Annotated in this window: 62 protein-coding genes, 1 other RNA gene and 2 pseudogenes (2 of these 65 cut by a window edge); 16 read left to right on the top strand and 49 right to left on the bottom strand. The window is 47.2% G+C overall.

Annotation, left to right across the window (positions count from 1 at the left end):
- The 5 genes in view from gatA to pcrA are tightly spaced (at most 52 nt apart) and all read right to left on the bottom strand, a layout consistent with a single transcriptional unit that may run on beyond the window.
- Positions 1-309, bottom strand: the 5' end (the start) of a protein-coding gene (gene gatA, locus LACZS1_RS05005; protein WP_070650795.1) for an Asp-tRNA(Asn)/Glu-tRNA(Gln) amidotransferase subunit GatA. 1146 nt of this gene lie to the left of the window's left edge; only the first 309 of its 1455 coding nucleotides appear in the window; its start codon is at positions 307-309; the stop codon falls past the left edge of the window.
- Between the two features lie 3 nt (positions 310-312).
- Positions 313-609, bottom strand: coding sequence for an Asp-tRNA(Asn)/Glu-tRNA(Gln) amidotransferase subunit GatC (gene gatC, locus LACZS1_RS05000; protein ID WP_010489145.1), 297 nt, complete (start codon positions 607-609; stop codon positions 313-315).
- A 52-nt stretch (positions 610-661) separates the two neighbouring features.
- The gene (locus LACZS1_RS04995; RefSeq protein WP_010489147.1) at positions 662-1813 is read right to left on the bottom strand and encodes a CamS family sex pheromone protein; all 1152 of its coding nucleotides are present in this window, start codon (positions 1811-1813) and stop codon (positions 662-664) included.
- Between the two features lie 12 nt (positions 1814-1825).
- Positions 1826-3850, bottom strand: a complete 2025-nt coding sequence (gene ligA, locus LACZS1_RS04990) for an NAD-dependent DNA ligase LigA (protein ID WP_070650793.1) — start codon at positions 3848-3850, stop codon at positions 1826-1828.
- 45 nt (positions 3851-3895) lie between these two features.
- The gene (pcrA, locus tag LACZS1_RS04985) at positions 3896-6148 is read right to left on the bottom strand and encodes a DNA helicase PcrA (protein WP_070650791.1); all 2253 of its coding nucleotides are present in this window, start codon (positions 6146-6148) and stop codon (positions 3896-3898) included.
- A 254-nt stretch (positions 6149-6402) separates the two neighbouring features.
- Here pcrA and LACZS1_RS04980 point away from each other — a divergent pair, with 254 nt between their 5' ends.
- The 5 genes from LACZS1_RS04980 to LACZS1_RS04960 all read left to right on the top strand — a co-directional run bounded on the left by LACZS1_RS04980 (position 6403) and on the right by LACZS1_RS04960 (position 10589).
- Positions 6403-7191: an SGNH/GDSL hydrolase family protein gene (locus LACZS1_RS04980; RefSeq protein ID WP_070650789.1), complete on the top strand. Its 789-nt coding sequence runs from the start codon at positions 6403-6405 to the stop codon at positions 7189-7191.
- 3 nt (positions 7192-7194) lie between these two features.
- On the top strand, positions 7195-8406 hold the full coding sequence (locus tag LACZS1_RS04975) for a zinc-ribbon domain-containing protein (protein WP_070650787.1): 1212 nt from the start codon (positions 7195-7197) through the stop codon (positions 8404-8406).
- Between the two features lie 84 nt (positions 8407-8490).
- Positions 8491-8661, top strand: a complete 171-nt coding sequence (locus LACZS1_RS04970; RefSeq protein WP_047105870.1) for a hypothetical protein — start codon at positions 8491-8493, stop codon at positions 8659-8661.
- 307 nt (positions 8662-8968) lie between these two features.
- Positions 8969-10276: a Y-family DNA polymerase gene (locus LACZS1_RS04965; RefSeq protein ID WP_070650785.1), complete on the top strand. Its 1308-nt coding sequence runs from the start codon at positions 8969-8971 to the stop codon at positions 10274-10276.
- Positions 10254-10589, top strand: a complete 336-nt coding sequence (locus LACZS1_RS04960) for a hypothetical protein (RefSeq protein WP_047105868.1) — start codon at positions 10254-10256, stop codon at positions 10587-10589. Before LACZS1_RS04965 ends, LACZS1_RS04960 begins: the two co-directional genes overlap by 23 nt.
- A 77-nt stretch (positions 10590-10666) precedes the next feature.
- Here LACZS1_RS04960 and LACZS1_RS04955 read toward each other — a convergent pair.
- The 3 genes and pseudogenes from LACZS1_RS04955 to LACZS1_RS04945 all read right to left on the bottom strand — a co-directional run.
- Positions 10667-10860, bottom strand: a pseudogene (locus LACZS1_RS04955) (hypothetical protein); the annotation flags it as partial.
- Between the two features lie 160 nt (positions 10861-11020).
- The gene (locus LACZS1_RS04950; protein ID WP_010489165.1) at positions 11021-11524 is read right to left on the bottom strand and encodes a hypothetical protein; all 504 of its coding nucleotides are present in this window, start codon (positions 11522-11524) and stop codon (positions 11021-11023) included.
- 22 nt (positions 11525-11546) lie between these two features.
- On the bottom strand, positions 11547-11981 hold the full coding sequence (locus LACZS1_RS04945; RefSeq protein ID WP_025012936.1) for an ACT domain-containing protein: 435 nt from the start codon (positions 11979-11981) through the stop codon (positions 11547-11549).
- A 315-nt stretch (positions 11982-12296) separates the two neighbouring features.
- On the opposite strand from LACZS1_RS04945, the gene LACZS1_RS04940 reads away from it, so the two are divergent.
- A complete protein-coding gene (locus tag LACZS1_RS04940) occupies positions 12297-12503 on the top strand; it encodes a hypothetical protein (RefSeq protein WP_070650783.1) in 207 nt (68 codons plus the stop codon).
- A gap of 65 nt (positions 12504-12568) precedes the next feature.
- Here the strand turns inward: LACZS1_RS04940 and LACZS1_RS04935 are convergent, their stop codons facing one another.
- The 4 genes from LACZS1_RS04935 to LACZS1_RS04920 all read right to left on the bottom strand — a co-directional run bounded on the left by LACZS1_RS04935 (position 12569) and on the right by LACZS1_RS04920 (position 15885).
- Complete coding sequence (locus tag LACZS1_RS04935; RefSeq protein ID WP_010489171.1) at positions 12569-13102, bottom strand: GNAT family N-acetyltransferase; 534 nt, start codon at positions 13100-13102, stop codon at positions 12569-12571.
- Between the two features lie 95 nt (positions 13103-13197).
- Positions 13198-14745, bottom strand: a complete 1548-nt coding sequence (locus LACZS1_RS04930) for a sensor histidine kinase (RefSeq protein WP_070650780.1) — start codon at positions 14743-14745, stop codon at positions 13198-13200.
- Entirely contained in the window at positions 14742-15473 is a 732-nt protein-coding gene (locus LACZS1_RS04925) for a response regulator transcription factor (RefSeq protein ID WP_093997847.1), read from the bottom strand. The genes LACZS1_RS04930 and LACZS1_RS04925 overlap by 4 nt, the downstream gene beginning before the upstream one ends.
- A gap of 16 nt (positions 15474-15489) precedes the next feature.
- Positions 15490-15885, bottom strand: coding sequence for an SdpI family protein (locus tag LACZS1_RS04920; protein ID WP_070650777.1), 396 nt, complete (start codon positions 15883-15885; stop codon positions 15490-15492).
- A gap of 114 nt (positions 15886-15999) precedes the next feature.
- Here LACZS1_RS04920 and ssrA point away from each other — a divergent pair.
- Together ssrA and LACZS1_RS04910 are read left to right on the top strand one after the other, a co-directional pair.
- Positions 16000-16363, top strand: a transfer-messenger RNA (tmRNA) gene (gene ssrA, locus LACZS1_RS04915).
- Between the two features lie 243 nt (positions 16364-16606).
- A complete protein-coding gene (locus LACZS1_RS04910; protein WP_070650776.1) occupies positions 16607-16978 on the top strand; it encodes a DUF1304 domain-containing protein in 372 nt (123 codons plus the stop codon).
- Positions 16979-17517: 539 nt separating this feature from the next.
- On the opposite strand, the gene LACZS1_RS04905 is transcribed toward LACZS1_RS04910, so the two are convergent.
- From LACZS1_RS04905 to LACZS1_RS04830, 16 genes are all read right to left on the bottom strand, one after another.
- On the bottom strand, positions 17518-17811 hold the full coding sequence (locus LACZS1_RS04905; protein WP_274804471.1) for a head-tail connector protein: 294 nt from the start codon (positions 17809-17811) through the stop codon (positions 17518-17520).
- 58 nt (positions 17812-17869) lie between these two features.
- On the bottom strand, positions 17870-19423 hold the full coding sequence (locus tag LACZS1_RS04900) for a phage major capsid protein (protein ID WP_070650169.1): 1554 nt from the start codon (positions 19421-19423) through the stop codon (positions 17870-17872).
- A complete protein-coding gene (locus LACZS1_RS04895) occupies positions 19410-20591 on the bottom strand; it encodes a phage portal protein (protein ID WP_274804470.1) in 1182 nt (393 codons plus the stop codon). Before LACZS1_RS04895 ends, LACZS1_RS04900 begins: the two co-directional genes overlap by 14 nt.
- A 4-nt stretch (positions 20592-20595) precedes the next feature.
- On the bottom strand, positions 20596-20766 hold the full coding sequence (locus LACZS1_RS04890) for a hypothetical protein (RefSeq protein WP_168165291.1): 171 nt from the start codon (positions 20764-20766) through the stop codon (positions 20596-20598).
- Complete coding sequence (locus LACZS1_RS04885) at positions 20741-22450, bottom strand: terminase large subunit (protein WP_274804469.1); 1710 nt, start codon at positions 22448-22450, stop codon at positions 20741-20743. Before LACZS1_RS04885 ends, LACZS1_RS04890 begins: the two co-directional genes overlap by 26 nt.
- Complete coding sequence (locus LACZS1_RS04880) at positions 22447-22917, bottom strand: phage terminase small subunit P27 family (RefSeq protein ID WP_274804468.1); 471 nt, start codon at positions 22915-22917, stop codon at positions 22447-22449. The genes LACZS1_RS04885 and LACZS1_RS04880 overlap by 4 nt, the downstream gene beginning before the upstream one ends.
- 116 nt (positions 22918-23033) lie before the next feature.
- Complete coding sequence (locus LACZS1_RS04875; RefSeq protein WP_274804467.1) at positions 23034-23456, bottom strand: DUF8602 domain-containing protein; 423 nt, start codon at positions 23454-23456, stop codon at positions 23034-23036.
- Positions 23453-23632: a hypothetical protein gene (locus tag LACZS1_RS04870; RefSeq protein WP_070652062.1), complete on the bottom strand. Its 180-nt coding sequence runs from the start codon at positions 23630-23632 to the stop codon at positions 23453-23455. Before LACZS1_RS04870 ends, LACZS1_RS04875 begins: the two co-directional genes overlap by 4 nt.
- 4 nt (positions 23633-23636) lie before the next feature.
- Positions 23637-23972: a phage head closure protein gene (locus tag LACZS1_RS04865; RefSeq protein ID WP_274804466.1), complete on the bottom strand. Its 336-nt coding sequence runs from the start codon at positions 23970-23972 to the stop codon at positions 23637-23639.
- 320 nt (positions 23973-24292) lie between these two features.
- A complete protein-coding gene (locus tag LACZS1_RS04860; RefSeq protein WP_274804472.1) occupies positions 24293-25885 on the bottom strand; it encodes a DNA primase family protein in 1593 nt (530 codons plus the stop codon).
- 3 nt (positions 25886-25888) lie between these two features.
- Positions 25889-26701, bottom strand: a complete 813-nt coding sequence (locus LACZS1_RS04855; RefSeq protein ID WP_070650590.1) for a bifunctional DNA primase/polymerase — start codon at positions 26699-26701, stop codon at positions 25889-25891.
- Entirely contained in the window at positions 26685-26873 is a 189-nt protein-coding gene (locus LACZS1_RS04850; protein ID WP_013245606.1) for a hypothetical protein, read from the bottom strand. Before LACZS1_RS04850 ends, LACZS1_RS04855 begins: the two co-directional genes overlap by 17 nt.
- Positions 26870-27160: a hypothetical protein gene (locus tag LACZS1_RS04845; RefSeq protein WP_274804465.1), complete on the bottom strand. Its 291-nt coding sequence runs from the start codon at positions 27158-27160 to the stop codon at positions 26870-26872. The genes LACZS1_RS04850 and LACZS1_RS04845 overlap by 4 nt, the downstream gene beginning before the upstream one ends.
- 46 nt (positions 27161-27206) lie before the next feature.
- On the bottom strand, positions 27207-27404 hold the full coding sequence (locus LACZS1_RS04840; RefSeq protein ID WP_274804464.1) for a hypothetical protein: 198 nt from the start codon (positions 27402-27404) through the stop codon (positions 27207-27209).
- 104 nt (positions 27405-27508) lie between these two features.
- Entirely contained in the window at positions 27509-27730 is a 222-nt protein-coding gene (locus LACZS1_RS04835; protein WP_070650593.1) for a hypothetical protein, read from the bottom strand.
- A gap of 65 nt (positions 27731-27795) precedes the next feature.
- Positions 27796-28071 carry a helix-turn-helix domain-containing protein gene (locus tag LACZS1_RS04830; RefSeq protein WP_070650630.1) on the bottom strand — a complete coding sequence of 92 codons (276 nt, stop codon included), beginning with the start codon at positions 28069-28071 and terminating at the stop codon, positions 27796-27798.
- Between the two features lie 140 nt (positions 28072-28211).
- On the opposite strand from LACZS1_RS04830, the gene LACZS1_RS04825 reads away from it, so the two are divergent.
- The 4 genes from LACZS1_RS04825 to LACZS1_RS04810 all read left to right on the top strand — a co-directional run bounded on the left by LACZS1_RS04825 (position 28212) and on the right by LACZS1_RS04810 (position 30909).
- On the top strand, positions 28212-28838 hold the full coding sequence (locus tag LACZS1_RS04825) for a helix-turn-helix transcriptional regulator (RefSeq protein WP_070650631.1): 627 nt from the start codon (positions 28212-28214) through the stop codon (positions 28836-28838).
- A gap of 125 nt (positions 28839-28963) precedes the next feature.
- The gene (locus tag LACZS1_RS04820; RefSeq protein WP_070650632.1) at positions 28964-30112 is read left to right on the top strand and encodes a tyrosine-type recombinase/integrase; all 1149 of its coding nucleotides are present in this window, start codon (positions 28964-28966) and stop codon (positions 30110-30112) included.
- A gap of 349 nt (positions 30113-30461) precedes the next feature.
- Positions 30462-30770, top strand: coding sequence for a hypothetical protein (locus LACZS1_RS04815; RefSeq protein ID WP_010489241.1), 309 nt, complete (start codon positions 30462-30464; stop codon positions 30768-30770).
- Positions 30771-30783: 13 nt separating this feature from the next.
- Entirely contained in the window at positions 30784-30909 is a 126-nt protein-coding gene (locus tag LACZS1_RS04810) for a hypothetical protein (RefSeq protein ID WP_257789391.1), read from the top strand.
- 111 nt (positions 30910-31020) lie between these two features.
- Here the strand turns inward: LACZS1_RS04810 and LACZS1_RS04805 are convergent, their stop codons facing one another.
- The 16 genes from LACZS1_RS04805 to LACZS1_RS04730 all read right to left on the bottom strand — a co-directional run bounded on the left by LACZS1_RS04805 (position 31021) and on the right by LACZS1_RS04730 (position 45362).
- A complete protein-coding gene (locus LACZS1_RS04805; RefSeq protein ID WP_070650633.1) occupies positions 31021-33315 on the bottom strand; it encodes an alpha-galactosidase in 2295 nt (764 codons plus the stop codon).
- A 231-nt stretch (positions 33316-33546) separates the two neighbouring features.
- Complete coding sequence (locus tag LACZS1_RS04800) at positions 33547-34419, bottom strand: lysophospholipid acyltransferase family protein (RefSeq protein ID WP_070650634.1); 873 nt, start codon at positions 34417-34419, stop codon at positions 33547-33549.
- Positions 34416-35372 (bottom strand): glycosyltransferase family 8 protein, encoded by a 957-nt coding sequence (locus LACZS1_RS04795; protein ID WP_070650635.1) that lies wholly within the window; start codon positions 35370-35372, stop codon positions 34416-34418. Before LACZS1_RS04795 ends, LACZS1_RS04800 begins: the two co-directional genes overlap by 4 nt.
- Positions 35373-36212, bottom strand: coding sequence for a glycosyltransferase (locus LACZS1_RS04790; RefSeq protein ID WP_070650642.1), 840 nt, complete (start codon positions 36210-36212; stop codon positions 35373-35375).
- Entirely contained in the window at positions 36209-36973 is a 765-nt protein-coding gene (locus LACZS1_RS04785; protein ID WP_070650636.1) for a lysophospholipid acyltransferase family protein, read from the bottom strand. The genes LACZS1_RS04790 and LACZS1_RS04785 overlap by 4 nt, the downstream gene beginning before the upstream one ends.
- 375 nt (positions 36974-37348) lie before the next feature.
- The gene (locus tag LACZS1_RS04780) at positions 37349-38710 is read right to left on the bottom strand and encodes an amino acid permease (protein WP_070650637.1); all 1362 of its coding nucleotides are present in this window, start codon (positions 38708-38710) and stop codon (positions 37349-37351) included.
- Positions 38711-39001: 291 nt separating this feature from the next.
- Entirely contained in the window at positions 39002-39457 is a 456-nt protein-coding gene (locus tag LACZS1_RS04775; protein WP_010489248.1) for a hypothetical protein, read from the bottom strand.
- A 339-nt stretch (positions 39458-39796) separates the two neighbouring features.
- Positions 39797-40810, bottom strand: a complete 1014-nt coding sequence (locus LACZS1_RS04770; protein ID WP_070650638.1) for a class I SAM-dependent methyltransferase — start codon at positions 40808-40810, stop codon at positions 39797-39799.
- Between the two features lie 104 nt (positions 40811-40914).
- Positions 40915-41229, bottom strand: coding sequence for a hypothetical protein (locus LACZS1_RS04765; protein ID WP_047105854.1), 315 nt, complete (start codon positions 41227-41229; stop codon positions 40915-40917).
- On the bottom strand, positions 41226-41696 hold the full coding sequence (locus tag LACZS1_RS04760) for a competence protein ComGC (protein WP_070650639.1): 471 nt from the start codon (positions 41694-41696) through the stop codon (positions 41226-41228). Before LACZS1_RS04760 ends, LACZS1_RS04765 begins: the two co-directional genes overlap by 4 nt.
- A complete protein-coding gene (locus LACZS1_RS04755; protein ID WP_172493416.1) occupies positions 41656-41940 on the bottom strand; it encodes a hypothetical protein in 285 nt (94 codons plus the stop codon). The genes LACZS1_RS04760 and LACZS1_RS04755 overlap by 41 nt, the downstream gene beginning before the upstream one ends.
- A complete protein-coding gene (locus LACZS1_RS04750) occupies positions 41937-42338 on the bottom strand; it encodes a type II secretion system protein (RefSeq protein WP_231956431.1) in 402 nt (133 codons plus the stop codon). The genes LACZS1_RS04755 and LACZS1_RS04750 overlap by 4 nt, the downstream gene beginning before the upstream one ends.
- 20 nt (positions 42339-42358) lie before the next feature.
- Positions 42359-42679 carry a type II secretion system protein gene (locus tag LACZS1_RS04745; RefSeq protein ID WP_010489253.1) on the bottom strand — a complete coding sequence of 107 codons (321 nt, stop codon included), beginning with the start codon at positions 42677-42679 and terminating at the stop codon, positions 42359-42361.
- A 2-nt stretch (positions 42680-42681) separates the two neighbouring features.
- Positions 42682-43638, bottom strand: coding sequence for a type II secretion system F family protein (locus LACZS1_RS04740; RefSeq protein ID WP_070650641.1), 957 nt, complete (start codon positions 43636-43638; stop codon positions 42682-42684).
- Complete coding sequence (locus tag LACZS1_RS04735) at positions 43635-44504, bottom strand: ATPase, T2SS/T4P/T4SS family (RefSeq protein WP_047105847.1); 870 nt, start codon at positions 44502-44504, stop codon at positions 43635-43637. Before LACZS1_RS04735 ends, LACZS1_RS04740 begins: the two co-directional genes overlap by 4 nt.
- A 126-nt stretch (positions 44505-44630) precedes the next feature.
- Positions 44631-45362, bottom strand: coding sequence for a YebC/PmpR family DNA-binding transcriptional regulator (locus LACZS1_RS04730; RefSeq protein ID WP_010489256.1), 732 nt, complete (start codon positions 45360-45362; stop codon positions 44631-44633).
- Positions 45363-45557: 195 nt separating this feature from the next.
- Here LACZS1_RS04730 and LACZS1_RS04725 point away from each other — a divergent pair, with 195 nt between their 5' ends.
- Positions 45558-47015 carry an ISNCY family transposase gene (locus tag LACZS1_RS04725; RefSeq protein ID WP_070650230.1) on the top strand — a complete coding sequence of 486 codons (1458 nt, stop codon included), beginning with the start codon at positions 45558-45560 and terminating at the stop codon, positions 47013-47015.
- 74 nt (positions 47016-47089) lie between these two features.
- On the opposite strand, the pseudogene LACZS1_RS04720 reads toward LACZS1_RS04725, so the two are convergent.
- Positions 47090-47578: pseudogene (locus tag LACZS1_RS04720) on the bottom strand (VanZ family protein); the annotation flags it as partial.
- 73 nt (positions 47579-47651) lie between these two features.
- On the opposite strand from LACZS1_RS04720, the gene LACZS1_RS04715 reads away from it, so the two are divergent.
- The gene (locus tag LACZS1_RS04715) at positions 47652-49457 is read left to right on the top strand and encodes a M3 family oligoendopeptidase (protein WP_070650170.1); all 1806 of its coding nucleotides are present in this window, start codon (positions 47652-47654) and stop codon (positions 49455-49457) included.
- A gap of 138 nt (positions 49458-49595) precedes the next feature.
- Here LACZS1_RS04715 and glmS read toward each other — a convergent pair whose 3' ends face one another.
- The 4 genes from glmS to cdaA all read right to left on the bottom strand — a co-directional run bounded on the left by glmS (position 49596) and on the right by cdaA (position 55047).
- On the bottom strand, positions 49596-51407 hold the full coding sequence (glmS, locus tag LACZS1_RS04710; protein ID WP_070650171.1) for a glutamine--fructose-6-phosphate transaminase (isomerizing): 1812 nt from the start codon (positions 51405-51407) through the stop codon (positions 49596-49598).
- Positions 51408-51696: 289 nt separating this feature from the next.
- Complete coding sequence (gene glmM, locus LACZS1_RS04705) at positions 51697-53061, bottom strand: phosphoglucosamine mutase (protein WP_047105842.1); 1365 nt, start codon at positions 53059-53061, stop codon at positions 51697-51699.
- A gap of 28 nt (positions 53062-53089) precedes the next feature.
- A complete protein-coding gene (locus tag LACZS1_RS04700) occupies positions 53090-54193 on the bottom strand; it encodes a CdaR family protein (RefSeq protein ID WP_070650172.1) in 1104 nt (367 codons plus the stop codon).
- Positions 54190-55047, bottom strand: a complete 858-nt coding sequence (gene cdaA / locus LACZS1_RS04695) for a diadenylate cyclase CdaA (protein ID WP_010489262.1) — start codon at positions 55045-55047, stop codon at positions 54190-54192. The genes LACZS1_RS04700 and cdaA overlap by 4 nt, the downstream gene beginning before the upstream one ends.
- A 196-nt stretch (positions 55048-55243) precedes the next feature.
- On the opposite strand from cdaA, the gene LACZS1_RS04690 reads away from it, so the two are divergent.
- Both LACZS1_RS04690 and LACZS1_RS04685 read left to right on the top strand, forming a co-directional pair.
- The gene (locus LACZS1_RS04690) at positions 55244-55981 is read left to right on the top strand and encodes an ABC transporter ATP-binding protein (protein WP_070650173.1); all 738 of its coding nucleotides are present in this window, start codon (positions 55244-55246) and stop codon (positions 55979-55981) included.
- A protein-coding gene (locus tag LACZS1_RS04685) for an ABC transporter permease (RefSeq protein WP_070650174.1) crosses the window boundary here: on the top strand, positions 55971-57054 show its 5' portion. The gene runs 59 nt beyond the window's last position; only the first 1084 of its 1143 coding nucleotides appear in the window; it begins with the start codon at positions 55971-55973; the stop codon falls past the right edge of the window. Before LACZS1_RS04690 ends, LACZS1_RS04685 begins: the two co-directional genes overlap by 11 nt.

Raw genomic sequence — 57054 nt, 5'->3', positions numbered from 1 at the left:
TGCATTATAGATCGGATTAAAGTTAGCCAGAATCTTGGAGGCTGCAGTCGTCACCACACCCTTGGTCACGATGTTATCTTTGATGGCAATCGGGACCCCGGATAACGGTTGGTCTGCATCAATCCCGGCAGCATCCACAGCAGCTGCCTGCTTTTTGGCTCCGTCTGCATTGATGGCAAGAAAAGCCGCAACATCCCGGTCGATTTTGTCAATGCCGGCTAATGTCTCATCAACTAATTGCTGACTGGTTAACTTACCAGTGCGCAACTGTTCATGAAGCTGATCGAGACTGGTCTTAAAGTAATCCACGCGTTAATCGTCCTCCTTATCAATAATCGCCGGCACTTGAATCAAGGTACCCTTCTTAGTCGGAACATTCTTGAGCAATTCGGCAACCGGTTCCGCCGGTTTGGCAACATCCGGACGCATTACGTTCGCCAGATGAATACTTTGCGTGGTGACCGGTACGTCTTTGGTCGAAACCTGTTCCAACTGTTCGACCATATCCAGAATTTCCGCAAGCTGATCGGTGTACTTCTCCAAATCAGCTTCAGAAAATTGCAGCTTGGCCAGACCAGCCACATGCGCAACACTGTCTTTAGAAATCATGCAATCCCCGCTTTCATTTTCTTTTTCATTCGTAGTTTACCATAAGATTGCCTCAATAACTCCCAAATACATGAGTATAAAAGCCTTTGTCACCGGAACTGCGCGAAACAAACGCCTGGATGCCTTGGGTACTTTGAATGGTAATTTCAATCGGCACGCCTGAAGGAAGGTATTTGCTGGCAGCAGTTGAAATATACTGGGTAAAGCTCTGAATTTCGGTCAACCCGTAGAACTGAGTATTAACGGTGATATTAAGGCCAGCCAGGTTGCCATCTTCATAATGTGCCTGAGCCGTAATCCCCGCTAAAGTCGGGAAGAACCCTTTTACCTGATTCGTAAAACTGGAAAAATCATTTGAAACGGTACTGTTAATCGCCTTGTGATCGCCAACTACCGGCAAAACCTCATTTTGCTGGTTCAGTTTCTTCCATGAACCGATATCGGTGCCGTTTTTACTGGTGGCATGTTCGACATAAACGCCGCCAACTAGACTATCCTGTTCCGCATTTTTATAAATGCCGACCACAATTGGAATATCATCTGGCACTTTTTCCATTTTGCGTAAGCGAGCGACGACTTTTGCCGCAATCGCTTCGCCTTGTTTCTTGATGGTTTCATCGGAGATTTCCGTCTGATACTGGGCGCCATATTCCGTCTTGGTATAATAATCGACCTTGTTCATGCCTAACGCAATCGCGATCCCGCCTAACTTCATGCTATTGCCATCCTGCAGCATGAAATCCTGCTCCAAAATTTGCTGCAAGTAAATGGGATTACGGGTATCAGGATCCTTTTTCCCATTATCAGGCGGATTTAGGCCTTCAGCATTGGATTTTGATTCACGTTTCAGCCAACTTCTGGCGGTGGCGGTGCTTAAGAGCTGCCCTTCTTCAAAAGAATACTTATCAGTCGGGAACTGGTTCTTGGCTAACGTTTGCAAGCCGCTTTCCATACTCTTGATATTAAAGGTGTTGTCGCCTTGGTCATTTTGCTGCAGTGTCAAACCACGTGCACTGCTCGTCTGATAACGGCCGTTCTTGATAACCCCTTGATACATACTGTTATCAACCGTTCCCGTTGTCTGGTAGCTTCCTGTTTTAGTGCCGCCTGTACTGCTGCTATTACTGTCCAGATTCAACTTGCCACACGCTGCTAACAGCATAACCGCACCGGTCAGTAAGGTTAACGTCAAAAATTTCTTCATTGATGAAGTTCCTCAATTCTTCAAGTTCGCCAACAATTCTGTTTCATCCATCGTCGGAACATTTAATTTCTGGGCTTTCGTCAGCTTACTGCCAGCTGATTCGCCGACAATCACCAAATCCGTTTTCTTTGAAACCGATCCGGTAACTTTGGCGCCTAATTTTTCAAGCTGTTTCGTCAGATCCGGGCGGGAAAACTCGGCAAATTTGCCTGTGATGACCACGGTTTTCCCGGAAACAAAGCTATCTTTTACCGCCGGCTGAGTTGGACCGGTATAACGTAGGTTGACGCCTGCAGAACGCAATTGATCAATCAATTTTCGTACCGTATCAGTCTTGAAATAAGTCACAACGGCTTCAGCAATGGTCGGCCCAATGTTAGGAATCTCCGCAATGTCTTCCTGACTGGCAGCCATCAGGTGATCCAAGTCGCCAAAATGTTCCGCAAGAATTCGCGCGGCTTTCCCACCAACGTGACGAATCCCCAATCCAAAGATTAGGCGTTCCACGGAATTTTGCCGACTGTTATGAATCGCACTTAATAAATTATTAATTGATTTTTCTTTGAACTTGTCCAGCTGAGCCAGATCGGTCGCAGTCAAGCGGTAAAGATCGGCGACATCCCGCACCAGGTGTTTAGCCTGCAGCTGCGCAATAATTTTAGGCCCTAAACCGTCAATGTTCATGGCGTTACGCGAAGCAAAATGCGTCAACTGTTCCTGCATTTGTGCCGGACACATCGGATTGATGCACCGCAGCGCCACTTCGTCATCAAGGTGAACTAGTTTCTGACCACACGACGGACATTTTTCCGGAATTGGCGTCGGTGGCGTATTTGCTGGGCGTTTGGCAACCAGCACCCGCGAAACTTCCGGGATAATGTCGCCTGCTTTATGCAACATGACCGTATCGCCAATGCGGATATCTTTATCATGAATCATATCCGCATTGTGTAAGGTTGCCCGCGAAACCGTCGTCCCCGCCAGCTGAACCGGATCCATCACCGCAGTCGGCGTGACGACCCCGGTTCGGCCAACTGTCCAGACGATTTCATGGATCACTGTCTCGGCTTCTTCAGGCGGAAACTTATATGCAATTTCCCACCGTGGCACTTTAACAGTGTTACCTAACTGGGCTTGCAGTGCCAAATCATTGACCTTCAAAACGATCCCGTCAATTCCGTATGGCAACGCATCGCGATCGCTTGTGTACTTGGTAATGTAAGCATCAATCGCCTGCATATCACTGGCGACTTCCGAACTGGGATTCGTGGTAAACCCCAGGTCATGCATAAACGCAATCGCTTCATGTTGTGTTTTCACGTTAAACCGATCAGGATCAATTAACGTGTAAATAAACGTGTCCAGTTCCCGACCGGCCGTGACGCGCGGATTCAGCTGACGCAAGGAGCCCGCAGCCGCATTACGCGGATTGGCGAATGGCTGATTGCCTTCAGTTTCCTGCCGGGCATTCAATTTAGCAAACGCCGCTTTAGGCATATAGCATTCACCGCGCACTTCGAGTGACAACGGCTTCTTCAAGGTTTTCGGCACCGAGTCGATGGTCAACACATTCTTGGTGACATCTTCGCCAATGTTACCATCACCACGCGTCGAGCCTTGGACTAACTTGCCATCTTCATAAATAAGCGATAAGGCAAGTCCATCGATTTTTAACTCCACATTGTAATCAACCGGATGCCCAACATTAGCCTGCATGCGCGCATCCCATTCGCTAAGTTCTTCAAATGAAAAGACGTCACCCATCGACAACATGGGAATCGGATGCTGAACTTTGGCAAAATCCGAGTTGATCACATCACCAACTTGTTGTGTCGGCGAATCAGGGGTGACCAATTTAGGAAATGCCGCTTCTAACGCCTGCAAATCACGATAATGATCGTCATAAACATTATCCGTCACGGTCGGTGCGTCTTTGGTGTAATACTCCAGACGCCATTGATTTAATTGCTTGCGCAGCTTGGCGACTTCCGCCTCGGCTTCTTCAAGCGTAAATTGAGCAGCTGGTTTTGTTAACACGGCGAGCCTCCTTAAACACCATACTTCATCCTCACGAGCCAATCATTAAGATTCAATTTTCTTGATCGGGGCAAACGCGGCTAGCAACCGCTTGATCCCCATCGCTTTAAAGGCAATGTCCAATTCCTGATCATCGCCTGTTCCGGTGACTTTGACAACGGTGCCCGTTCCCCATTTACGATGCGTTACCTTGTCGCCAGCTTCCCAACTGGTTTGACCAGCGCCGGTTGTCGGTGCCGGTTTGACCGTCACCGGCGTTGCGGCAGTCTCGGCATGACGACTATACGGCGAACTAAACGCCCGATCGGTTCGGTTAATAAACGGAATATCGCTTTTTGGCTGATTACCGCCGACCACTTCAAGCAAATCCGGATCGATTTCTTCAATAAAACGACTAGCCGGATTATTTTGCCGCTGACCATATAGCATTCGGGCATAGGCATTGGACAGATACAGCTTCTGCTTGGCGCGCGTGATGCCAACGTAAGCCAGACGCCGCTCCTCTTCCAGCTCGCCTTCGTCCATGGCCGCCCGACTTAACGGGAAAAGTCCTTCTTCCATGCCAACCAAAAAGACAACCGGAAATTCCAAGCCCTTAGCCGCATGCAACGTCATTAAGGTGACTTCCTGAGCATCTTCTTCTACTTCGTCTTGATCCGACAACAACGCCAGCTCGGCCAGAAAGTCGACAAAAATGTCACTGTCTTCATTCTCCGGCTGATAGCGCTCGTCAAATCCTTGCGTCACCGATAGCAGTTCTTCAAGGTTTTCAATTCGGGTATCGGCTTCCAGCGTGTGTGCTGCCCGCAACGTATCCAGATAACCACTTTCATCCAAAATGGCCTGCATCATTTCCGTAACATTCAAATCTTTGCGGCGGGTGCCGAGTTCCTGAATCATTTTGCCAAACTTCGCCAGATTACCGCGCGCTTTGCCGGAAATGGGACTGAGTTCGGCATTGGCTGCTGCTTCCAACAGCGACCACCCGTGCTGGCTGGCAAATGCTTCCAGCTTTTCGACACTGGTATTGCCAATGCCGCGCTTAGGTTCGTTCACAATCCGCGTGAAACTCATATCGTCTTCAGGATTGACGACCAACCGGAAATAAGCAAGGGCATCCCGAATTTCCTTGCGATCGTAGAATTTGTGGCCGCCCACCATTTTGTAAGGAATATTGGACTTGACGAATGCTTCTTCAATCGCACGCGACTGGGCATTTGTTCGATACAAAATCGCAAAATCACCATAGTGGCGATGATGCTCGGCCATTTCTTCTTCGATGCGGCGAATGACGAAAATCGCCTCGTCAGTTTCACTTTGGGCGCGATAATACGTGATTTTGTCACCTTTGCCATTTTCGGTCCACAACGTCTTCACCTGACGATTCAGGTTGTTCTTAATCACGTCATTGGCCGCACTTAAAATGGTCTTCGTGGAGCGATAATTCTGCTCAAGCAAAATCACGCGAGCCTTAGGAAAATCCTTTTTGAAATCCAGAATGTTCTGCATGTTGGCACCACGCCAGCCGTAAATGCTCTGATCCGCATCCCCGACAACACAAAGATTGTGGTAACCTTCCGCCAACATGTACACGAGTCGATACTGGGCCTCGTTTGTATCCTGATACTCATCAACGTGAATGTAGCGGAATTTACGTTGATAAAATGCCAGTGTCTCTTTGTCCTTTTCAAACAACACGATGGTTTGCATGATCAGATCGTCAAAATCCAACGCCTGATCGCTACGGAGCCGTTTTTGATACTCCGCATAAACTTCCGCGACAATTTTGGTGAAGGGACTATTAGCCTGTTCATCGGCATAAGTCTGCGGATCGATTAAATCATTTTTGGCATTCGAAATGGCCCCCAGGATCGACTTGGGGTCGTAGCGTTTGGGATCCAAATTGAAATCCGCCAGAATGTGTTTAACCAACGTCAACTGTTCAGCCGGATCGGCAATTGTAAAGGCGCGATTATAGCCCAATTTGTCGATATCCCGCCGTAAAATCCGGACGCAAAGTGCATGGAAGGTCGAGACCCAGATGTCCCGGGCAATTTCGGGATCAACGAGTTTCCCTACCCGTTCACGCATCTCACGAGCTGCTTTATTCGTGAAGGTGATGGCAAGGATGTTCCATGGATTGACGTTTTTTTCTTCTACCAAATAAGCAATCCGGTGCGTTAACACCCGGGTCTTGCCAGAGCCGGCACCTGCCATAATTAAAACCGGTCCTTCGGTGGCCAGTACCGCCTCAGCCTGCTTATCGTTCATACCCTTTAATGCGGCATCCATTACCATTTAACGAATCGTCCTTTCAGAAAAACCAAGTGAAAAATTCCTTGACCTATTGTACCAAACTTTGGGCCTAAGCGTGAGTGCCGGCAAGATACGATATCGGCCAAAACAGGCGGTATTTAATGCTTATTTTAGATTCCCGCTTGACCCGAGATTTCCGTCATTCGTTGTTATTGCATATTCATTGCGTTGACAGGTCACTCTGATACACTTAAAGAAAGCAGTCAGAGAAACAGTGACTCAAAAAAGGTGGTTCTATGAAAAAAGTTTGGGTGGGGTTGGGACTTTTATTATTATTGTTAACTGCCGGTTGCGGTGTTCAACGGCATGCAACTAAATCCAGTCGTGCATCGACATCCGCAAGTTCGCGCCAAGTAAGTGCTTCACAGAAGACATCATCGGTACCGCAGACGCCGTTAGCTAAATTAAAGGTTCGCTCGAAAGATACTTTAGTTTACGCACCTTTTGGCGACAGCCTTTCTGTCGGCCTTTTTGCAGACAAAAAAGCCAGCCGCTTCACCTCGCTTTTTACCCAACAGTTGGGACAATTAACCGGAAAAACCGTTACTGAAGCAGGCATTGCCGAAGTCGGTAAAACTGCCACCAATCTCGGCGTCCCGGCCTTGTCAGGCTTAGTGGCGCAGCAGCCGGACGTAGTGACGATCGAGTTTGGCACCAATGACGCTGTGGGTGGTGCAACGCCATCTACCCTTGCTGCTTACCGCCAAGCCCTCACAACCATTGTGACGACGCTGCAGGAAAAGACCACCGCCCAACTGATCCTCATGACAACCTGGTCGCCGAACAACGGGCCGTATGCCGCCGCGGATTTAAAATTTGACGCTGTTGTCAAAGAGATTGGCCGTTCCTACCACGTGCCGGTGGCTGACTTGGCGACGATCTGGCAAGGCCATGATGATGTGACCGGCCCGGCTGGTATCACCATTCCCGATTTTGCGGCTAACGGTCCGCGTGATACGTTTCATCCTAATCAACAGGGGCATGATCAAATCGCTGCCCTACTTATCAAAATCTTGGAGGAATGATCCATGCAAGCATCTTTAAAATTTTGTCCAAATTGCGGCCAACCGATTGGCCCTGACGATGACTTTTGTCCAAACTGCGGCTTTGATTTGCGTGCTGCGCGGCAACAGGCGCAAAGCACAAGTCAAAAAGAAGCAGCCAATTCACAATCGTCACCTGCCACCCCTTCACCCGCCGCTTCTGCAACGTCGGCTACTGCTGAGCGCCGCCGTCCGCCGCGGTCACCACGGCATTGGCTGCTCGTAACCGGGATTGCCGTGATCTTAATACTGGGAATCGCTTATTTTGCTGGCGCGACTTATTACAGTCAGGATCGGCAAGTCACTGAGCTGGCCGAAGAAATGACCAGTGGGGATGCCGATGATATGGCGGAAGTCGCGGTAGCCAGCGATGGTACGGCGTTACACGAGGACGATTTGAAGCCCCTTGCGCAACTCATCAAAAACCGCAGCGATCGCAGTCTTCTGCATAGCATGATTATGGCTAAGTCGACCAGCGGCCCGGTTCAGATTGTCAAGGCAGGCCATGAACTGCTTATTTTCCCAAAATATAAAGTCAAATTAGGGACAGCCGATGCCGTCGTCAAAACCAACCTTAAAAATGCCACACTCACGCTGAACGGCACGCCGGCGCAAGCCAAAGCGCATGACGGCCAATATATCATCACCGGTCAACTGCCAGGCGTCTACACGCTTAAACTCAGCGGCACGCATGACGGTTCAACCAAAGACTTCACACGGGAAGTGGTGATCCCGCTCAAAGGCCAGGCATCGGATCTAACCTTAGATGCAGCAACGGCTTCCTCTTCCAGCGCCACATCTTCCAGTTCCGCATCATCGCAAAATTCACATCCGGATAGCAATACCCACGACGATGATAGCGATGACGATTATGATGACAATGGCGTCACGAAAACAACACGCCAGTATCCTTCCGACGCGTCAAAACGCAACGACAATCATTCCACCAGTGGCATTGTGGGCCGCTGGGAATCAGGCGACCAGGCAACGTTCACTTTTAATAGTGATGGCACTTATACGGCAACCAATAACGGCACGCCAAGTAACGGTAAGTGGGAAGTCGTTTATCGTGACGGCAATGTCTTCAATATCAAGTTCACCAAGTCTGATGGCGGCAGCACGGTTGAACCCTTCGTCCTTGATGATGACGACTTGATCGAAACCAATCTCAAAATTAAATGGGAACGCGATGACTGATTTGTCCGTATCCTATTTGCCATTGTTGCCATGGTGTTATACTAATGGCAGTATCCGAATTTAATTCGTTAGGAGGCGGATAGTATGACATCAGATAAGTGGCGGCCATTAGTGGTCACGTTAATCGTCATTGCCGCCATCTTTGCCGCCTTGTTCATTTTGGAAGTCTTTAACAATGGCGGTGGCATGGGCATTGCCCACGGCAGCATGATGCGCGGCATTTCGTCCTGGCACATGGGCGGTTGCATGCGCTAGATGTTCGCATTTTGATCGCTTCATCGATGCCCCTGTTTGTGCATATGCACAGCAGGGGTTTTTATGTGGTGCTGAGCATGAGCCGGCGCGCTTAGAAGCCGAAGTATAAGCGGCCTTGGGCGTGATGGCCCGGGCTTAGGCCATTGCGACCAAGGTCCTTATACGCAGGCTTCTGCGCCGGGGAACGCGTTATAGCTGAGCGTGAGCCGACTTCTGCGCCGGAAAACGCGTTATCGCATCTCCCCAAAAATAAATAACTTGCCTAAGCAAACATATGTTCGTATAATGATAAACAGAGGTGATCTTCATGGCCTATGATTATCCACACGAACCGCATCGGGTCATTTTTTTGATTGACAATAAGTCCTTTTACGCCTCAGTCGAAAGCATTGAGCGTGGACTTGATCCGCTTAAAACCATACTGGTCGTGATGTCAGAACAGGAGAATACGAATGGCGGGCTCATTTTGGCGACTTCGCCGATGGCCAAAAAAATGTACGGTCTCAAAAATAATGTCAGCCGCCAGCGCGATTTGCCCAACGAACCGCATTTGATTGTCGTTCCGCCGCGCATGAACCTCTACATTCAGAAAAATCTGGCCATTAACGATATTTTTCGTCAATTTGTTGCCGATGAAGATCTGTGGGCCTACTCGATTGATGAATCCATCCTTGATATGACCCATACTTGGCGACTGTTTGGAAAAACACCAGGGACAGTTGCCAAGCTCATTCAATCGACGGTTCAACGGCAGCTAGGTCTGCGGACCACGGTCGGAATCGGCGAAAATCCGGTACAAGCCAAAATTGCCCTCGATGTTTATGCCAAGCACAGTCCTGATTTACTTGGCGAAATTAAGTATGCGACTGTCCCGGATACTATCTGGAAAATCACAGAAATGACCGATGTCTGGAGTATCGGTCACCGCACAGCAGCGCATTTAGCGCGCATGGGCATCACAAACATGTACGAACTCGCTCATGCGAATCCCTATGCCTTAAAACAGGAAATGGGCATTATCGGCACTCAGCTGTTTGCAACCGCTTGGGGCATTGATCGTACCAAAATCAGCAAGCGCATCGTGACCCGCCAGCCAAGTATCGGTAATTCCCAAGTGCTTCCGCGCGACTATAGCAATCAATTCGAAATCGAAATTGTCATCAAAGAAATCGGTGAACAGGTCGCAGCCCGCTTACGCCATCATCATAAACGTGCCGGTGAGCTTTCACTGGGTATCGGGTTTTCGTATGCAGAAAGCCAGCAAGACGGTCGGTCCGGTTTTACGCAAGCAAAGCGAATTTTGCCAACCAATCGCAACACCGACATTGTTGCAGCGTTGCGCGAGATTTTTCGAAAGAACTGGCATGGTGAAGTCATTCGCAATGTCGCCGTCTTCACATCCCGTCTGGCACCTGATACCGGCGAACAGCTTAACTTTTTTGAACCGGTCGATCGCCAAATCAAGGCCACCGATCTGGAACGAACACTCGATACGATTCGTAGTCGCTTTGGTTTCAAGGCGTTGGTGTACGCCAAAAGCGCGATGCATGGTGGTACAGCCATTCAGCGTGCATCACTGGTAGGAGGACACAATGGCGGCAATAGCTATGACTAAAGACCTCAAAATCATCATGGAACGGTTAACGCCACTATTTAAGCGCAAACGAAACACACGGTATTGGATCTCACTGGTGAATCAGACCTACACGCCAGCGTTCAACTTCTTTTTTAACATTCAACCCAAGGACCAGCGGCAGCGCTCGATCCCGTTGCACAGTCTGCACGGCTATGATCTTGCCCAGTTAGAGGCTTTCCTTGGCTTGTTACGCAAACAAACCCAATTAACCATTGAATTTGTCGGTTTTGAAGACATGCGCTGGCCGCAAACCAACCGAATCATTCAACGACGTGCCCGTCTTGATGAATGATGACCTACTTGGCAGTCTGACTGCGTGCCTACTACAACTAGCAAAAAGATGATATTGACATGGAAAAACTTAGGCAATAATTCCCTTGACGTGCCAAACTCCGCAATCTCCGGCCAGCTGGGGTGGCGACGCGAAGCTAGAGCGGAGACGGCGCTTTGAGCCAGAAAACCGCTGTCTCAAAGTCGCCTAACAACATCAGCAACAAAGACCGGTCGCTGTGTTGTTTCCACTGCTGAGCCCCATCTGGCCTACGGTTGCTCCGCTTTGGCACTAACATCTTAATAACCCTACCGAATTACCTTGGAGATACAAAAAACGAACACTCCAAATTCCAGAAATGCTCGCTTTTGAAGCGTGAACATGAATTATGCCCAACCTATTCCCTGATGCTCAGCACTAATTGCCCGATACCACCAAACCCACTGATCAAATTAATAGGCAATCGTATAAGAGTGGCGTTCATCAAGCACAAAGGCCTCAGCCATCTCGGGGCCGTGCTGGGCAAGAATCTGATCTGCTAGATAAGCCTGAAGATCTTCATGGAAGTAAGTTTCAAACCCAAAACTCCACGCCTGCACCAAATGTTTTCCTTGGCGCCGTCCTGCCTTAAAGTTCTCATAAATTGCGTGGTAAATGGAACGACCCGTTAACCTGACGCTTACTGGCAAGACAACCCGTTGATTGCCATGCCGAAAACGCGCATTAACCGTCCGAAAAGTCATGAAGCGAATAATGAGCAAAACACTTGGAATCATAATACTCAAGCCCACTAGCGCGACAAAAATGATGCCCAAAACAAAGCCAACAGCACTAACTGCCATGGCGCCGGAAATCACGACGCTTAGGCCGATCACAAACAAAATCAGTAACAACGCTGGAAATAGAGCAACGCCAGCGACTAAAACCCAGAGCAACAATTTAATTGCTATTTTCATAAAGCCTCCAAAAACATGCTGTTTATTCAATGGAAATCAGGTGCACATCACTGACACCGCGAATGCCGCCAAGTTTAGTGGCAAGATCATCAAGGGTTCCTTGCAGCGCTGAAATATCGAATGATATGACAACACTCGCCCAGTTGTGGATCGGAATATTCTGGTTAATGGTCACGATACTGGCCTGGGCTTGTGACATCACAGTCAAAACTTCCGACAAAATGCCGCGATCGTGATGAAGCATCAATGAAATGACCGCCTTACGCGATGCCATTTCATGATCTGGTAAAAACACATAGTCTTTGTACTTGTAATAAGTGCCGCGGGAAATGCCGACTCGCTTGACCGCTTCACTCACCTGTTTGACTTCGCCATTTTGGAGTAATGCCCGCGCGGCAATCACTTTGCCGACCACGTCCGGAAGAATCGAACTGTCAACAATATAAAACTGCTTCACGCGAATCCCCCCAAAATGAACCGACTGCCAGCAACCGCTTCTCACCGACAGACATCCGTTCGAATATGTTCATATTGTAACAGTCATTGCCACTTCTGAAAAGCAATCGTCAAATTGTAAAAGATTTGACATGCTTTCAGGGAAAATAAGCTCTCTTTACTTATAACACTTCGCCAAGGGCTGTCAATTCCACTTTAGGCAATCTCCGTGATAGCTCGATAGCTGCACTTATTTCATCAACGAACCTTTAAACGTATGCTATTTTGCAGTAGGCTGATGGTGTCTTTGAAGGGAAAAGCATGAGGGGGCTTTTGAATGAAGATGCGGCAACCGTATCATTTATCTTGGCAATTACTAACAGTGGCAATCATCATCGCGTTTATAGCGTTTGTCGAATACTGGCCGCACCTGAGTGATGATGCGTTAATGGGCAGCGGTCTCATTAGTGGTGGACTTTGCATCGGTGCATTACATATGGCACACCACGTCACCGACACGTCCAGGAGTCACAAGAAAAAGTAACACCTCTTGCCCGACAAAATGAGCTGCGGTTTTAACCGCAGCTCATCACTGTTAACGCTTAGATGTTACTCCAATGTTTCAGCTAAAAAAGGATGCGCGTAATTGACTTTCCCGCGCACGCTAGCTAAAACGCCTGGGACCAGCTCCTTAATGAGGTGGTCTTCGGCCACGATCGGAAACGGTGGTTCGAGGCGATAGTTTGCGGCCCTACGAAAACCGATGCGGCCGAAGAACTGCCGATCGCCGATGACGCTGACAAAATCGCGACGTAGATCTGTTGCCCGCATATCGAGCTCCGAAACAATCGCCATCCCTAACCCGCTACCTTGATAATCAGGTGCAACGGCCAAGGGGGCCAAGGCCACTCCTTGCATATGGGCATCAGGTGTAATAGTGACTGCAGTCATCAATCCGTACCCGACCAAATGACCGTCGATGGTCGCCACCACTTCTAGCGCCGCGTCATAATCGGCGGTGCGTCGTAACTCAGCGACTAACGCTGCTTCCCCGTGATAGCCGCGCTTGCTGCCGCTAAATGCGGTTTGCAATAACGCGTCTACTTCGGCAAAGTCGTTTTGCTGTATTCGTCGAATGGTCATAATTGTCTCCTTTTGTTAATAATAATTTTTATTATACACGTTTCCACAGTTGCGTGGTGCTTTGTTTTGGCACTAAACGACATCTTGGAGACGTGTTATTTGTTCGGTTTGGCCTGCTGCCCCGCATCACTGGCGGCATTGCTCGTCGAGTCCGGTTTGTCACTAGCTGAATCGCCCGATTGTTTCGAATCGGTTTGCTTCTTTTGCTTAGGCGCTGTCTCCTCATCCGGGAAGATCAAGGTAAAGGTCGTGCCGGATCCTAATTCAGAATCAACATCAATGGTGCCGCCATGCAAGCCCATCAGTTGGTGGACAATGGCCATTCCCAGACCAGACTCGCCATATTTCGTATTTTTTCGCGAAGGATCGGCTTTGTAATACCGCTCCCAAATGTTCTTCATTTGATCCTTGGACATGCCGATACCGGTATCACTCACCCTGAACTCGGTTTGGTGGTAGCCTAATTTCCCATTAATGGTAATTTGTCCATTTTGCGTAAACTGAACCGCATTTTGGACAATATTAAACAAAATCTGAACAAACCGGTCGTGGTCGGCATAAGTCGGCAGCTTTTCCGGCGCTTCAATCGTGATCTTGTCGCCAGCTTCTTCGGCCTTTTGTGCCAGTTGTTCGGCAATATTATCAAGATCCTTGCGGGCGTTGAAGGTATGTTTGCTCAAAAGAATCTGATTCGTGCGAATCTTTTCATAATCAAGGTTTTCATTGACCAGTCGGATTAAGCGATTGGTCTCATTGCGCATGAGTTCAATGCTCTTCCCTTTGCTCTCTTCGGGAATCGCGTCGTAAGCCAACCCTTCCAACAAGCCGTTAATCGTCGTCAGCGGTGTCCGCATTTCATGTGCCGCATCCGCCATAAACTGGCGACGCCGATCTTCCTGGCGCTGAATTTCCTGCTGACTGGCTTTCAACGATGTCACCATGTCGCGAAAATCATCCGCTAACTCTGCCACTTCGTCATGGCTGCGGCTTTTCATTTTGACAGTCACATCATAGTTACCTTCTGCCACCTGATGGGTCGCCTGGCGCAGTTGGTTGATTCTTCGCACCTGATACGACGCAATGAAGTAGCTGATAATGAACGCTGCTAACGTTGACAGAACAAAAGCAATCAACAAGTTGTGCTCGGTCTTGTTAATCGAGCTTTGAATTTGCTCGACCGGTGCAAATGCCGCAATGACAAACAGTAGTTTCTCACTCAAAAAAACCGGCTGGTAATAGATCGTCATATTTTGGGACCGGCCGCTCACAGGATTCGTCATCAGCTCCGGTACGGCAACGGCTGAACCTTGTTTTAACTTTTTCCAGTAACTTGATTTAATCGCTGCCATCGGGCTTTTTTGTGAAACCGGATACTTAGCTACGTTGTTCGCATCATAAATAACAAAATGCACGTGTTGATCACTGAGGATCTCCTCGGCATTTTGGATAAAGCGCGCATTGATCACGTAAGTATTTTCATCGACAGCATTGTTTTTTAAAACGTCAGTGTACTGCTCAAGCTGCTTAACCCCGTTTTCCCAAACTGTATTGGTTGTCGAACGAATGAACAGAATCGACACAATTACCAAAGTCACCATGATAACTGCAAAAAAGCCGATTAACTGTTGATAGAGCATTTTCATTGATCAAGCCCCGAATCATCAAACTTGTACCCGACGCCCCAAACGGTTTGAATGATTTGCGGACCGACCTTTTCGATCTTTTGACGCAACTTTTTAATGTGCGCATCGACTGTGCGTTCGTCACCATAGTATTCATAATCCCACACCAGCTGCAGCAGCTGTTCACGGGAAAAGACCTGCTTGGGGCTCTTGGATAACGTATGCAACAAGTCGAACTCCTTGGGTGTCAAGCCCTCGATTTGTTTACCATTCAAATAAGCTTCACGCGTCTTGGTACTGAGCTTGAAATGGTCGGTTTCAACGTCAAAGCCATCTTTTTTTGCTTCTGGCTCTGCCTGCTCCGCACCGACTTCGGTACCAACTTCAGCGCGGCGATGCAACGCCTTGATACGCGCAATCAGCGTAATCGGCGAAAATGGTTTAGTCACATAGTCATCCGCGCCGAGTTCAAGTCCCAACACCTGGTCACTTTCAGTATCCCGGGCCGTCAACATAATCAACGGAACGGTTTCACTAATCTGACGAATTTCCTTGGCCACCTGCATCCCGTCCATTTTAGGAAGATTCAGATCCAGGGTGATGATGTCAAAACTATCGGGCGCTTCTTTAAACTTGGCAAGCCCTTCTTCACCATCATAGGCGTTCACGACTTCCCACTTTTCTTTTTGAAAAAACATGGCCATCATTTCTGCCACGCTTGTATTGTCTTCAATCATTAATAGTTTCACTGATAAACCCCTCATTTCACAAATCTTTAAAACCTTTACGGCGTTTAGGTTTCGGAACGTCATCCGGTGCGACATAATCGTAAGGAAGCTGGTGATGGGCTTCAAGATACTGTTTTAGCCGACTTTCCGTATAAACGAATCCCGGTAAGAATAACAGTACCGCCACAAAAAGCCAAATGATGAAAAAATTATCCCACGAAAGCCGGTGAATGATCCACCCGGCAGCGGATTCGACGGCCCCGGTGACAATCAATGCCTGGCAAAACCACCGTTGTGCCAGGCGAAAACTATCGGCATTGACGCTGGCGAGATAGGATGTGTAGCCCCAGAAATTGGTTTGATGTCGCGGTCGAAAAAGCGCAAGAAGGATGCCCATTAGTAATTGCATGCATCCAGCAACAAGTAAGATCATAGACACGCCTCCATAAAATTAGCTTAAAACTTAAGTTTGCGTCAGTATAGTACCAAGTGCAAACATTTTGACAAGTTTAATTATACCGTGGTAACATATCATTTGCACCTTGTCGGGGGTGTAATGGTCTCGACATTGCTTTTCGCGCATGCGGTGCACCTCGGAGGCTCGGCTCCGTCATCAACGGAACAGTTAATATAACTGCAAAGAACGAAAATTCTTACGCTTTAGCTGCTTAATAACCAGCTAGCGTGATCCTTCCGACTTCGCTCAAGGGTCGGGTCTGGGTCTCAAATCATTGAGCTACGGTTGATGTTGCCACCTGAGGCATCAACAAGAGACTAGTAGGTTAGCTGCCTTGTGTTAGCCTTGCTGACTGGCGCGACATCGCGGCGAATTTTAAATTAATCAGCTATGGGTGTAGAGCTGCATGTAGCAGGGGTGATGGACAGGAGTTCGATTCTCCTCACCTCCACTTATCATTATCATTAGCTTTCACTGGCGCTCAAAATGCCGGTGTAACAGCATTTTATGTTTGGCAGATAGTCACTGATTATCATTAGTTGGTAACATCAGGTAACATTTAGGTAACATTTTAATCTGCTAGGCAGGCGGTGGCCACTTCATTATGAGGTGGCTATTTTTAATTTTAAGAAATTTAAGTCGTCTGCTATACTATGCTGCAGCACGCATATTAGGAATTCTTTAGGAGGAATAGGCAATGTTAATTGTGAAGGATCTTTTTGTTCTATTAGTAGCCGTTGAGGCTTTGTTTATAATGTTTCTTGAGATGTTTGGCACCCAAACAGAAATGGCCCGCAAGGCTTTTGACTTGTCAAAGGAATATCTTGCCACCAAAGAAGCTAAATCATCTATGGCAAACCAAGGACTCTATAATGGCTTCATCGGTGTAGGTTTGTTATATGCTCGATATGGGCTTAGTGGCAGTGCTTCCTATCATGTTCAGCTATTGTTTGTAGGTTTTGTTGTGCTTGCTGCCATTTTTGGATCACTGACAGCAAATAGAAAAATCATATTGACACAAGGAAGCCCTGCAATCGTGGCACTTTTGCTGCTTCTATTCGTGCACTGATACGATTCTAACTAACCTTGAAATGCGGGGGTTAGTTGACTAGGTGAATATTGTTCACTTGGTTCTAACAAGCAGGTCAATATTTTTGACTTGGATAACAAGGCCCGAAATTCGGGGTCTGTGAGCTGTTTCGCTATTGTCGAAGCAGTCATTAAATTCCTGAGGGGTGGCGAATCACCACCCCCATTTATATTGCCCAGAACGACCGTACCTCAAAGTACACCTGTTCAGCGTGCACCAGAATGCGTCTGTCAGCACAAAAAAACGGGCATCTCTGCCCGCCAACTGAAAATGACAATCTACGTAGTCAACTTCCAAAGCAGAAAAATCTGCTAAACAAGAAGCTGGCTATTTTTATGACCAAAGAGGTTAGTGTAAATGATTTAAACACCGCATGGATTACGGCAAGGGGAAGTAACTGACCCTATGGTCTATAAAATGCGCCACCGGTTAGCTATGCCGTGCGTCGGTTAAAACGGATCTACCCGCTTATTGCCTAGGACTATCTTGATTATATCATAATATAATAATTATTGATACTATACGTCTGCTGCAAACAGTCCGCGTAACTGCTGGATCATACTAACCACTGAGTACGGTGGCTCTTGGCTTGCTGTGGTCACTGCTCCGCGGTTTTGATACCAGAATTCGGTCAGCATGGCAACCGCAATATCAAATTGTGAGTACGCTTGTAGCGCGGCAATTTCCGCTGTACTGTCAACGGCATTGTGAACGTAGTCTTGTGCCGCTTTCAGGTAATTGCTAATCAAACTATCGTCAGTGTTAGTCTGCACACGCAGGCTATTTTTAATGTCATCAGTCGTGACGGTCATGTGCTCATCTCCTATATAAAAATAGGGTGTATCTCAAGATACACCCTACACAGTTTCATTAAGCTGCTGGCTTGGTTGCCGGTGTGATGTCAACAATTCGAGCAGCGTCTGGATCAACCACTTCATAGTCGTTGCGGATGACAACAGCTAAGCCTTGGCTATAACTGTCGAACCGTTCCCACTGGGTGTTGACTTCGTTCTTCTGGGCTAAGAAAATTGCTTGAGAAAAGTCTCCGATGATGATCCGATAGGTGCCAGCCTTATCAGTCGGCAACACTTTGTTAGCAATCACGATCACTGGTGCCCCAAACAGTTGCTTGCCTGATGGTGCCGTGATGGACGGTTGTAACAAGTATCGGCCTTCGCTGTCTTTCAGGGTATCAAGGTAGTTAAATGCGTCCTGATTGACAATGACAGACAAGGACAATGCTGGATCTAACTCAACATTGAAAGTTTGCTTGATGTCATCAAGACCAGTACCCGTGATGTGCTTGAAGTTATCGTTAGTGCCCGTCTTACCAGTCAGAACACTGATAATGTTGCTATTGTCCGTGTTTTGTACCAACTTCTTGAGTTGATTCTTAACCTCGGCAACAATATCAACTTCACTGTCTTCTACCAGTTCATTAGACAGATAGATCTTGCCAGCACGGGTAGCAACCTTGTAGTCAACGCCACGGAACAGGGTTGCATCAATCTCTGGCACGTCTGCGAGTTCCGCCTTGGTGGCTAAGACACCATTGTTAGTGAGGGCAATTGGGTAGGTGCCAACTGGGGTACCGACCTGCTTCACAGTGACGTATTTAGCCAGATCATAATCGGATTCCTTTAGATTCCAGACGTCTTCGATGACTTCTTTAGGAACGACAGCACCGGCAGTGGTTGTGGTCAAGCCGTCACGTTGTTCACCCATGCTGCGGATGTAAGACTCGTAAGCGCGGGATTCAGTGTGTTCTTTGTTGTCGATAATTGTTTTTTCGGTCATGGTTTTATCTCCCTTTTCTGGTTGTTCAGTATTAGTTTTTAACCATTCTGTATAGCTGCGTTTGTCCACTTGGACGTTGGTATTGTCATACGCTGGAATAGCTACCAGTGAGACGTCAAACAAGCTCTTTACTTGCTTGATGGTACGGATCACTTGCCCGCTGTCGTCCTTAGTGAACGTGTCACCGTCTGGCGCAGCATTGAAAGTAAAACTCATGGCTGACAGATTGCCAGCTTGGACATTGCTGTAAGCATCATTGGCTGTGGTCGTATCGGGTAAGGTTGCTTCAAACTGCAAGCCTTTATCATCTACATTCAGGGTCAAGGTACCAGCCTTGGTACTGGCTAAGACTTGGCTAAAATCATGGTTTGAAACCATATAGACGTCTGATAGATCTACATTGTCGAATGCGTGCGGATCAACAACTTCTTTAAAGCCACCAAGATCCTTACTTGGGCTATTGAAAACTACTGCATAACCACTTAGTTTCTTTGGACCGCTAGTGGTGTCGTCCTGTTTCTTTGTGTCTGGATCGTCTTGGCCTTGGCTGTCGTCTGCTGTGGTAGGATCAGCGGTAGTTAGATCAGCGTCAGGATTCAGGCGCTTTTCTACGTCATCTTGATTCATTTGGCATACTTCCTTTCTGTTTATCTTGATAAGTGACAAGGTTGCTTAGTGGCGTGTAGTTCAGACTGGCCATGATCTCATCACCACCGGTAATTGGTGGCAGGTTTAACTTGGCTCGTGCCTCGTTAGTGGTCAGAACACCACCTTGTAACCCTTTAACCGCCAGTTCTTGCATTGTTGCAGGATCTGCACTAAACAGCTTGTCAGTGTTGAAACTGAACCGATTATCAGCAGTGGACAGCTTGGCGTCCATCTCACTTGTGAAGCAGGTAAAATACTGAATCAGCGTGTTTTGCAGATAGATCAAATTTGACTGTACGGCATTAGAGTGCTCACTTTCGATACCCAGCCGATCCAGTGGTAACCCGAACGCTTTGGCAATCATTTTCGTTGTCCAATCGCTAGAATTGACTAGATTCAGCACGTCAGTGTTGACCTCAAGCGCTTTGTAATCCATATCATTGTCTAGAATGATGGTCTTGAGGGCATTATCACCACTGTTAGCAGCTTCAAACTTTGATCGGATATTCTCTTTAGCTTTGGTGTCTAGCTGGCTCTTGTTGACCTTGAGAATACCGGTTCCTTGAACACCGGTGTTGAAGAATCCTTTCAGCAACGCATGCCCAGACTTTTGTACCCCAACCTCATCACGGAGGCTATACAGTGGCGATAGTCCTTTGTAACCGTCTTGTGTGAAGCACTTGAAGTGTAAGACCTCATTGGCATTTAAACGCTGTGAACGACCGCTGTCAGGCGTGTATTCGTAACTGATAATGCCGGTCGTATCATCTTGTTTAACCACCATTTGACTGTTGGGGACTAACTCGAAACCAGTAACTTGTCCGCTAGGATTTTTGGTAACCCGTGCAAAGCTGTTACCATTCAGCAGCATGTTAGCAGCTAGGGCAAACTTGAATGCCCACGCGGTCATGTGGTCATTGGGTGCTTTGTTAAGGAGCACGCTGATGCGCTTGTCACTGTACTCAATCGGATTGGTTGCGAGATCACTGGCAATCACGCGCACAGCCGTAAACACGTCCGAATTACGTAAAGCACCGATACCCACATATAAGCCGCTGTCGTTGCTGGTCATGCTGACAAGCGCATCTAAGAACGGGTCGCTGTTGTCATCGCGTGGTTGTGTTGTGTCATTCGTAAAAAAGCTCATTGTTTCACCTCCCTTTGTTGAAGTTGATGATGATTGCAATGGAGACCAGCGCAGCACCGATTGCTAACATACCAACACCAAACCCGAACAGCCACCAGATACCAGTGACCATGCAGATCAGACCTAGCAATAGCAGCACGGTCTGCACATTAAAAGCCAAAGTCATCGCTCGCATAGAACCGGTTCATCTCCTCACTGTTTTCTGTTGTCGTGATTGAATCCATTGCAATTGTGTAAGCATTCATCAGTGCTGCCAGCGGATCAATCTTAGTGGCATTGCGCGCTTTGTCGATAATTGGATTGTTGTTAGCGTCATATTTCAAAATGGCGTTATTCACTGCATAGGCCAGCAACTGATTATCAGGGTGCTTTAACTTGCCATTGAAGAGATCATCACGAAAGCGAGTTGTCGGAATTGACAACGTGCGCTGGCCTTGGCGTACCTCAACCATTGGAAAGTAACGTTTTTCAAACTCTGGTAGTAGGTAGCCGAATGACCACGGATCGTAACAGATGGCACGCACGTTCCAGCGGTTCCGCTCGATCAGGTCGAGAATGAAACACAGCACCTCGTCATAGTCGATCATGCCGCTATCAAGTTTGGTAATGCTGCACTCGCCTCGACTAGCACCAGCAATGTAATCGAACCCGTCACGCTTGATCTTCTCTTCCAGTCCGTACTTCGTTCCCACGAAAGAATGACTGTCGGCATACAGGTAGCCATCTTCTGGAACTAGCCACGAGATGCTGGTCAGGTCGCTAGACTTAGAGAGATCCAGTCCGATATACACGTCTTTGCCTCTAGTGTCTGGTGGCTCGATAGTGGCTTTCTCCCAGTCGTCCAGACTGATGTAGCTGTCTGCTCTGGCTGATTGCCAAGTGTTAAAGTTCTTGACGAGAACTGGCCTTAGGGTTCCTTGCTTGGCTGCTAGATCAACATCAGCTTGCAAGCTAGGCCGCATCGTTTTAGCTCTTTCAGCATTAGCTAGTAGTGGATTGGACTTCTCCCAAGTCTCTGGTGCAAAGGCTTCATCCTTGCTATCCTGCTCAAAAATGGCAATAAAATACCGATCTGCTTGTTCGCGACCGGTTAAGACTTTTGAGACAAATTTATACTCTTTATACATAGGACCATTCAGGTCTGGCCCCGTGGTCGAGATAACGGCCAGCAAACTGTTGTCACTATTGATCTGGCCGGATTTGAGTGTTCGTAGAATCTCATCGCTACGAGCCAGGGCGAACTCATCGACGACGGCCAAATCACCCTGCCAACCGTCTAGGCTGTGCAGATCAGATGCAAGCGGAACAGCTCGGCTGTTGCTCGGCAAGTCGATAATTTCGTTGCGATTGATCTTCAAACGATCACGCACTGACTTAGATACCTTAGAGACCTGACGCAAGCCACTAGACAGTATATCGAAGGATAAATGGGCTTGGGAATTGCTGTTGGCTGTGTAGACACATTCTCGGTTCATGGCTGGCTTGTTTTCCATGAGGAGATACAGCGCGCCGATGCAGGCCATTAGGTACGACTTCCCGTTCTTTCTAGCAAGGCTCATGTAAGCTCGATCATAACGACGATTGCCGGTTGCCTTGTCTCTCCACCCGAAAAGCTCCGAAACCAAGTATTTTTGGAAAAGTTCTAGTTTGAGTGGTGACCCATCACGTGCTGGCATCAGTTCGATAAATTCAATGGCTTTGTTGGCAAAGTCCTCATCGAAGTAATACGGCCACGGATTCTTTTTGCGCTTGCTGGCTTTCAAATCTCTGCGATAACGTCTCGCTGCTTGCTTAATCTTTTTACAAGCAACAATCTCACCACTTAGCACCTTGTCGGTGTATTCAGTTGCATAGTTCACGATGACACCAGCTCCGCAAACGGATCGTCTGTTTTCTTTTTGGTCTCGTTCTTAAATGCCAACTTAGCCCGACTGTATACTGACAAGCCAAGCAAGTCATCAATACGGATCATCTGATTAGTGGCATCCAGTTTCATTTTGACTGCTGGGTTAGCTTTCACACTATCGGTGGTTTCAACCATCATGCCTTGTTCTTGAATCAGCTCGGCAGCTTTCTGAATGTCAGAATAGGCTTGGCAATGACTGGCAATCAGGGCAGCATCTAGTTCACTCACTGGAATGTCTTTTTTGAGCAATGGTACAATACGTTGCCATTCAGTCACTGCATAGTCATCAAGCCATGCAGGGGGTTGGTCAACTAATTCTTGATAGGTGAACAGTGATTCTTCCATGTCACGCCGGTCTGCGAGCTTCTTTTTGCTCATTGTGCCGCGCATTTGCGTAATGGATTTCAATGGTGCTCCCATCTCAATCACGTCCTTTCTTTATATTTACGATTAGACTTATCTAATTTAATTATAACACATCACGTCTAGTTTACATAATATATGACGATTATCACGGATTTTCAACATCGAAACTCCTATGCTTGGTTCCCATGACTAGATGACCTAGCCCCCGTATTTATGTGGGGGTAGCGTGCCGCGTCTTCTACTTTCGTTTTGGTTCCGTGGCAAGCATTACACAGACTTTGTAAGTTGGTCTCGTCCAGTCTGCGGCTCCAGTCCACGCGTATCGGAACGCGATGGTCTACCACTTGAGCTTGCACATATAAGCCGTTTGCTTGGCATCGTTCACACAGTGGATGTGCTAGACGATACGAGTAAGACAGCTTGCGCCACGCTTTGGACTTGTAGAACTTAAAGTAACGACCACCGATTGCTTTGCGATATGCATAGCGTTCGTTGTCGGACGCTCGTGGTTCTGGCTGGTGCTTATCACAGTACCGCTGATTAAACGGCACCATGGTGTTGCACCCAGCATGGTTACACAGCTTCATAATCATGCCAATACGCCTGCCGTTTCAGGATCTGCACCTTGGTAATAAATGCGTACGGTGATCAGGTCATCTGGTGCGGCGTATACTTGGATGTGTTTAATCTGTGCTTTGTGTATCAACATAAACATTTCAATGATACGGTTAACTTCTTTATCGCTTGCTGTGTATTCAAATTCTTTCATAGTTCTAAGCTCCTTTGGTTGTCTTCTTGAGTGTCACAACATCGAATGCATTGGGATCATCATCGTAGGCAATAGACTGAATCGCGTACAGGGTGCCATTAAATTTTACCTGTGTACTGTCGTCTAGCGCGTCAGTGTGGCGTACCACGATCGCTATGGTGTCCGCTAGGTCGGTGCCGGTGATCTGGTAGGTCTGTGTAACAGTGCGGTTATATGATCCATAGAACAGGGTGCCAGTCGGCTCAAATGTAGAGATGTTAATACCTGCGCCAGTCCTGCGACTAACTGTCTTACCGATTTCAGCCACCTTGTTCAGGCGGGCAATTGAATAGTTCTTCATGCTATTCCTCCTGTAAAAATATTTGGTAAAATCGCGAAATTTTCGGTACTTCGGTGACAAACACTTTAAAACGCCTACATATCAGCGTTCTCCTGTCACCGAACTTCGAATATTTTCGGTAACGTGTCACCGAAGTTTTGGTGACATAAGATCGATAGCAACTGTCACCGAACTTGTTTTTCTGTATTCGTTGAGCGCGTAGTCATTGAACGATTGTCACCGAACTTCTGTGACACCCGTCACCAAAGATGTTCGTGCTAATCCCTTGAGCAAGTAGTGTTGTCACCAAAGTGCAGAAAATATCGGCATTCATTTTGTTTTCAGTTGAATCTTGGATTTAGCAGCGATCCCGTTAGACGCAAACCGATGTATCGCCGTGTACTACCGGTGTCACTGTCAAACCCTCTGCGACTGCTTACTTTTTTCACTCCGTAAGCATCAAGTTTCTTGGTGATGGCTTGTGTCGTCGTTTTGTCCATATAGTTGTTGTCTTGGCAAAAACGTTTGTATTCAGCCGTAACCACTGTGGATGCCTCACCACGATCATCATTTAGGTTAATTTCAGCGTACTGGTCAAGGAATTCTTTAAAGTGATCGTTTGCGTCCAGCCACTCTTGGCTTGCGTTTACTACCGAATCAGGCTTTGTTAGGCCACCGCTTTTAAGCGCCTTGGCAAACATATGCATGCATTTCATAGCGAAGCGTGGCGTTTCTTCGTCCATCTTGGCATCGTCAAACTGATCCCACCAGTGTGTGTGTCGGGTGTCACCATTAATCATCTTGATCACGGTCACCCGATCAGCAAAACCACTACTATGGTCACTGAATGCGGGCATTTCATTGGCGCTGAACAGTAGCTTGGCATAATTCATAAACTTAAAGTTCTGAATGCCTTTAAACTCGGCTGCTATATAATCACCACCAGTTAGCGACTTAATCACGGCTGTACTCTTGAGGTAATCCGCCCCAACATCTGCCACGATATTAGCTTCCTTGCCGTATAGGTTGGCTGTTTCGAAACGACGGTCACCATTGGCAAGGTCTGCTGGCTTTGATGCTGACACATTGTCACGCCCGATGAGGTTAGTAATTCTGCGAATAAGTGTGCTTTTACCTTCACCGCCGGTACCATACAACCACAGAAACGCTTGGAATGGACGATAAGACCGATAGAACATATAACCGATGAATTCCTCAAATGTGATCGCGGCATCGCCCATCATAGCTGCAAGCAGTCGTTCAGTCTCTGGGCAATCGTCCCTATCTGGATCGACCGCGTACTCATGAGCGTTCAGCATGTAATTGTCAGCGCTACTTTCCTGCATCTTGTTGGTCAGTATGCTGTATGTGCCGTTAGCGAATGCAACTAGTTCTGGATGTGGGTTCTCATCAAATGGTGATCGCTTGCCGTATTCCTCGTTATAGCTGATACGTTGCAAGAATCGTCTGGCGCCTGTAATATCACTTTCACGATACAGTCCCCATTTGAGCATCTCTTTGGTGGTTCGGCTCTCGGTGGTCTTAGTGAACTCGCCCTTGCCAAATGTGCGCCATGTCCCTTTGCTGGGCTCATATATGGCACCTTCACTCAACCCGGGAAAACTTTCTACCCGTGTTTTATCCATGAAGTGATATCCATAGGCTAAGAAGTCCACCTTGATGTGCCGATGAACGGTAACACTTTTAGGATCGTTTTCATCTTTCTGTTCTGACTGAAACCACACTTTTAGCCAACTGGGTAGCTTTTTCGCCAGTTCCTTGTTGTACGCTCGAATTCCTTTTTCAGATTTATCTGGCGGATCTGGATACTTGTTCACGTCAAATGGTTCCAATGTGCTCTTAGAAATGACTTTGAGCTGAGTAAACTCAGGCGACTTGTTTAATTCTTCTTTCAAACTATCCGTATGCTTCACCACCTAACTTCGGCGCGCAATTTCGCGCTTGCTGATTGAATTGATGATTTTGACTAGCTCGCCATTAGGCAAGGGAGGCCGAACGTAGCGCTGATTGACAGTTTGAATGAGATCGGCACAGTTATCTGGATCGGCGCCAGAACGGAAGACTGAACCGGCGATGCTTGCCAGCCACTGGTTGCGGTTGCCTTCATCTGTACCATCTACCAGACGATTAATAAAATGTCCAAACCACGAATCTGCGTTGCTGTGATAATCACTCGCGATTGGGTGACGTTGGCGCTGAATCTCATTAAGTAACCACTGAGGCGCTGGTGCTAGTTTGGTAATCTTATGGCCTTTTAGTGGTTGATACATGCCGTTCTCGCGAATGCTAGGGAAAACCGGTACACCAGTCGCAATATAGTCAAGGCCAGTTTTCTCACCATTCTTAGAGAACAGATCCGATCGGCTGGTAAGTTTTAATTCCTTTGGGTAGGTGAAGAAGATATGAAGTCCACCGTTTGGGGTGGTTTCCACATACGTTGAAGGAATTTGACCAGCACGACCATCAGCGCTCAATTTAGCCAACGACTCATTGCCATTGACTTCGCTTTTATGCCCCATGTCGATATCGAATACCAGCACACCGTCTAAGCCAATACCAATGTTATAATTAGGATGTTCGCCCCACCATTTCTTGGCTTGTTCTGGATCTTTGGTGGCATCTTTGTATCCATGCGAACCAGCAAGTGGTGTTCGTGTCTCTGGCGCAAGTGGATAGACTGCAAAGCCGTGCTGCTGATAACCAAGCGCTATTTTAAGCACGTCGACCATCGACAGCATCTCCCTCCATAAGTAGACGACGAGCATCAATGATCATGTCAGCGACTGTGTCGGCCAGTGCTGATTGCTGTTCATTATTGATCTGATGTCGCAAGATATTCACCATTGCACTTGTATCGCTTAAAAGTGCTTGAGCGGTTGTATAGTAATCTTCCTTCATCATTTTTCCCCCTCATCATCTTCCGGAGGATCAAGGGCAGCAATCTGATCAGCGATAATGTCTCGAGCACCGTAGATTACGAATTTCCATGTATCAAAGTCACTAGATGCAGCACAAGCTACCATTAACGCGTTATCGTGTGTTTGCTTGTCAGTAAACCAGCAAACGGATTCGCCGAATTCGTCAAGCATGGTGCAAAGAGCGAGCAGTGATCCTTGTGCTTTGCGTAATTCATACAGTGTGTTGTTCAAATCTAATGGCTTCTTAACAGTAGTTGAAACATTTTTCATATTAATGCCTCCATTTTTCTTGACAAAGTATCTACCTAGAGGCAAGCTAAAAAGGAATATATATCTTTTCGCTTGTCTTCTTCTCGCCTTGAGGTGCCACTCTTGGCGATTTTTTTGTGGCCTCGTTTAGCGAACGTTTCTCGGCTTTTTGGGCTTCCCAATATCGATCACAATCAGCATCAGCCTTTACAAACTGCGGCCACGTCCATCCATACTTGCTATTTACCATTTTTACCAAGGCCATCATCCTCTCGAAATTGCAGGTACGCTCCAAACACGCTGCCGACCATGAATGCCATGCAGAAAGCAGGAACGGTGAGCGGGTGGCTTAGTAGCCACGTAATAATGCTAATCATCGGCATCGTCCTCGTTTTCATAAAGCTTTAGGATCTCCGATACCCGCAGCAACTCTTTTGCAGTCGTAACGGCCAGCTCGCTATTGGGGATATACTTGCCATCAACCGTGACTGTACTGTCTTCTGCAATGGCATGAACGTTAAGCTTAATGTCGTCTATCAAATTTCCAAGCTCGTGATCTAGCGCTATCTCTTCTTTACTAAATAAATTCATAATGTTTCCTTCCTGATGCTTTGCACCTGCCATAAGTTACTTACATGTCCGCCTGCCCAGCGTAGTTAAATGGTTTTTCCTTCCATAAATTTTTCCAAGTCCACTCGCTTGATTCGCTTGGTACTACCTACGATTGATACGGGCAACCCTTCTCTAATCCACTTAGACAGCGTATTTCTTGAAATGTTAGCTGCTTGAGCTGCTTCGCCTAGCTTATATCGCTCCGGTTTATCTGCCTCGGTCTTCATTCGGTCAACTGCTTGAACAACTGCCAGCTGAATTTTATGATCCAGCACGGTATCGAAATCATCAGGTAGAATGATCTCTGCTCTTGTTGTCATTTTTTCGCCTCCTTAGCAATTAATATTTAACACGAATTAACTTTAGCACGCTATATTTAACATGTAAACCCCTAGTTAAAAAATATTTGCGCACTATGGTCATTTTGGCTATACTCAACTCATAAAGGGGGGCCATCAAATTGAATAACAGAATAAAAGAAGCACGTGAGCGTGCCGGATTAAGTCAAGGCGATCTCGCCAAGAAAATGAAAATGAAAACGCGCCAAACTATAAGTTCCTACGAACGGGGGAAAACACAGCCCAATGTTAAGCAATGGGAACAATTGTCTCAAATTCTTGAAGCACCTGTTCCATATTTGCAGGGCTATGATTTAACAGACGATGATTGGGCACAATATGACAGTGAAAGACGTGCAGATGAGCAGGACAAATCCGAAAACCAAGCTGATCAAGAACGTCTATTCGTTGCGGAAACTATTGATGATTTTAGGAAGAATGGAAACTACTCTGAAATTTCTGATATAGCACGATATACCAGAACTATAAGAGAAAGTGCTCTTAATAAATACCGCATAAATATATCAAAAGATAAAACAGTGTTGAATGTAGATCCCTTTTCTGAATGGGATAATGAGCGCCGGAAGAATATCAAGAATCCTTATATGCTTTATTTTGGATGGACTGATGCAGCTAATGTAAAACTGCATGATATTATCGAAAAAACGCGAGGGAAAATTGCACCCGAAGAAACTGCTACACTTGAATCTGTGTTAAAGGAGCTAAACAGTGATTTTTATCGTGTATAGCTTGCTGCGTTTAGTTTCTATATCTAATATCATGGCCGAATTCTAGGCCGCCACCTTTTCCCCAATTTCGGGGAAAACTCTCCAATCTAACACCGCCTGCCCAGCGTGACGGATAGGAGAAGAACATGGCAATTAAGAAAGTAAAGCTTAAGTCTGGTGCAGTCCGCTACCGCGTAACGGTCAACGCTGGGCTTATTGCTGGAAAACGCAAGAATATTGTTCGCAATGTTCAAAGCATGCAAAAAGCACGTCTACTAGAGTCAAAACTCAAGCTAGACGTGGCTAATGGTTTATATGATGAAAACGACACTACCCCACCGGTTCAGACCTTTAGTGATTTGTATAATCAATGGTGGCCGATCTATGTTCAGACTGTGGAAGGAAGTACGGCCTATAAGACAAAACAGCTTTTCCATAACCACTTGATCCCTATGTTTGGCTTCAAAACTCTTACCGCTATAAAAACCGGCAGCATTCAAAGTGCTGTCAGTCACTGGCGAGAAACAACCACCAAGGCATACAAGGAACGTTTCATTTATTTGAAAAAGATACTCTCATTTGCTGTTAAGATGCAGTACATCGAAAAGAACCCCGCAGACGGTGTGGAATTGCCACGCGGGGTAGGATCTGGAAAGCCACCAGTTTACTGGGATAACAAGCAAGTCGCCCAATTCCTAACTTGCATTGATCCTAATGCTGATCCAGAGAAGTACACAATGTTTCTGCTGATGGTTAGCACTGGTATCAGGCGTGAGGAACTATGTGCCCTGAATGTATCAGATGTTAATTTCAAAACGTCCACACTGTCAGTCAATAAAGCCTATGCAACTGGTCTGAATGGTAAGGAATCAATTAAAGGCACCAAGTCAACCGCGGGTATGCGAACAATACCATTAACGCCGAAAGTGACAATACAGCTTAAAAAGTGGATAGCGTTACTTGATACAAGTAAGGTTGTCAGCATTCGGGATGATAGACCACTGTTTCCATCGCCAGAACACTTTGATAGGCGGTTAGGCATTAACAGACCCAACACGTGGCTGAAAGGCATCATCGAAGCAAACCATCTAACACCACGAATCACGCTACACGGTCTGCGGAAGTCTTTTGTAACGAATATGATCCGCAGCGGTGTTGATGTTTCCACTGTACAGCGACTTGCTGGTCATTCTACGCCCGATGTAACGCTTCGCATATATGCCGGCATGAATCAGTCAGACGCTCGAGACGGCATCGACAAATTGGCCGAATATATGGAACAGGTAACATTTTAGGTAACATTTGCATTTAGGCCACCGCATAAATGCTGTTGTATCAGTAGTTAGAGGCACTGGGATTGGAGACTCCTCACCTCCATTATTAAGCTTTCCGATACTTTCCGTTAGTCCCGAAATGCCGCTAAATCAGCGTTTCGGGACTTTTTGTTTGCGGGTATTTGGGGTTGTTTTTGGCGTGAAGTGCACAAAAAGTGCACTTCACGCCCTTCTCCGAGCTAAAAATCACCTCAGATTAGCCGTGTTTTGGTAAAATAATAAAGCCAATTCAAAAGAGTTATAACTCATTTACATTAACGCGTTCGTAGTCGCAGAAACCGGGCTGGCGAACGCTCAGGAGGGAACAGCTATGAATCATGAAGTTACCACCTTAATCAGCATTCTCGAATCGGCCGGTTTTTCGCACGACGAACTTGCCGGCACGCTCGCCGAACTGAATGATGCCGTTAATAACGGTCAGGCAACATCCATTCAGCTCGTAAGTCCGGGTGCCGCGGCACGCTATATCAAACGAATCAACGATGAAACCATTTTCCAAGCCAGGTTCCGGCATAGCGATGAACCGGACCTGCTTAATAATGAATCAAGTGACGAACGGATTGAAAATCCCAATCAGGATTCGTGCATTGTAATCAGCTACGACCCAGCCCAACATTAGAAAGGAGGCGCGCATGAAGAAGATCGAGCATCGACCGATTGCAATCGTCACGATCATCGCCGGCAGTCTCGGCGTTGTCGCCAGTGGCATGAGTCTTGTCTCTGGTATTTTGCTTTTGACCAAGCGTCGCCGATCGTAAGTCAATCAAAAAAGCAAAACACCTGCCGTTGCAACTTGCCCTTAAATTTAGGAACAAGTCACGACTGCAGGTGTTTTTTAATGTTCAACAGTCTTCATGCGCTAAAATTATTCAGACGTGGCCAACTTTCTCCTTGCCTTCTTCTTCACGCCGTCGATTAATGGCCTTTATATCGGTAACCCCGTCAAACGTCAACAAGGCAGACTGGTAGTCACCAATGAGTTGGGCTTGCTCACGGTTGGCACCATTAAACTGAATTGGTAAGCGGACGCCGACCCGCTGAAGGACATCACCGGAAATCGGGCCGGTGTGACCGTTCACCCAATAACGGCGATTCGGCTGGGCTAACGGTATTTTCATATATTGCACTGTCCGGCTGTCGGCATCGGCAAGGACGCGGAAGAACCCTAAAACCAGTCGCTTGCGAGCGTGATCACTTAACAACCACGCCACCTGATTCTGACCATTGGATTGACGCGGCAACAATAAGCTGAAGTCGCCATTTAGAACAAGCGGCTGCAGATCATGATAGTAAGAAATCTGGTCCTTGATCGTTGCCAATTCTTTTGGTGACAGCTTGGTTAAATCAAGTTCATAGCCTAAAATGCCAAACGCTGCAACGCGAAAACGAGTTGCCAATGGCGTTGTCCGTCCGACCTGTTCATTCGGCACAGCCGTAACGTGATTGCTCATGCAACTTAATGGATAGGCAAGCGCCGTTCCTGACTGAATGGCTAGCCGCTCAATGGCATCGGAATCGTCACTGGTCCAGATCTGTGGGCTATAAAAAAGAATGCCCAAGTCAAACCGTCCGCCGCCACCAGCACAACCTTCAATCAACAGCTGCGGAAATGCCGTCAACAATTTCTGATAAAGCGTATAGACGCCTTGCACATAGCGATGGAAAAATTCGCCTTGCGGATGGCCGATTTTAGCCAGATAAGGCGAGTATGCCTCGGTGATACTTCGGTTCAGATCCCACTTAACGTAATCCAGATGCGTTTCGGTGATGACTTTTTGCATCTGATCGAAAATATTGTTGACGACCGCCGGATTGCTGAAGTCGAGCACATACTGATTGCGGGTGATCGAGAAGCGTCCGCGTTTTGGCCGGACAACCCAATTCGGGTGCTTCTGGAAGAACTGCGACCGCGGGGATACCATTTCCGGTTCAAACCACAGACCGAACTGCAATCCGAGGTCGTGAATCTCCTGCGCAAAATGGCCAAGTCCGTCCGGAAACTTGTGCTTGTTGGTAAACCAATCACCAAGTGAACTCAGATCGTTATCACGCGTCCCAAACCAACCATCATCAAGGACAAAACAGTCCACTCCGACTTGACGCCCGAGTTTGGCTAAGCGCAACAGCTTTTGTTCATTCAAGTCAAAATAGGTCGCTTCCCAGCTGTTTAATACCACTGGACGCGTTTTTTGGCGCCATTGCGGATCAATAATATGCCGCGCTACAAACCGCTGATTGACCTGTGCTAGTCCGGCAAGCCCGCCGGAACTGAAACTAAAAACTGCTTCAGGCGTGGTAAAACTGGTCTTCGGATCCAAACGCCAACTAAAAGATGCCGGATGAATACCGATTAGTAGCCGCGTCTGATCCCACTCGTTGACCTCGATGCTATCCAAGAAATTGCTGGAATAAATCAAGTTGGCGCCATAAGTGTCACCACTGGTAAACGACCGATTGACAGCATGTAAGGCCACAAAAGGATTCTGTTCATGACTGGAAGCTCCGCGTAACGACTCGACCGAAAATGTACCTTGGGTTAGTGGTTGAGTTTGAATATGCCGCTCTTTTGCCCAATTACCAGATAAATGCACAACATCAAATCGACTCTGCGGCAGATTCAAGACCCCACTCAGCATCCGTTGAATCATGACCGGTTCAGAGCCTTGGTTGGTCAAAGTCGCAGCCCGAACCACCGCCGCACTGTCGGAAAAGATGGTATATTGCAACGTCAGTAACAACTGTGCCGTTTCGTCTTCCAGATGAATCGTCAAAACATCAGTCAAAGCCGGGTTACCAAAGCTGGTCGGATGATGCAGATCACGCATTTTCGTGTGACTGATACGATAATCTTTGAATACAAAATTCGGATACACCGGCGCATCATCCTGAGTCACGCTTAAGCTGCCTTGCCGAAAATCGCCCGTGCCGTAAACCGGATACTCCTGCTGGGCATCACCCAAAGCAAATGGCTGGTCATTAGAAAAGTTAGCCATCCAGGCATACGGACTGGAACCTTGGGACAAATAATCTAAGTCCGTATCTGTCAATGAAAGTCGCGGCCCAAAATAAAGGTGACCAAGCTGCCCATTTGGCAACAGCGAACACAGGTAACTGATTTTCTGATTGTATAAATGAAAGGCATGATCGTGAATAACGTCGATCAATTGAGATCCCCCTTTGATTTTGTTCATTACCTTCGTTATAGCATAGAATGAGTACAAATGTTGTTTTCTGAAAAAGCAATTATGAATTTTCCAAACCAGCACCAGACACTTGCCGGCGAATATTTTCGCTTAAATAGCAAGATGTTTACAATCGTAGAAATAACACCAGTCGCCTCATCACAAAAGCCGGAAACTGCTTTCAGAATTTTGAAAACAGCTCCCGGCTTCTGTTTATTTTTGCGGATCCCAGCCCGCAATATCTTTTGTTGAAAAAGTATACGTCAGCTTTCGATGATAGGCCGCTTCATAGGCCCGACATTTTTGCCGGTAATCACGTTCCATCATTTGAAAACTGTTGTCGCGAACCGATAGTTTGGGATCGGGATAAATGGGATCAAGAACGTGAAGAATGTAGCGAACTTCCCGCAGTTGTTGATTTTCCCGAGCTGGCAGATCACGAATTTCCGTGAAACAGGAAATAATCGGCACCTTGGCCGACGCGGCGTAAAAATAAGCGCCGCGCTTTGGTGGCCGCGGTTTGCGGTAATTAAACCACATTTCCTGTTCTGGATAAATCAGAACCCAATGATGCCCGTTAAACGCCGCCGTCAGCATTTGCATAAACGGCCCATTCAAAAAACTTGGTCGCCCGGACAACGGAATCGTGTCATCGTAGTTCATGACAAATCCCAACAACCCCTTCATGGCCAAGTTCGTATCCTGACTCACGATATACATCCGATGACGGCCCGCCAATCGAACTGCTTTACGTACCGCCATATTTTCAAAAGGACTGAAGTGGTTGCTGGTAATGACTCCGCCGCTTTTAATGGACCGAATCTTGTCAATGCCAACAACGTCGACATCTTTTGTCACCCGCAACGCATAAGCATTCACCATGAGGCGGCAAATCAATGTTTTGAGCCGAAACGACCACGCCTGCCGCTGATGGAGGTAGCGGTTGATAATCGCCGTTTCTTCTGATTCAGAAAAAGTCGGATCATGCTGTTCGACTTTGACGTTGAACGTTTTGGCAGTAACCGCTCGGCGAATGTTGTCAATCACCGCCGCCCGATCCGGTCCGACAAACTTCCCCGATTTCATAGCGCCACCTGTTCACCGTGATTGACGGCATTTAAAACGGTGTTACTTGTATGACAAGCTTGAACTGCCGTCTTCAACATACCGGCCATACTATCACGATCGGCTTGCTGATCAGCGGGGGTAAACGCCGCTAACTGCTGTTTCAAATCGTTTTCAAAACCGGAAGCCGGCGCATAATGCCAAAACCGGTCGCTTAGCTTGGCATTTTGATAGTGCCACGGCTTACCAAAAAGATTATAGTGAATCAGCTTACCACCAGGTTCTGCAGCGGTCGGCACGCCGGTTTGCATGTTCCAGACTTTCGGTAAGTACTTGATCCTATGCTGGGCAATGACGTTAATGTAATCCTGATCAGCCGCAATCATCGTAAAATGATACGTTTTCAGCAAATGCAGGAAACGGCTTGAAAAGTGTTCCTTCCGCAACTGAGCCAGATTCATCAATAACACACCAGAATTAATATATTCGCCTGGTTGAACGCCAAAATCACGCTGGATGTATTCGATCGTCTCCGGATAAGTCATCATCACCGGATCAGCCACCCCGGCAAATAAATGATCGCCCATATCCGTTGCAAATAAGGCAGTTAGATCCCCATCCGCCACCGTATCTGCATCGATATAAATAGCTTTATCATATTGCGGAAACATATCGGCAATGAACAACCGAAAATAAATTGTCAATGTGACATAATCACCGCGTAACTTATTTGTGTCGCCACTAATTTGTTTGGTCACTGCATCCATCGCAATGAACCGGATCTTAAAGTGCGGTGCTGCCAATGCCGCCAGTCGCTTTTGGTTCTCCGCCAATAAGCCGCTGTTAAGAATATTGATCTCAAAATCAACTTGGGGATTTTTATTGGCCCGAATCGAGGTTAGCGCAACGGCCAGACAAGGGACATACCCATCATCTACCGAAAAGAAAATTGGAACTGTGGTCGTATTGGTCATTCAAGACACTTCTTTCAATTTAGGTGCGAGATGGCGGTAGTCTTCCAACAAATCATCATATTCATGTAAACCTAGCTGCTGATGCACGGCCTGAATCTGCCAAGGCTTGACGGTGATAATCTGAAACCACGGCCAGAAACGAAAAAAAGTCGTGAAATGTTGAAAGACGGTATCCGGTTTAAGCTGATGCTGCTCGTTATATTTTTGCGGCATGATTCGTTTAAATTTGGCCTTTATGTTCAAAGCACTTTGATCCGGCATGAACAGCCAGCGATGCCGAACCAGCCGCCGACACCGAACCAACAAACCATCTTCCCGAATATGGGCAAGATTCATCAACAGCACGCCGGAATTAAGATAATCGAACCAGGCAAGCCGATGATGAAACCACCATTTGCCATAATGATCTAGGACACCGGCAATATCAACATCCGTCATTGATTGATTGTAAAACGCATCAAACGGGCGGCGGCAAATCACATCCGTATCCAGGTACAATACGCGATCGGGCAACTCCGGCACTAAATCGGCATACAGCCGAAGCATACAGTAAGGCGTAAACATCGTGCCCATGTTAGCAAGCGGTGGATTAGCCAAGAACTGGTCCGTGATGTCAATCCGCGTCAGTTGATGCGCCGGATTCTGTGCCTGCATCAGCTTCGCCATCCGCTCAGCCGTGGCGGCGGAAAAGGGTTGGTAGTGGTGGTTCTTGACGTTCAGCTCGGCCGTTAAAATAAAAATGTGCAACGGTTGACGAGACTGCCGCATTAACGACAACGTAGCAATCAAAACGCCATCCGTCATGTTGGCATCTCCGCAAAACAAAATATTCGTCGTCACGGACATGTCCCTTCCTTCTGCTGATACCGAATATACTCGGCATTACTTAAAGAGGCACGGGCAACCATGGTCTTTTTTACCTGACCTGCTAACGCCTCTTGCCGCAACTTGATTGGAAGCTCGCAGTCAGGCCAAAAAGGACCATCAACGTATAAAATCCGCCGCGGTTTGCGCCGCCAGTGGCGTTTTTGATACGTCATGGTGGTCACAAAAACCGGCGCATCAAGTTCGACAGGATAATGAAACGCACCGGCCTCAAATGGGCGGATGCCGGTATAATACGGCCAGACATGGGCTTCAGGATAAATCATGACAACATGCTTAGCCTGAATAAGCTGGCGAATTTCGGCATTGAAGTCACGCAACTGATGTAAGCGCCGTGGAACCAAGACACCCCCGCCATAAGGTACTAGACGACCAAGAACCGGGACGCTCAAGTTCGCAGCAGACGCCAATGTAAATACTCGGCGTGATTGATTCACCCGCATCGGTGTGAAAACATCCCCAAACGGCTGAGTATGATTCCCATAAACAAAATAGCCGCGACCGGCTGCTTGACGAAAAACCTGCCGATTGCGAACATGCAGCTTTATGCGACAGTAACCTTGGGCAAACAGCCATGATCCGCCATAAACAAGATCTGCTTTGAGTCGAAACCCACGCGTAGGCTGCCACCGATAATTAGCAGGGATGGCGGAATTTTGATTAGGCGCTGCAACAACATCATCGGTCAACCGCCGATAAGTCAAAACTTTTGCCATCAGAATCCCCTTCCTCGTTGTGCTTAGCGTGAACCGGCCCGCTTAAAAGCTCATGTAAAGTGGCCTTGGATGGCTGCATCCAAGACTCTTAAAGCAGGCTTCTGTGACTGCAAATGCGTTTACGGAGCGCATATAAGCCACTACCATCTCAAGCCAAGAACCGCATTCGCATTATTAATAACACCAATCATAATACTTCCGCATTTCCTGAGCCATTAACAGCATAACGCGTTAGCAAAGTTAGTCAAGCCTAAATGCAAGCTCTATGAGTGATTGCTCAATCAAAAGGGCCTGATTTATCAACTTTAAGCAGCTTCATTCAATCTCCTACTAAGTTTACGCTCATTTTTTATTGTCATGATTCAGCGATGTTCGCTAGCTTTTTGCAGCGCGGCGTAATCGACGTAAGATAAAGAGCGTCACAATCCAGACCACCGCAAAGATCAGTGCAGATAGCATGGCCCGATCGAACACCATGATAACAGCCGTCAGGAGGAGAAAGCCTAAAACAAGATAATCCGAAAATGGATAGAACGGCATCCGAAAGCCGGCTTTATGTGGATATAACTTTTTATACCGCAAATGCGCCAACATGATCATCGCCCAAACGAACAGAAAACTGATCGTGGCCATACTTGAAACTAACGTGAAAACCGCACCAGGCAAGAAAAGATTCAAAACAACCGCTACCGCAATGACGGCGGTTGAAATTAAAATAGCCCGAGCCGGCACCTGCCGCCGTGACAATTTGGCCGCCCATTGCGCTGATTGACTTTTACCGGTGACCGTCAATGAGAAAAGTAGCCGACCAGTACTGAAAATAGACGAATTACATGCCGAAGCTGCGGCAGTTAACACAACAAAATTGATGATATCCGCAGCAAATGGAATACCCACATTATTGAAAACTTCAACAAAGGGGCTGTTAACCGGCGAAACATGCCGCCACGGATAAATACACATGATGACAAATAGCGCGCCTACGTAAAACAACAGAATCCGCATCGGAATTTCGTTAATGGCCTCAGGAATCACTTTATGTGGATCCTTTGTCTCACTTGCCGTCAATCCGACCATTTCGATCCCGACAAAACTAAACACAACCATTTGCAGTGACATTAAAAAGCCGCCGAACCCTTTGGGGAAAAGGCCCCCATCATTGACAAGATTAGCCAGACTCGCATGGCCGAGCGGCGTTTTGAAATGAACAATCATCATGAAAATGCCCAGAACAATGAGACCGATAATCGCGACAATTTTGATCAACGCAAACCAGAACTCCGCTTCGCCAAAAAGCCCGACGCTAACCAAATTCAGTAACAGCAAGACAGCTAATGCAATTAAGCCCGGCAACCACTGCGGAACGTCAGGCAACCAAAACTTAATGTATAAGCCGATGGCAGTCACTTCGGCCATTGCCAGCGCGACCCAGCAAATCCAGTAAGTCCAGCCTGTGACCCAGCCGGCATCTTTACCCAAAAACTTGGTAATAAAGTCAATAAATGTGTGCGAATCCACATCAGACATCAATAACTCGCCCAATGCCCGCATCAACAAGAAACAAATGCCACCAGTTATTAAATAAGCAAACAAAATCGAAGGACCGGCCGAGTGAATAGATTGACCGGAACCCAGAAACAAACCAGTTCCAATGGTGCCCCCAATCGCAATCAGTTGAACATGGCGACTTTTCAAATTCCGTGCGAGTTCAGGTTGATCATCTTTTTCAGCTGGCATGCGCTTCCTCCTTAAATATAAATGACCCGGGTCAACTAAGAAGACAGTAAAAAAAACCGACTTCTTAACCAAATGTTTTTGATTCGACAAATTTAAAAGTTTGGATGTTAAATTCGAATATGACAATACGACCGCTGTTATGTCATTGTACACGGCAACAAATACTGACAGGTGCTTTCAACCAGTTCATCACAGCAATATCATGTCATTATCAGGAATGGTACATATCGTTTAACGAATGTCCGTATTAGAAAAATTATACACCATTTTCAGAAAACCCCAAACCAACCACTAATCGACAATCTTAATTTGTTCGGGCGTCATTTTATCTACCAGGAAGCTTTGAAGGGTTTGCGGTGCTTGGCGGAAGTGCAATCTTAAGACAGTCACCTGCCCCATTTGCGCTAATAAAAGCGTCCCGGTGCCTTGTGCCTGCAAAACAAGCCCACTCAGATTTTGATACATCCGAATACTGCCCAAACCACCAATAATAGCAGGATCCGCCAAGCCTTTTTGCCAGCTTGCAAAGCAAAGAAACATGACCACGATGAATCCACCGCTGACCAAATCGTCAAAATGGCGACTTTGTTGCAACGTTAAAACCAGACTAAAAGCGGCGATCGCCAGATAAAAAATGATCCGCCAGACTTTTGGCGTTGCACGGATCCGCACATGCACAATATCAAAAATGGTGACACCGACCGAAACAATAGCAATTAAAACATACGCAATACTTAATAACGACATAAAGGCCCTCCTGTTGGTGATAACTTATTCTAACCGATTGCGCGCAAAAAAGCAGGAACCCACTCGCAGAGCGTGAGCAGGCCCGGTTAGAAACCGGAGTGTAAGTGGTCTCAGGCGTGATGGCCCGGTCTTGGCCATTGCGTCTGAGGTCCTTACACGCAGGTTTCTGGCCCAGTGAACGCGTTTATGAGGGCAGCAAAGAAAACCAAACAGGCACTGGAGACGCGATGCTAAGTCTCCAGTGCCTGTTTGGTTTCATGAAATATGACAGTACTTCTGTGTGGATGTGCCCCACCGAAGCAAAAGCCGCTGACGCTAACGCTTCTGATGCAACGTTATCTACAACACAATATTGGCTGCAGCCCAGTCCTTGACCTTAGCAATGAAGGCCGCAAATGCGTCGCGATCGTTGAGGTCCGGAAACTGCCCAAGTAAGACTTGCTTAGCACGTTTGACGTCAGGACTTGGTTTCTGCAAAATCAATAGGCTCTTTTCCGCATTCTTATCAGCAAAAAAGTCATCTGGCAAGTTTAACAAGCCCTGAAAATACATGGCCTTTGCCAGCCATTTGGTTAAGCCTTCCGCCTCTTTAGAGCGAAACACCTGACTAGGCACATAAAACAAGCCTAATCCGCCCGGCTTCAGGACGTTCATGCTTTGCTCAATTAACAGGTGATGCGCATAAGAATGGCCTTTCTTGGTGGCAGTCGCAAACTTTTTAGCGCGTTCATCAATCGGGTAATAGCCCACTGGCAAATCTGAAACCACCACGTCAGCATCTTTAAACAAAAGATTGTCCAAAGCATCTTGATGAAATAAATCAACGTCTAAGCGTTGAAGACTGCTACTCATTCCTGCTACTGCCAGCAACGCCTCATCATTATCAACGCCAAAGCCTTTGACTTCGACATTCCAGGCTTTGTGAAGCTGATTCATAACCGCAAACAACAAATTTCCGGTGCCAACAGCCAAATCAGCAACCCGCAGTTGATCAGGATGTTGTTGAATAAAGATGGTGATCATAAACGTCGCAAGACTAGCCATCGCGTCCGGCGTTATTTGTTTGTTCGGCTCAATCCCATCGACTTTAATAGCTTTCACCAAAACCAACTGTAACGCCTGACGAATTTCTTCCGGCTCGTAGGTAGCCAGCTTAATTTGATCAAACAGCGCGGTTAGCTTCTTTTTTGCCTCATCATTAGGCAAACCATCTTCCTGCATCACCTCACCTGAGTCAAGATCCTCTCCGGCTTCGGTAATCGCCGCAATAAAAGATGTTTTCAGCTGTTGATTCAAGATTGTCGTGCTGTCATCTAAAACATGGTAAAGCTTTTCAAGATGTTCGTTTGCCAAACCAGTGCCTCCTCGTTACTCTGTCAGTCAACCCGCGTCCTCACAGGATATTTTTCATGACCTTGGCTGACGCCTTGTCTACCAGTGTACTGATTGGCAAAAGCTTATTCAAGCATCTCTACCTTGGAAGCCTTGATTTCTGAAGGTTGTGACGCTTCGTTTGTTGATGAATTTGATTCAGTGGTGTCACTCGATGGCACAGTTTTATCAGTGGATGCCTCTTCCGTCGTCTGACTCTTGGCTTCGCCTTGTTGCCTCCAACGTGAATATGCCGCTTCAAATTGAGCTTTTTCGACTTTTGCGATCACTTGATATCGCTGCTGCCATAGTTTGAACTGTTCGAACAAGCCAACAGTCAGGGTTAGAAAAACAGCAAATAAAATCAACGTGTTGACAAACACACTCCCACGAAGCTTCATGGCTCCAAAAACACCCCACCTTCGAATGGTTGGGCTGACTTTAGTCGTAAAGTATACAAGAAGCCCTGTGGAGCAGCTTGAAACTTTGCTGACTTAATCTGCATAAATAAAGGCACGTGACCATCGAAATTGGATCTAGTACGAATCATACCTTCGCTTCCACGTTTAGCATAAAATTCGAAGGTATATGTCTTAGTTTTGGCACCACTTTGTCCTTGGAGTATCACGCTACTTTCTTTCACTTTTACGTCTTTCATTTTATGAGAGCGTATGTCCGCTTGTAGATCCTGTTCTGCTCTTAAAGCGTGAATCAAGTATTGATCTTGACGAGTAAACCGTTGAATGCCAGTTAAGAGTGGTTGCCAAAGCAACAAGATCACCATCATCAACCCCAATCCGACAACGACTTCAATCAAACTAAAAGCTTCAAGGCATAAATGAGAAAGTCTTGTTTTTATTGTCAGCATGAACAATGACCTCCTTGGAGTGCACCTCAACTTGCCAAACATCGGGACCCACCTTAACTTCTGTTTTCCCTCCCGGTGATGGCAGTCGAACCAACGCAACCCGAGCCGCATAATAGGCTGTTGTTTCTTGTCGGGCGGGAATGACCAGTTTTTGATAGGTTCGGATTAATAACGTTAACCAACTAGCTGCAAGTAAAACTACCCCAAGTGCGGCTAAGTGTTCGACTAGTAAAACTCCCCTCATTTTTTGGTGAATACGGTTCGCCCCCATCCCAGTTGAAAACTTACTAACCAGCTAAGTTTGCCCTTGTGCTTAAAATTTAACGAACCTCCTTGCTTAATTTTCCCTCTGTGATTACAAACCAACGTTGCATCCCCATCAAATTCCAAAGAAGGCGGAAACTGAAGAATCTTAATTGTACCGTTTATTGTTGTAAACTTGACTCGCCTTTCAGAGCCTTCAACGTGAAGATTACCATCCACGTGATCACTCCTTGCCTTCATCTTTAACATTTCCCATTCCTCAACGATCCTTTCCATAAACTCCCGCTCCTGTCGATGCGTCAGGGCCCCTCGTCCAACCGGCACCGCTACCAAAGCTAATGCCGTCAAAATAAACATCACCGCAACGACCTCAATCATGGTAAAGCCACTTACCCGTTTCATTTAGTGAATTTTGGCGGTGAACCGGATGTTAGTTTATAACCGCCTTTCTTAAGCGCATCAGCCTGACTTTGCGAAATCACGTCTTTTTTGACCAATTGATCAGGGGAGCTAAAATCAACGCCACCTTGATCAGGCTCGTTGTAAGTCATTTCCAACTGAGTATTGACGGTCGCAACCGTGGCCTTCAAATTTTGCGTATCGACACGTTTCATCTGTCCTTGAATCGTCAAGACCAATGCCAACGTTAACAAAATAATCACACCTAAAGCTGCTACGACTTCGATGAGCGTGAACGCCCGTAACTTTTTCCGTCGCATGTTCAAACACCTCCTAATGATTGGTAGAGTGGCAATAAGATCTGCAAATAAACCAGTAAAATCTCGCCGCCGATTAACAAAAACAAAAGCGGTTGGATCAAATTAACTAATTTCTCCAATTGGCGCTGCAAATTAAAAAATAGTTGCTCTCCGAATAGTTTGAGGCCTTCCGCCACCAGATGCCGTGACTGTCCCATCGTTAATAAACGCGCCACTTCATCTGGGACAAAAGGTTCTTGAAGGGCCTCGGTTAATTCTTGCCCTCGTTGAACTTTCGCCTGAATCCGACTACCTAAATTTCCAAGTGGTCCCTCCAAAGTTGCTAAATGCCGACAAAAATCGGAAATATCAGCCCCCGCCAACAAAAATTGAGCCGCTCCGGCAGTAAATTGAAACTGATAATACATTCGCAGAACCTGCCGCATCCCTGGCACTTTTTGTAGAACCAAGAGTCGCTTAAGTGGCGTTAAGCGGCGCCAGACCAAATAAATCACCACACCAAGTCCGATCAGCACAGCAAGACCGCCTAACTGAACCGCGACTAATTCTGATCTCGGCAAAGACAAGGCCGGCAGTACGCCAAACACAACGACAACCTGTAAAACCATCAACATGGCCAATAATAGACACGGATAAACAAGCAGTTGGGTCATTTTCTGCCGATTGCGCACGCGTAAGCCAAGATAATCACCTGCTACTGTTAGCGCCTTAGCCAAATCACCGTGAATCTGTGCCAACTGTAACTGTTGAAAAAGGATGAGTGCCAGCTCTTGGTGCGCCACCGCTTCTGAAAATGCAATTCCGTTAGCCAGTTCCGCTTCAATTCGTTCCCAAACAACCCGATACTTTGGCGCACTGACGCGCAAGTATGCGAAAACATCCGGCAAACTGAAACCAGCCGTGATTAACGCGGCACTCTGGCGACAAAAACGCTCTTGGGCAATTAACGGCACCTTCATGAAACCACCTCTTGTGCTTGGCTTTGCGACGAGCGTTCAAAAACAACTAGTTCTGCCACCGGATGAATCACCGGACGATAGCGCAACGCAATTGCCGCACTGGCAGTCAACGCAGCCGCAACCAACGCTTCAGATAGGCCGAAACTCGTTAACCGCAAAGGCGTATCACCGGCTGAGCGTGCATGAACCGTCGCCAATACAATATGACCGCTAATGGCTGCTTCACAGGCGCTTTGTGCGGTTTGCCGATCACGAATTTCCCCGATCAGTAAAACATCCGGACGATGACGCAAGGCCGCCTTTAGCAGCTGAGGGTAACTCATTTCTGCTTCCGGATTCACCTGAAGCTGAAGAAATTGAGGTTGATTGATTTCAACAGGATCTTCTATCGACAACACCATTCGCGACTCAGCCAATCGCGTGGCTAATTGATAAAGTAGCGTTGTTTTACCTGATCCGGTTGGCCCGGCCAGCGTCAACATCCCGCGCCGCTGCAACAAGACGCTCATCAACCGATCCAAGAGTTGCCGGGCACCGTCTGCATCGGGAATGCCGCTGATTAACCGCACGACCAACGATTCGCGGCCGCGATAGTCCGCTACCGAACTCAGTCGCAGAAAAACAGACGGCTCTTCTTGATAGAACGCACCCAATTGAACGCGCCGATGTTCTGCCACGTTCATCCCCGCCATGAACTTCAAATAATTAATCTCCTGTTGACCTAAGCGCGCCTCCCGTTTTGCCAGTGTCATCAGTCCTGTAGGTAGTCGAAGTCGAACAAGATACCCCTGTGCACTCGGCAAATAATAGATATCACTGGCGCCTTTTGCTAACGCACTCGTCAACAATTCATTCACTGATTGCATGCCTTTCCCCCCTACACTAAAAGAGTTCGCAATTCACGGGGAAACTCCTTTTGCAGCCGATTTTTGGGCAAAATAAAAAAGACAACGCATCTGCATTGCCTTTTCAACCATGTTTTAATAAATCAATTAGTCATCTGGCCAGTCGCCAGCTGTATAGACTTCCTGAACATCGTCATCGTCTTCCAGTTGGTCAATCATTGCTTGGAATTGTTCAACTTTGTCCTTAGGAATCGGTGTCAGATTTTGCGGCACCATGGTTAATTCATTTTGAACGAATTTATAACCCTTTTCTTCTAACGCATCACGAACCTGCGCGAATTCTTTAGGGTCGGTATAAATTTCATAGGCTTCATCCGACGTCTGCATGTCTTCAGCGCCGGCTTCAAGTGCATCTTCCAGCATCTGATCTTCGTCAACGTCAAAATCTTCGCGGGAAATAACCAGATAGCCCTTGCGATCGAACATATAGGAAACCGCACCGGCTGCCGCCATATTGCCACCATGACGGGTAATCGCAACCCGCACAGAACTGGACGTCCGGTTGCGATTATCGGTCAACGCTTCAACTAAAATCGCAACGCCACCCGGACCATAGCCTTCATAAGTCACTTCATCATAATTAGCTGCATCGCGATCACTCGCTTTATCTAACGCCCGTTTGATGTTGTCTTTAGGCATGTTGGCAGCTTTGGCTTTGTCCATGACCAAACGGAGGGATGGGTTACCACTGGGGTCAGGACCACCTTGCTTTGCTGCCATGTATAATTCACGTGATAATTTCTGGAAAATCTTACCACGCTTAGCATCCTGAGCGTTCTTACGGCCTTGGATGTTATGCCATTTGGAATGTCCTGACATGATAAACCCTCTTTTCATAAGTATAGATGCATACGGATCGTTAAAATTATAGCAAAGAATGAACCGTTATTCAACGTCGCTTCCGCCACCACAGCCATCCCCTGTCGACCGCAAGCGATATTGTCTTAAGTAAGCAGTTAGCCAAAGTGTCACAAAAACTGTAACCTCTTAGAAGATACATCTAGGAGGAATCACATGAAGAAGGTTGTCTTAACAATGAAAGAAGAAGAACGTTACCGAGTCATCAAAGCAGTGGTCAATGGTAAGACCTCCGTGCAACGCGCAGCCGTTAAGCTCAAGCGCTCCGAACGAACCATCTACCGACTGATCAAGCTTTACAAGCAACAAGGCAAAGACGGCTTTATCCATGGTAATGCCGGCCGTGAGCCTGCCAACAAACGCAACGCGCAACTCGAACGTCGGATCATTCATCTGTACACCAACAAGTATGCCGGTTTCAACATCGCTCATTTCCACGAGTTCTTAACCACTGCCGAACAAATCGCTATCTCCGAATCCTCACTTCGGCTCTTATTCAGACACCACCACATTCTGTCACCCAAAGCCCATAAAGCCACCAAGCGTCGGGTCAAGCGTGAGTTAAAAGAAAAAGAAAAGAAGGCCAAGCTCCTATCCAAACGTGATGAAGCCACCTTGTCAGCCATCGAAGTCGTTGAAAACATCAAAGCCCATCCAGAACGTCCTCGGAAACATTATTCTGGTGAACAGGTACAAATGGATGCTTCATGGGAGTATTGGTTTGGTACTCAAAAAACCACCTTACACGCAGCCATTGATGATCAGTCCGGGAACGTTGTCGGCGGCTACTTTGCCAAACAGGAAACACTCAGCGGCTATTATCACGTGTTTGCCCAAGTCCTTCGCGATTATGGCGCTCCAGCAGAATTCCTAACGGATCGGCGCACCGTGTTTAATAGCAACAAAAAAGAGGGCTCACCTTCGACCGAGAACCCTCTCACACGTTTCGGTTATGCCTGCCAGACACTTGGAACAGAACTTTCGGTCACCAGTATTCCGCAAGCCAAAGGCCGCATAGAACGTCTTCTGGAGACTTTTCAAGATCGGCTCACAAGTGAACTGCGGTTGCATAACATCACCACAATCGCAGATGCCAATCGGTTTTTGGTCGGCTTTATCAAGCGTTACAATGACCGCTTCGCATCTACCATCAAAAGTAGCATGTCGGTGTTTGATAAGCAACTAACACCCAAGGAAATTGACAATATTTTGATCATTGCCAATGAACGCAGCATCGGCCACGGACACTGTGTTCGCTTTGACAACAAGCGCTATCTGCCACATCGAAATGGCGAATTGGTTTACTTACCGCCGCATACAAAGGTCTTAGTCATCAAAAGCTTCACTGGCAGACTTTATATGACCACTGATGACGACCAGGTGTACGACCTTTTCTGTGTGCCAAAAGAACAGTTCATGTCAGCTAAATTCGATCTTACGCCAGCCGCGGCACCAACTCCTAAACGAACCAAGAAAATCCCGGCAATTACGCATCCGTGGCGCCGTGCTAACTATCGCGATTACCTTGATTCTCTTGGCATTAACAGTACAAGGGTTAAACAGTTGGTCGCCGAACGATATCCATACAAGAATTCACAAGCGATTCAAGTCTAATCAGGATCATCTCGCGTCCAGTTTTCGGACGCATGTTTTATGGAATTTACTGTCAAAGTCGAAAATCGCTTGACACGTCGCTTCCGCCACCACAGCCATCCCCACATCACGGTCACGGCAATGGCTGCTGCCACTGTGTCCAACATCACATCCTGAAACAACGGGGTCCGGCCGCCTGTTAACATCTGGTGGAATTCATCAAACGCGGCAATGCCGGTACAACTCAACGTCACCAGTGGCCAGTGAAGCCACCGATTCTTTTGATACATAAATGTTCCTTGGGTTAAACCCAGTCCCAAAAGGAAAAAGATCGTGACATGTGCGCCTTTGCGAATGAAGAACTCGACAAATTTAAAGTACCCCACCTCTGCTACCGATTGCGTTTCTCCGGCATAATCAAAGTGAATCGTGCTCAGAAATGGTTTAAACGGTTCACTTTGCAACAGCCGTTCCATGAGCGGCACGGTTGTCTGCTCCTTGTAAGTCATACTTGAGCTCACAAATAAAATAAATAAAAGTACTGCGGTTAACCAAAGTCCCCAATGACGTTTAAAAGAATGCACAAACTTGCCCTACTTTCACTCATAATTTTCTCATCTACTGTATAATAAACGTATTTCGAAAGGAAGTGCTGATATGTCTTACCCAATTAACTGGAATCTCGATTCAATCTTCCCCGGTGGCATCGACTCACCACAACTTGCCGCCCGAATCCAACAGGTAGCCGACGAACTGCCGCAACTGGAAACCCAGGTGGCTGCTTGGTCGCCTAGCGATGACGCTCCTGAGTTTACCGATTTCAAAACTTTTTGGCAACTGTTTGAAGATATCAGCAAAGGCCTAGGCACCACGGGCAGCTTTGTTGAAATGATTGCCAGCGCCGATACGACCAATTTAAAAACCGGCCCATTACAAGGTCGGCTCACCACGCTCGAGACGCGTTTTCAAAACATTAATAATCCGCTTGCCAAGAAATTAGCTGCCATGCCACAAGCCGCGTTCGATCAACTGACCGCAACAGGCAGTTTAGCGGAAAGTCGCTTCGGGCTCGCTGAAATGCGTGACCAAGCCAAGGACCTGCTTGATGACCAAACTGAAACCATGATCAATGACCTGGCAGTTGATGGGTACACCGGCTGGAGTGACCATTACACCACTTTAAGCGGCAGTCTTAAGTTTCCGGTTGTTGAAAACGGAAAAACAACCGAGCTGAGTGCCGGCCAGACGCAAAACAAGTTTGAAGGCGCGCCTGATCCTAAAGTGCGGCGGGACGTTTTCAACGTTTGGGAACACGTCTGGAACGATCATGCCAGTTTGTTTGCCGAAACGCTCAATCACATTGCTGGATTTCGGTTAACTGATTACCGCTTGCATCATTATCCGGATTATCTTTACAAACCGCTTCAATACAACCGCATGCAACGGGCCACATTGGATCAAATGTGGCACACCATCAGCGCGAATAAGGCCCCATTTGCCGCCTACCTCACCCGCAAGGCCCAGCTAACCGGCCAGCCAACCATGACTTGGCATGATCAGTGGGCGCCGGTCATCGTTGGCGATTTCAAGCCAAAAACCTATACCTTTGACGAAGCAGCCGAATTCATTGTCAGCAATTTTGCTAAATTCTCACCAAAAATGGCCGCATTCGCGAAACACGCCTTCGAAAACGGTTGGATTGAAGCTGAAGATCGGCCGGGTAAACGCGCCGGTGGCTATATGACCAGTGTACCGGATGTGAAAGAAAGCCGAATTTTCATGACTTTTGATGGCTCGGCATCTGGCGTTTCAACCATCGCCCACGAACTAGGCCACGCCTTCCACAGTGATATTTTGAAAGACATGCCGGTTCTGCGTCAAGACTACGCCATGAACGTTGCCGAAACTGCTTCGACATTCGCTGAATTAATCGTGGCCGATGCGACGGTCAAAGCCGCCACCGATCCCGCAGAAAAGCTTAACCTGCTTGATGCCAAAATGACCAATCCAATAGCTATGCTGCTGAACATTCACGCCCGCTTCCTGTTTGAAGACAGCTTCTATCAAGAGCGGGAACACGGCATTGTCAGCGTGCCGCGCCTAAAGGAACTGATGACCGAAGCCCAGCAAAAAGCTTACGCTGACGGTTTGAGTTCATTTGACCCAATGTACTGGGCGGACAAACTACACTTCTATTTTGACAATCCGCCGTTCTATAACTTCCCGTATACATTTGGCTACCTGTTCTCTAGCGGTATTTACGCCAAGGCGCAACAAACCGCAAACTTTGAAGATGATTACATCGCGCTGCTGCGGGATACGGCCAACATGTCGACAGAGGAACTGGCCAAAAAGCATCTCGGTGTTGATTTGACGCAACCGGCATTTTGGCAGCAAGGCATTGACCTAGCCGCCAAGGATGCGCAACAGTTTATGCAGTTGAGCGAGGACTACTTAAAATAATTGCTGCCCATTTCTTCTTAGTGGAAAGATTCTGATGAGACAAAAAGCCTGTTTGCTAAAATGCTAGCAAACAGGCTTTTTCGTGGGGCTATCCCATCATTTTAAGATCAACATTAACTTTTCCGTCAACACCCAACCTTATTCAACTGTGACAGACTTTGCCAAGTTACGCGGACGATCAACGTCATAGCCGCGATCGGCACTTGTGAAGTATGCCAGCAATTGCGCCGGAATGATGGTAACAAGCGGTGCCAGCAATGGATCGATGTCGTCCACAATAATCTGGTCACCTTTTTGTGCCTGACTGGCCATCGCAATGTGCAAGACTTTAGCACCACGGGCCTGAACTTCATCGGCATTACTGCGTGTGCGCGCAGCTGTGAGCGGATCGGAAATGATGGCGACAACCGGCGTATCCTTTTCGATCAAGGCAATGGTACCGTGTTTTAACTCACCAGCAGCAAAACCTTCTGCCTGAACATAACTGATTTCCTTGAGTTTCAACGCTGCTTCCAGGCTTGCATAATAATCGCCGCCGCGCCCGATGTAAAAGGCATTGCGCGTAGTTTTGAACATATCCGTCGCCAGTTCGTGGATGCGATCTTTTTGATCAATCAAAGCTTGCTGGCCAGTCGCTGCCAAACCCAATTGGTGGATGACGTCAAATTCCTTAGCTGCTTGCAGACCCTTGGCTTCCCCAACGGCTTTGGCAACCAATGCTTCAACAGCAATTTGGGCGGTGTAGGCTTTGGTCGAGGCAACCGCAATTTCCGGACCACCATGCAGCAACAAGGTAAATGTTGCTTCACGGGCAAGCGTTGAACTGCCGACATTGGTAATGGTGAGCGTCTGATAACCTTGCTTCTTAACTTCAACCAACACCTGACGAATATCAGCTGTCTCGCCGCTTTGGGTTAGGAAAATAAACAGCGGATGCTTGGACAATAACGGCTGATGATAAGCAAACTCCGAAGCAACGTGCACTTCAGCCGGGATGCCTGCCAGCTGTTCAAACAACGGGGCACCGACTAACCCGGCATGATAACTGGTGCCGGCTGCAACAATATATAGACGATCGGCTTGCTGTAAAGCCTCCATCAGGTCTTCTGGAATCACCACATGATGTTGATCATCGGTATATTTTTCAACCAAACGGCGCATTACAATTGGCTGCTCGTCAATTTCCTTGAGCATGAAGAATGGGTACGTGCCTTTGGAAACCTCACCGTCATCAACTTTAACCGTAAATGGCTTACGTTCTTCGACTTTGCCATCAAGTGTTTCGATGTGAATGGCATCAGCCGTCAGCGTCACAATTTCCTGATCCTTGAGTTCAACAAATTGGTCGGTTTCGCTCAGCATAGCCAACGCATCGGAAGCCACAACGTTGAAGCCCTTGCCCCGACCGATCAAAAGCGGGCTCTTGTTCTTAGCCACATACAGCACGGTTGGATCCAGGCGATCAACCATGGAAAAAGCGTATGAGCCTTGAATTAACTTCAATGTCTTGCGCAACGCCTCTTTGGCAGACAGGCCTTGACGGGCAAACAAGGCAATTAGCTGTACCACAACTTCAGTATCTGTGTCACTATGCAGTTCGATGTCTTGAAGGTATTGCTGCTTCAGGTCATTGGCGTTGGTCACAACCCCGTTATGCACCAGATAGAAGCGTTCGTCATTAGAAACCTGCGGATGTGCATTGGCTTCGGTCGGTCCGCCATTTGTTGCCCAGCGTGTATGACCAATCCCCATGACGCCCTGAACATCCGGTGTCACTGCTTTTTCCAAATTAGAAATATGGCCAACCCGCTTGATCAGATGGTCATGACCGGCTTGATCGTTTACATAAATGCCAGCTGAATCATACCCCCGATATTCCAGCTTTTCGAGCCCTTTAAGCAAGATTTGGGTTGCATTTTTCTTACCGATAACACCAACGATTCCACACATAGTCAACATCCTTTTCCTAATGTCTACAAATTGGTTTAGACATATTTTTTTATTGGTATCGCTAAAAACAAAGCTAACTATATGTTTTAAGTGGCCGTGTGTCAATACCAAATTTTCAATGGTATACTTTTCGTAAGAATATTGGTCTATATCTTTTTGCGAAAACGCGCTCAACTTAGACAATTCAAGGTTTGATCACCCCATATTTTCCATAAAAAAGCATTAAAAAAGCCACTGAAATTTTGCTCAGCGGCTTCTTAGACCAAACTACCATGTAACTTGACAAATATTAATCTTTTGGACTGCCCATTTCGCGCTTAACGACTGCAACGATCTGGTCGACATAACGCGATACCAGGTCTTCGGTTTTGGCTTCTGCCATCACCCGCAGCAGTGGTTCCGTACCGGAAGGACGCACGAGCACGCGGCCATCGCCAGCCATTTCTTTTTCAACCGTATCGATAGCTTCTTGAATTTCCGGATAGGCTTGCCAGTTTTCTTTATCGGCAACTTTAACGTTAACCAGCTTCTGAGGATAATCCTGAACCGGGGCTGCCAGCTCGGATAACTTCTTGCCCGTCTTTTTCATGACGTTCAGCAAGTGGATGCCAGTCAACATGCCATCGCCGGTGTTGTGATAATCAAACAAAATGATGTGGCCGGATTGTTCACCACCGATGTTATAACCGTCTTTACGCATGGCTTCAACCACATGCCGGTCACCAACCGCGGTCTGAACAGACTTCATACCATTGGCTTCAAGCGCCTTATACAAGCCGAGGTTGCTCATCACTGTGGTCACAACCGTATCTTGTTTCAGGCGGCCCTGTGACTTCATATAGCTGCCTAGAATGAACATGATCTTATCGCCATCGACAATGTTGCCTTCTTCATCAACGGCAATGCAGCGATCACCGTCGCCGTCAAAGGCCAGGCCGACATCGGCACCTTTTTCAACGACAAACTTGGCCAACGCTTGCGGATGCGTTGAACCTACGTCGGCGTTGATATTTAAGCCGTCCGGGCTGGTGGCCATCGTATCGAAGTCTGTGTCAAGATCGGCAAAAATCCGGCTAACCAAACCACTGGTAGCACCATTAGCACCGTCTAAACAAACATGAATGCCACTTAAGTCATCCGAGAGTGTCTGCTCCAAAAATTGCGTATACTTGAGCGCACCTTCAGGATAATCGTCAACGGTTCCCAGTCCCTCTGCAGCCGGACGCGGCAGGTTATCTTCCGGTGCATCTAACAAAGCTTCAATTTCTTCTTCCGTTTCGTCAGAAAGCTTGTAACCGTCTGCGCCAAAGAACTTGATACCATTGTCGGCAACCGGATTATGTGAAGCCGAAATCTGAATTCCGGCATCGGCCCCTTGGATTTTAATTAGGTAAGCAACTGCCGGTGTTGTGATAACGCCAAGATCCAGCACTTCAATGCCAACCGACAGTAATCCGGCAATCAAAGCATCTGCTAACATCTGACCGGAAATCCGGGTATCGCGCGCTACCAGAACCAGTGGCCGATGACTGGCATCCTCTTTGTGCTGAGTCAGCACATAGCCACCCGTACGCCCGAGTCGAAACGCCATTTCCGGACTCAGTTCCTTATTAGCAATGCCACGAACACCATCGGTACCAAAATACTTTGTCATCTTATTTTTTCCTCATTTCTTCCAGTGGTTATTTTTCACTTGCTGATGTGCTTTCGCTTGATGAACTTGATTGAGAACTACTGGCACTGGATGAATTCGATGAAGCGGTTGACGTGCCAGCGTTAGCATTGGTGCCCACATCATCGTTATCATTACCACCACCATTACCAGTCCCTGTGTTGCCAACACTTACCGTCACCTTAATGGTTTTCGGATCAGCCGCAGAAATACTGTCGTTGAGATCTGTCACATTAAAAGTTCGCGTGGTTGTCGACGTAATGCCACTGACATCAACCGGAACAGTTAACTTGCTCAACTTATCCAGACTTTGCTGGTCTCCATATACGGTAACCTGTTTTGTGTCTGACGACAAGGCGTACGTATGCCCGCTCGCCGCATTACCGGTTTGCTTCAACTCGATATTTACTTTTTTACTGGGTTGAGAAATCGGCAATGTCACGTGCACGGTTTGCGGTGACAGCACCACATTCATAGTATTGCCATTATCATCCAACGCTTGCAATAGCACCTCCTGGTCAACGGTCTTGCGGGTATTGTGCGCCAACGAGACATTGGCAACGACCTGGGCAATCGAATCGATCACGGAGCGTGCACCCGTCACTTCAACGGTTCGCGCCGAAAGCTTAGGGTCACCTGCCGCATAACCGGAAGCAATACTGGCCTTATTATAGCGAACCTGAATCGGCATGGTCTTATTGTCCCGCACCTGGATGTCGACAGTCACCGATTTAGGCGAAATCGAGTAGCTTAAATCCTTGTTCAAGCCTTCCGCCTTCAAATGGACGCGATGCTTGCCGACACCTAAATTGGTTAAATCAGCAACCACCCGAAAATTCTGGGTATTGGCGGTCATGGTCACTAAAGAAGCCGTTCCTGTCAGTGCAACCGATACTTTTGATGGGTACCCAGTGATGAAATACTTGTCGGTATTGGCGTTAACCTGCAACGGTACTTTCACGGTCTGAGTCTTGTTCGCTACCAAGGTTGTATCATCGTTGGCATTCTGCCGCGTATTGTTGATACTCTCAACGTTGACATAAGCGAACAACCCGATCGCGAGAAGCAAGGCTAACAACCGATTAACCCATGGCTTATCCCATAAGCGATTCATTGCTTGCCCTCCTTCTTTTTGCGTTGACTAAAAAGCCGCGAAAAGAAACTGACAACCGGATTTGGATTGGGCGCCTCTTCTTTTGGTACCAACTGAGCCGTCAAGAACTTCATGTAATCCTCACGCGTCAGGTTGCGAATCAAATTATTATTGTTCGTAATCGTGACTTCACCGGTTTCCTCAGACACAACAATCGTCAAGGCATCGGTCACTTCACTGATCCCGACAGCTGCCCGATGACGGGTACCCAGTTCCTTGGGAATCAGGTTACTGTCCGACAACGGCAAATAAGCCGCGGCCACCGCAATTCGATTGTTGCGAATGATGACCGCCCCGTCATGCAACGGCGTGTTAGGAATAAAAATGTTGATCAACAACTCGCCACTAATATCCGCATCCAGTGGAATACCAGTCTCGATGTAATCCTCAAGGCCGGTATTTTTTTGAATGGTAATCAGAGCACCGATGCGGCGTTTGCTCATGTACTGAATCGCCTTATCCAGCTCTTTGACCATACGCGTTTCGGCTTCATGTTGGTTATTGTTTGAGCGGAAAATCAACGATCCACGTCCAAGATGCTCTAGACCGCGGCGAATTTCCGGTTGAAAAATAATGACCAGCGCCGGCACACTCCAGGTAATGACCAAATCTGTCAGGTAGCCAACCGTTTTGAGTTGCAAAAACCAGGAAATAATCTTGATGGCCGCAATGACAAAAACACCTTTAAGCAGCTGCACGGCTTTGGTACCGCGAACCAGCATGATCAAACGATAAATGACGTACCAGACGACGAGGATGTCAACCAGATTAATAAGGGTGGACCAAGTTAATAAATTTGCGAGATAGGTGCGCATCCGCGTTCCTCCATTGTGGTTTGAAATCAAACTTCTGAATAATTATACCACGAGATGCCTAAACGGCGGGCGCTGAACCGAATGAAGCGGTGCTGCGGCGTTGACCGCGGAAAAATAAGCTTGCTTTTTCGACAGAAGTCGTGATAATAGCAAGTGAGTGAGTACTCACTATATTCTAAAAGAAAGCGGCTAAAATATGTCAATACAACCAGTTGTCAAAGTGACCGCCCTGCAGCAAGGTTACGGTCAAAAAATCGTCCTTAGCGACATTGATCTCTCCTTAAATCGTGGGCAGATCCTGGCTTTAATCGGTCCAAGCGGTGCGGGCAAAACAACCTTGATCCGTAGCATTATGGGCATGATACGCCCCCAATCCGGTCAGGTACTGGTTTTTAATCAACCTGTCCCTGATCGATTGCTTTTAGCGCGGATCGGGTTCATGGCCCAAACTGACGCCCTTTACGAAAGCTTGACCGGCGCTGAAAATTTAACTTTTTTTGCCAAAATGCAAGGCGTCAAGCAGACACAAATGACCGAGCAATTGCGCTACGCTGCGCATGTTGTTGACTTGCAATCTGCCCTCGATCAAAGCGTCAGAACCTACTCCGGCGGCATGAAACGACGACTATCACTTGCCATCGCGTTGATCAGCAAACCGCCACTTCTGATTCTGGATGAACCGACTATCGGCATTGATCCTGAGTTACGCCGCAAAATCTGGCATGAATTGCACCGATTGGCAAGCGATCAGGGTGTCGCGATTATTTTAACAACCCATGTCATGGCTGACGCCGAAGAAGCCGATGTGCTCATGATGATCCGCAACGGAAACGCCATCGCCCAAGGCACGCCTGACCAGCTTAAAGCAAACTATCATACAGATTCGATCGAAGCGGTCTTTTTGGCCGCAGGGAGGCAGCAAGATGCGCGTTAATGCATTAATCAGTCGTATTTTCAAAGAAATGATTCGCGATAAACGGACACTGGCACTGATGTTCATTGCGCCGTTGTTTATCATGACGTTAATCTTTTTTCTTTTCCAATCCAACACAAATACAAAAGCTGACTTAGGCGTGCGCGGTGTGGATACATCTGTGGTTCGGGACCTGGATACGGATCGAATCCGGCTCCACCATGTCGGCAAAGAAGATCCGACCATGCTCATCAAAGATCACGATTATGCTGGCATCCTGACTCAGAAAGGCAACAAACTGACACTATTACTCGCCAATGCCGATCAAGGAAAAAGTGCCCTCTTGAAACAGGGCTTACAGGCAGCAACCATCAAGCTTAAAATGCAGGCAGCAGCTACTACGATTAAAAATCAAGCAACCGCTTTACAAAAACTGGCATCAGCGTTACAACATTCCACGCGTGGAACTGCACAGGTAGCAGGGTCTCAACCGGCATCAACTGCCACTCACTACAGAATCGCAACTTATTATCGTTACGGATCGGCTAATTCGACTTATTTTGACACCTTACTGCCGATTCTGATTGGCTTCATCGTTTTCTTCTTTGTTTTCTTGATTTCCGGCATCGCGCTATTACGTGAACGCACAACCGGAACGCTTGACCGATTACTGGCAACTCCTGTGCGGCGAGGAGAAATTATTAGTGGCTATTTATTGGGCTATGGCATTTTTGCGGTGATTCAAACAATCTTGATTGTCGGCTATGCCTTGTTCGTCTTTAAAATCCAAATTCTCGGAAGCATTGCCGCAATTTTTCTAATCAACTTATTACTGGCAATCACGGCGCTTTCGCTTGGCCTACTGATTTCAACGTTTGCCAATACGGAATTTCAAATGCTCCAGTTCATCCCATTGGTCGTCGTCCCGCAAATTTTCTTTACCGGGCTGATTCCTGTGAATCAAATGCTCGGCTGGCTGCAACCGATTGCCCGCTTAATGCCGCTTTATTACGGTGCCGATGCGTTAACCGGCATTATTGCAAAAGGCCAGTCATTAAGTGTGTTGTATCCGGACGTCATTGCCCTCCTAGGCT

Origin of the sequence: Lacticaseibacillus zeae subsp. silagei (assembly GCF_030770335.1) — a bacterium.
GTDB classification, from domain to species: domain Bacteria; phylum Bacillota; class Bacilli; order Lactobacillales; family Lactobacillaceae; genus Lacticaseibacillus; species Lacticaseibacillus zeae.
Note: the sequence above shows the minus strand (reverse complement) of the source record. Positions and strands in the feature narration are given on the sequence as shown.

Bases quoted from the DNA above. Each gene is read 5' to 3' on its own strand.
- LACZS1_RS04830 (WP_070650630.1), bottom strand. From the start codon at position 28,071: ATGACAACAAGAGCAGAGATCATTCTACCTGATGATTTCGATACCGTG.
- LACZS1_RS04920 (WP_070650777.1), bottom strand. From the start codon at position 15,885: ATGATCTTACTTGTTGCTGGATGCATGCAATTACTAATGGGCATCCTT.
- LACZS1_RS04935 (WP_010489171.1), bottom strand. From the start codon at position 13,102: ATGACCATTCGACGAATACAGCAAAACGACTTTGCCGAAGTAGACGCG.
- LACZS1_RS04865 (WP_274804466.1), bottom strand. From the start codon at position 23,972: ATGAAGAACTATTCAATTGCCCGCCTGAACAAGGTGGCTGAAATCGGT.
- LACZS1_RS04745 (WP_010489253.1), bottom strand. From the start codon at position 42,679: ATGCGACGGAAAAAGTTACGGGCGTTCACGCTCATCGAAGTCGTAGCA.
- LACZS1_RS04850 (WP_013245606.1), bottom strand. From the start codon at position 26,873: ATGATGAAGGAAGATTACTATACAACCGCTCAAGCACTTTTAAGCGAT.
- LACZS1_RS04690 (WP_070650173.1), top strand. From the start codon at position 55,244: ATGTCAATACAACCAGTTGTCAAAGTGACCGCCCTGCAGCAAGGTTAC.
- LACZS1_RS04965 (WP_070650785.1), top strand. From the start codon at position 8,969: ATGGCCTATGATTATCCACACGAACCGCATCGGGTCATTTTTTTGATT.
- LACZS1_RS04890 (WP_168165291.1), bottom strand. From the start codon at position 20,766: ATGCGAGCGATGACTTTGGCTTTTAATGTGCAGACCGTGCTGCTATTG.
- LACZS1_RS04810 (WP_257789391.1), top strand. From the start codon at position 30,784: ATGAAGAAGATCGAGCATCGACCGATTGCAATCGTCACGATCATCGCC.
- LACZS1_RS04725 (WP_070650230.1), top strand. From the start codon at position 45,558: ATGAAGAAGGTTGTCTTAACAATGAAAGAAGAAGAACGTTACCGAGTC.
- LACZS1_RS04815 (WP_010489241.1), top strand. From the start codon at position 30,462: ATGAATCATGAAGTTACCACCTTAATCAGCATTCTCGAATCGGCCGGT.
- LACZS1_RS04970 (WP_047105870.1), top strand. From the start codon at position 8,491: ATGACATCAGATAAGTGGCGGCCATTAGTGGTCACGTTAATCGTCATT.
- LACZS1_RS04900 (WP_070650169.1), bottom strand. From the start codon at position 19,423: ATGAATCAAGATGACGTAGAAAAGCGCCTGAATCCTGACGCTGATCTA.
- LACZS1_RS04775 (WP_010489248.1), bottom strand. From the start codon at position 39,457: ATGTCGTTATTAAGTATTGCGTATGTTTTAATTGCTATTGTTTCGGTC.
- LACZS1_RS04875 (WP_274804467.1), bottom strand. From the start codon at position 23,456: ATGATTATGAAGCTGTGTAACCATGCTGGGTGCAACACCATGGTGCCG.
- LACZS1_RS04715 (WP_070650170.1), top strand. From the start codon at position 47,652: ATGTCTTACCCAATTAACTGGAATCTCGATTCAATCTTCCCCGGTGGC.
- cdaA (WP_010489262.1), bottom strand. From the start codon at position 55,047: ATGCGCACCTATCTCGCAAATTTATTAACTTGGTCCACCCTTATTAAT.
- gatC (WP_010489145.1), bottom strand. From the start codon at position 609: ATGATTTCTAAAGACAGTGTTGCGCATGTGGCTGGTCTGGCCAAGCTG.
- LACZS1_RS04980 (WP_070650789.1), top strand. From the start codon at position 6,403: ATGAAAAAAGTTTGGGTGGGGTTGGGACTTTTATTATTATTGTTAACT.
- LACZS1_RS04975 (WP_070650787.1), top strand. From the start codon at position 7,195: ATGCAAGCATCTTTAAAATTTTGTCCAAATTGCGGCCAACCGATTGGC.
- pcrA (WP_070650791.1), bottom strand. From the start codon at position 6,148: ATGGTAATGGATGCCGCATTAAAGGGTATGAACGATAAGCAGGCTGAG.
- LACZS1_RS04735 (WP_047105847.1), bottom strand. From the start codon at position 44,504: ATGCAATCAGTGAATGAATTGTTGACGAGTGCGTTAGCAAAAGGCGCC.
- LACZS1_RS04785 (WP_070650636.1), bottom strand. From the start codon at position 36,973: ATGGCAAAAGTTTTGACTTATCGGCGGTTGACCGATGATGTTGTTGCA.
- LACZS1_RS04835 (WP_070650593.1), bottom strand. From the start codon at position 27,730: ATGAATTTATTTAGTAAAGAAGAGATAGCGCTAGATCACGAGCTTGGA.
- LACZS1_RS04800 (WP_070650634.1), bottom strand. From the start codon at position 34,419: ATGAAATCGGGGAAGTTTGTCGGACCGGATCGGGCGGCGGTGATTGAC.
- LACZS1_RS04780 (WP_070650637.1), bottom strand. From the start codon at position 38,710: ATGCCAGCTGAAAAAGATGATCAACCTGAACTCGCACGGAATTTGAAA.
- LACZS1_RS04795 (WP_070650635.1), bottom strand. From the start codon at position 35,372: ATGACCAATACGACCACAGTTCCAATTTTCTTTTCGGTAGATGATGGG.
- LACZS1_RS04880 (WP_274804468.1), bottom strand. From the start codon at position 22,917: ATGGGAGCACCATTGAAATCCATTACGCAAATGCGCGGCACAATGAGC.
- LACZS1_RS04930 (WP_070650780.1), bottom strand. From the start codon at position 14,745: ATGAAAATGCTCTATCAACAGTTAATCGGCTTTTTTGCAGTTATCATG.
- LACZS1_RS04820 (WP_070650632.1), top strand. From the start codon at position 28,964: ATGGCAATTAAGAAAGTAAAGCTTAAGTCTGGTGCAGTCCGCTACCGC.
- LACZS1_RS04765 (WP_047105854.1), bottom strand. From the start codon at position 41,229: ATGAAGCTTCGTGGGAGTGTGTTTGTCAACACGTTGATTTTATTTGCT.
- LACZS1_RS04905 (WP_274804471.1), bottom strand. From the start codon at position 17,811: ATGACCGTCACGACTGATGACATTAAAAATAGCCTGCGTGTGCAGACT.
- LACZS1_RS04950 (WP_010489165.1), bottom strand. From the start codon at position 11,524: ATGAAAATAGCAATTAAATTGTTGCTCTGGGTTTTAGTCGCTGGCGTT.
- glmM (WP_047105842.1), bottom strand. From the start codon at position 53,061: ATGACAAAGTATTTTGGTACCGATGGTGTTCGTGGCATTGCTAATAAG.
- glmS (WP_070650171.1), bottom strand. From the start codon at position 51,407: ATGTGTGGAATCGTTGGTGTTATCGGTAAGAAAAATGCAACCCAAATC.
- LACZS1_RS04700 (WP_070650172.1), bottom strand. From the start codon at position 54,193: ATGAATCGCTTATGGGATAAGCCATGGGTTAATCGGTTGTTAGCCTTG.
- LACZS1_RS04960 (WP_047105868.1), top strand. From the start codon at position 10,254: ATGGCGGCAATAGCTATGACTAAAGACCTCAAAATCATCATGGAACGG.
- LACZS1_RS04995 (WP_010489147.1), bottom strand. From the start codon at position 1,813: ATGAAGAAATTTTTGACGTTAACCTTACTGACCGGTGCGGTTATGCTG.
- LACZS1_RS04840 (WP_274804464.1), bottom strand. From the start codon at position 27,404: ATGGCCTTGGTAAAAATGGTAAATAGCAAGTATGGATGGACGTGGCCG.
- LACZS1_RS04755 (WP_172493416.1), bottom strand. From the start codon at position 41,940: ATGAGGGGAGTTTTACTAGTCGAACACTTAGCCGCACTTGGGGTAGTT.
- LACZS1_RS04740 (WP_070650641.1), bottom strand. From the start codon at position 43,638: ATGAAGGTGCCGTTAATTGCCCAAGAGCGTTTTTGTCGCCAGAGTGCC.
- LACZS1_RS04730 (WP_010489256.1), bottom strand. From the start codon at position 45,362: ATGTCAGGACATTCCAAATGGCATAACATCCAAGGCCGTAAGAACGCT.
- LACZS1_RS04910 (WP_070650776.1), top strand. From the start codon at position 16,607: ATGTTAATTGTGAAGGATCTTTTTGTTCTATTAGTAGCCGTTGAGGCT.
- LACZS1_RS04940 (WP_070650783.1), top strand. From the start codon at position 12,297: ATGAAGATGCGGCAACCGTATCATTTATCTTGGCAATTACTAACAGTG.
- LACZS1_RS04870 (WP_070652062.1), bottom strand. From the start codon at position 23,632: ATGAAAGAATTTGAATACACAGCAAGCGATAAAGAAGTTAACCGTATC.
- LACZS1_RS04760 (WP_070650639.1), bottom strand. From the start codon at position 41,696: ATGCTGACAATAAAAACAAGACTTTCTCATTTATGCCTTGAAGCTTTT.
- LACZS1_RS04855 (WP_070650590.1), bottom strand. From the start codon at position 26,701: ATGGTCGACGTGCTTAAAATAGCGCTTGGTTATCAGCAGCACGGCTTT.
- LACZS1_RS04895 (WP_274804470.1), bottom strand. From the start codon at position 20,591: ATGAGCTTTTTTACGAATGACACAACACAACCACGCGATGACAACAGC.
- LACZS1_RS04845 (WP_274804465.1), bottom strand. From the start codon at position 27,160: ATGAAAAATGTTTCAACTACTGTTAAGAAGCCATTAGATTTGAACAAC.
- LACZS1_RS04750 (WP_231956431.1), bottom strand. From the start codon at position 42,338: ATGATTGAGGTCGTTGCGGTGATGTTTATTTTGACGGCATTAGCTTTG.